Here is a 41312-nt window from a genome sequence, read left to right as displayed (position 1 = left end):
GGACCGGAAGAGGCCGAACCAGAAGGGGCCGGACCGGAAGAGGCCGGACCGGAACAGGCCGAACCAGAAGGGGCCGGACCGGAACAGGCCGAACCGGAAGGGGCCGGACCGGAAGGGGCCGGACCGGAAGGGGCCGAACCAGAAGGGGCCGGACCGGAAGAGGCCGAACCAGAAGGGGCCGGACCGGAAGAGGCCGGACCGGAACAGGCCGAACCAGAAGGGGCCGGACCGGAACAGGCCGAACCAGAAGGGGCCGGACCGGAAGAGGCCGAACCAGAAGGGGCCGGACCGGAAGAGGCCGGACCGGAAGGGGCCGAACCAGAAGAGGCCGGACCGGAACAGGCCGAACCGGAAGAGGCCCTCCCTGAACAGACCGGACCGGAACAGGCCCTCCCGGAACAGGCCCTCCCGGAGCCGCTCATGACCTCCGCCTCCGCCTCCGCCTCGGGCATCGACCTCCCCCACCGGGTCCTCAAGGCCCTCCTCGGCGCCTGGGCGCTGTCCGCCTGTTCGGCCGAGGAGACCGCCGCCGTGGAGGACCACCTCACCGCGTGCGCCCCGTGCGCGGACGAGGCGCTGCGGCTGCGGGACGCGGTGGGGCTGCTGCACACCGATGGCTCCCTGGATCTCGATCCGACGCTCCGGTCCCGGGTGATGGACGGCTGCCTGGGCCGCCGGCCGGCCCGGATCCCCGTGCCGGAGTACGCCGCCCCGTACGACGCCGAGACCGCCCGGCTCGACGCGCTGCTCCGCGACATCGGAGATTCGGAGTGGCACGCGCCGGTGCGCCTGCGGTGGTTCGAGGGGGAGCGCGAGGTCAGCCGCAGGACCACGGTCGCCGGGGTGATCGGCCACCTGATGGCGGTCGACGGGCTGCTGTCCGCCGCGCTCGGCCTCGACGACCCGCTCGGCGGCGGCGAGGCGCCGCTGGACCCCACCGAGCGCACCGAGAGGCACTGGTCGGCGGCGCACCGGCCGCCCACCCGGGCCGTCCGCGAACCCTGGCGGGCCCGGAGCCACGAGCTGATCCGCACGGCGTCCTTCGCCGGGCGGAACGTCGCCGAGACCTCCGTCTCCTACGGGGCCTTCGCCCTGCCGCTCCAGGACGCGCTGCTGGACCGCGCCTTCGAGTGCTGGGTGCACGGCGGGGACATCGCCGACGCCGTCGACTACCCGTACGAGGCCCCGTCGGCCGCCCATCTGCATCGGATGATCGACCTCGCGGCCCGGCTGCTTCCGGCCGCCATGGCGGGGCGCCGCCGCGCCGGGCTGGCAGGACCCGCGAAGGACCTCGTCGCGGCCGGTGCGCCGGGCCGCTCGGTCCATCTGGAGATCGAGGGCCACGGCGGGGGCGACTGGTACATCGCGCTGGACTCGCCGGCCGCCCTCGGCTCGCCCGAACGCACGGTGGCGCAGGTGGCCCTGGACGGGGTCGAGTTCTGCAAGCTCGCCGCGGGTCACATCTCGCCGGTGGAAGCGGCGGCGGGCCAGGAGGGCGACCGCGAGGCCATCCGCGACGTCCTGCTCGCGACGGCCTCGCTCAGCCGGCTGTAAGGTCCCGCCGAACGGCGCCGGGTCCTGCAAGGCCCCGCCGGACACGTCCTAGGCGAAGATCACCGTACGGCGGCCGTTGAGCAGGATGCGCCGCTCCGCGTGCCACTTCACCGCGCGCGCCAGCGCCTGGCACTCCACGTCCCGGCCGACGGCGACCAGCTGGTCCGGCGTCACGTCGTGACCGACGCGCTCGACCTCCTGCTCGATGATCGGACCCTCGTCGAGGTCGGCGGTGACGTAGTGCGCGGTCGCACCGATCAGCTTCACCCCGCGCGCGTGCGCCTGGTGGTAGGGCTTGGCGCCCTTGAAGCTCGGCAGGAACGAGTGGTGGATGTTGATGATCCGGCCGCTCAGCTGCTTGCACAGCTCGTCGGAGAGGACCTGCATGTAGCGGGCCAGGACGACCAGCTCGACGTCCTCCTCGCGGACCAGCTCCAGCAGTCGCGCCTCGGCCTCCGCCTTGTTGTCCTTCGTCACCGGGAGGTGCCGGAAGGGGATGCCGTACGAGGCGACGAGGTCGGCGAAGTCCGTGTGGTTGGAGACGACGGCCGCGATCTCCACCGGCAGCGCCCCGGTGCGGGAGCGGAACAGCAGGTCGTTGAGGCAGTGGCCGAACTTGCTGACCATCAGCACGATCCGCATGCGCTCGGCGGACCGGTGGATCTGCCACTCCATGCGGAAGGCCTCCCCGATCGCGGCGAAGCTGGCGCGGAGCTTGTCCACCGTCACGGTGGCGTCGGCCGAGAAGTGGACGCGCATGAAGAACAGACCCGTGTCGTGGTCCCCGAACTGCTGACTGTCCTCGATGTTGCAGCCGGTCATGAAGAGATAGCTCGACACGGCGTGCACGATGCCCTGTTTGTCGGGGCAGGAGAGCGTGAGGACGTACTGCTCGGTCGCGGCGGCGTCCGAGGCGGCGGAGGGGGCGGGCTGCGGCGCGGTCATCCTCGTAGGGTGCCACACCCGCCGTGTCTCAGGCGGTCCTGGTCATGATGCGGATGACGTCCAGCGAGCGGGGCGGTATGTCCGGATCCTCCGCGTCGTTGGTGGCGAGCATCACATGGGCCTCGCGGGCCGCGAGGACGGCCTCCGGCCAGCCGGAGTGCTCCAGATAGGCGGAGACGGGGGCGTCCGCCCCGACCTGGTGCATGATCCGCAGCACCCGCAGGGCGGCGGCGTCCACGGCGGCGGCCTCGGCGGAGTCCCTGAACATGGTGCCGACGTACTTCTCGGCGGACCAGTTGTCGAGCCAGGTGTCCTCGACCAGGCGGTACACGGCGTCGGTGACGTCCCCGTACCCTTCCTGGCCGGCGAGCCAGCACTCGTGGTGGAAGACGGGGTCGGAGAGCATGTGCAGCGCCGAGCGCACGTTGGTGCGCCAGCGCCACCACGGCATGTCAGTGAGCGGCATGTCGCCCATGGTGGAGGAGCGACGGCCGCGACGGGAAGAGTTCTCCGAACCTTGCTGCACGGTCATCGATCGTACGTTCCTTCACCGCGTCCCCGCACGGGCCCCCGTAATTCACCTGGGCGTCACCGTGCGTTGAGAACGGCACACCGCGCCGTTACCCGGGGCCCGGAAAGGTCCAGTCCCATGACCGGACGGCGACGCCTCACCTTTCCCCGCCCCTTCCCGGGCGTCATCAGCGCGGCGGCGGCGGGGGCGGTGCTGCTGTCCGGCTGCGGCGTGCTCCCTGGGGCCTCGGGGGGGTCCAGGGAGCCCGTCACCGTGATGACCTGGGCGCCCGACCGGTCGGAGGACATCAACGCGGTGAAGATGTCCGGGGTGCCCGCCATGGCGCAGACGTACGCGCGCTGGGTCAACGACACCGGCGGCATCGACGGGCGCGAGCTGAAGGTGGTCGTCTGCGACGAGGGCGACACCGCGCTCGGCGCGGAGCGGTGCGCGCGGGAGGCCGTCGAGAAGCAGGTGGCCGCCGTCGTCGGCTCGTACAGCCGCCACGGCCAGAGCTTCATGCCGGCGCTGGAGGCGGGCGGCGTCCCGTACCTCGGCGGCTACGGCGCCTCCACCGAGGAGTTCAGCAGCTACCTCTCGTACCCCGTCAACGGTGGCCAGCCGGCGCTGCTGGCCGGGCACGGACAGCAGTTGGGCCGCAGCTGCGAGCGGGTCTCGCTGGTGCGGCCCGACTCGATCGGCGGCGACGGCATGCCGCCGCTCCTGAACAACGGCCTGATGGCCGCCGACCGGCCCGCCTCCACCGACATCCTGGCCCCGCTGGACGCCACGTCCTACGACGAGCAGGCCGCGCAGGCGCTGGAACGGTCCGACGGCGGCTGTGTGACGGCGGTGCTCGGCGCCCGTACGGAGACGTTCTTCGACTCCTTCCGCCGCCTGGAGCCGGACGGCGAGCAGGTCAAAATCTCCTCCGTGCTGGGCAGCGTCAACCAGCCGCTCATCGACCGCACGGGCGGCCCGAACAGCCCCTTCGAGGGCGCCTACGTCACCGGCTGGTACCCGGACGCGAGGAACGCGCGCTGGAAGGAGATGCGCGAGGTGGTCGGCAAGTACGCCTTCGGGGACAACCGCATCGACCCGGACGACACCGCCGTGCAGACGACCTGGATCGCGTACACGGCGCTGCGGGCGGCCGTCCGGGCGATCGACGACGAGGAGGTCACTCCGGGCCGGGTCGTGGCCGCCCTCAACCGGGGCGTCGAGGTCGACACCGGCGGCCTGACCCCGACGCTCCGCTGGCGCTTCGAGGACCTGGTCGGCACATTGAGCTACCCGCGCATCGTCAACACGAAGGTGACGTTCCAAGTGGTCCGCGAGGGTCGGCTCACCGCCCAGAGGAAGGGCTTTGTCGACGTCTCGGACGCCCTGACGGACGCCCCGCGCAGCTGAGGGCTGCCCCGGGCTCAGAGCTCGGTGACCCCGTGCTTGGTCAGGCCGTACTTCGCCGCGATCGTGTTCCAGAGCTTGGACGCCTCGCGCTTGGCCTGGGTGGCCACCCCGCTCTGCTGGTTGGCCTTGGCCGTCTCGCTCGTCGACCGGGCCTGACCGCCCTTGCAGACGTGCTTCTGCTTCTTGGCCTGCCGCGCCCAGGTCGCGTAGTGCTCGTCGGCCGCCGCAGAGGCCTTCCACGCCCGGTTCAGCGATGCGGTCAGCTCCGCGTTCTGCGGGAGCTTGTCCACGGTCAGCCCTTCGAGCCGGGTCACCAGGTCGCGGCGCTGCTGGGCAGCGCCCTTGAGGTCGGCGTTGGCCCGGTCGAGGTCCTTGCAGGACTTGATCTTCTCGACCGCGCTGATCACCGCGGCCCGGCTGTTGTTGCTGTCGGCGAGCAGCTTGTCCAGCGCCTCGGCCTGCGGCTTCGCCGGGTCGGGGGCCGCCTCGGCCGTGGGCTCCGTGACCGCCGGTGAACTCTGCGCGGCGACCGGCTGTTTGTCGTCCTCGGCGGGATCGTCACCGCCGCTCAGCAGCGCGCCCGCGCCGAGTCCGATGACGGCGCAGCCCACGACGACCGCGGCGATCAGCGGAACATGCGCGGACCGCCGGCGCGGGGCGTCGCCGCTCGGCCGCGGAACCGGCCCGTCCTGCTCCGCACGGCCCTGGAAGCCCTGGAGGCCGGACTGGTAGCCCCCGGGCGCCTGCGGCGGCAACTGGCCGCCCTGGGGCTGCCCCTGAGGCTGCCCCAGGGGCTGCTGGGGCTGCTGGGGCTGCTGGGGCTGCTGGGGCTGATAGCCCTGCTGCTGGTACGAGGGCGGGGGCTGCTGCCCCGCGTCGTACTGCGGCATCTGCTGTGTGGCGCCCGCGGGTTCCTCGGAACGGAACAGGTTGTCGAACTCCGCGGGCGGCTGCCGGTCCCCCGGCGCGCCCGGCCTGACCCCGTACGGGGCTCCTCCGGGCACCGGGGGTATGTACTGGGTCGCGTCGGCGTCCCCGCCGCCCCCCGAGGGCGCCACGGGGCCGGGACCGCCCGGGACGGGCGCGATGTACTGCGTGGCGTCCGCGTCCCCGCCGCCCTGCGAGGGCCCCACAGGGCCGGGACCGCCCGGGACGGGCGCGATGTACTGCGTGGCGTCCGCGTCCCCGCCGGGAACACCCTGCCCGCCCTGGGCGCCCTGGGCGCCCGCCCCTGCCTCCGGCGGCAGCGGCTGCGCGTACGGCTGGGGCTGCTGGGGCTGCTGGGGCTGCTGGGGCTGCTGGTGGGGGTACTGCTGCGGGTACGCGCCGGGCTGCGGCGGCAGTTGCTGGGGCTGCTGGTAGGGGCCGGCCTGCTGAGGCTGCTGATACGCCCCGGGCTGCTGAGGCTGCTGATACGCCCCCGGCTGCTGATACGCCCCGGGCTGCTGGTACGCGTCCGGGCCCGGTGACTGCCGCACGGGCGGCAGGGGCTGCGCGGGCGGGTAGCCGTAGCCCGCTTCCGGCTGCTGCTGCTGCGGTCCGGGCGGCCCCCACTGCCCGTCCCACGGCTGACCGCCCGCCGGCGCCGCCTGCTCGCCCTGCTGCCCGCCCTGCCCGGCCCCGGGCGTCCCGGGGGTCCAGGGGGCTCCGCCGCCGGCAGGCAGCACGACACCCTCGTGCGCGGGTCGTGCGGCGGGGAGCTCGTGCTCGCCGCCCTGTCCGCTCTGCGTCACCAGGACTCCTACGTGTGAACCTACGGAACCGTCGGCTCACGCTATCGGGTGGTCACCCGCCTCCGCCAAGCGCGTGGTATCCCTCACGACGCCTTCACAGGGCCGGTAACACCGCGCCGCCCCGCGACGCTGTTAACGGCCGGACCGTCACGAACACGGCCCGGACCGCATCGGCGACCCCGTGCCCTCAGGCCGCCTGGAGCTCCAGCCGCTCGCCGAACTCCCGCACCGCGGGCTCCTCGCCGTAGGGCGCGAGCCGCTGCTGGAGGTCGTCGAGATATTCGGCGCCCCGGCTGGAGCGCACCGTCGACAGCAGCTCCATCGCCCGGGTGCCCGTGTGGCAGGCCCGCTCCACCTCCCGCTGCTGCACCTGCGCCGAGGCCAGCAGCACCAGCGCGATGCCCCGGCGCCTGGCCCGGGTCTCCGGCAGCGCGGCCAGCGCCTCCTTCGCCCGCCGGGCCGCCTGCTCCGGCTGCCCCAGGTCCCGGTGGCAGTGGGCCAGTTCGTCCGCGAGGTAGCCCGCGTCGAAGTGCGCGATCCAGACCGGGTCGTCGCCCGACTCCGGGCTCGCCTGTTCCAGCGCGGCGACCGCCCGCCCCGACACCGCGTGGCAGGTCCTGGCATCCCCGAGCAGCGCGTGCCCCCGGGCCTCCGCCGCGTAGAACATCGCCTGGGCGCGGGGCGTGACGTGTCCCCGGGCCCCTTCCTGCGCGGCGCGGGCCAGTTGGGCGATCTCGCGGGGGTTGCCGAGCTGGGCGGCGAGATGGCTCATCGACGCGGCGAGCACATAGCCGCCGTACGCCCGGTCGCCCGCCGCCTGCGCGAGCCGGAGCGCCTGGATGTAGTAGCGCTGGGCGAGGCCGGGCTGGCCGGTGTCGACCGCCATGTAGCCGCCGAGCTCGGCGAGCCGGGCCACCGCGCCGAACAGCTGCCGCCCCACCTGTTCGCGGTACGCCCCCGAAAGCAGGCCGGAGACCACGCTGTTGAGGTAGTGCACGAGCACCGGCCGCACATGGCCGCTGCCGAAGCGGTGGTCGAGGTCGGTCAGCGCGGTGGTCATCGCCCGCACCGCCTCGACGTCGGACATCCCGACCCGGGCCCCCGCCGTCCGCTCGACCTGTGCGTCCGGGCCCGAGATCAGCCAGTCCCGGCTGGGCTCGACCAGCGCGGACGCGGCGACCGCCGACCCCGCGAGGAGATCGCGGCGGCCCACGTCGCTGCGCCACAGCTCGCAGACCTGCTCGACGGCCCCGGCGACGGTCGGCGCGTACTGGAGGCCGACGCCGGAGGCCAGGTTCTTGCCGTTGGCCATGCCGATCTCGTCGATCGTGACCGTACGGCCGAGCTTGCGGCCGAGCGCCTCGGCGATGATCCCCGGGGCCCGGCCCCGGGGCTGCTGCCCCCGCAGCCAACGGGCCACGGAGGTCTTGTCGTAGCGCAGATCGAGACCCCGCTCGGCCCCGACCATGTTCACGCGGCGCGCGAGGCCCGCGTTGGAACAGGCGGCTTCCTGGATGAGCGTCTGGAGCCGTTCGTTGGGCTGGCGGGCTACGAGAGGCCTTGCTGCCATATGTCCCCCTGAAGCATCGGTTATGCGCAGTGATCGGTGGAAGGGATCACTGCCCGTCACATACTCAAGAAATGCGCATATTCCATCGGCATTCGGTACGGCCCTGGCGCGTTGCACCGTCGCGGAGGCCCGGAAGCGGCCCTGGCGGCGGTCCTGGAGGTGGTTACCCGCCCTTCGGTACGACGCCTCACGCGCGCCCCCGCTCGTGCACCGATGCGCCCCGCGTGCGGGCCCGATGCGCCGGGCCCCGGTTCAGGGGAGGCCGTAACCCCAGGTGACGGCGGGAGTTGTGCTGGGCGTGGAAGAGCCCATCGGAGTCATGGAAGCCGCACAGGTCCCTCAGCAGCGGGGCGAGCATCTGCTCGACGCCGCGGTGCGGTATGCGGAAGAGCGTCATTGGGACGTGTTCCCCGGCGTCTGGCTGGAGGCGGTGGGCGGCGGGGAGCGGTGTTCGTGCGGCGACGCCGGCTGCGCCCTGCCGGGGGCCCACGCGGGCCAGGCCGACTGGGCGGGCCGGGCGACCGGCAGCGGGGCCGCCGCCCGGCGCATGTGGAGCAGGCAGCCCCGCGCCTCGGTGCTGCTGCCGACCGGCCGGACCTTCGACGCGCTGGAGGTCCCGGAGTCCGCGGGGTTCCTGGCGCTGGCCCGGATGGAGCGGATGGACCTGACGCTCGGCCCGGTCACCCGCACGCCCGACCGCCGGATGCTGTTCTTCGTGCTGCCGGGCGCCGCCGCCAAGACCTCCGAGCTGGTGCGCGGGCTCGGCTGGAACGCCGAGGCGATCGACCTGACCGGCCGCGGCGAGGGTCACTACATCGCCGCCCCGCCCACCCGGGTCGGCGCCCGGGGGGCCGTGCAGTGGGCCCGGAAGCCCACCCATGCCAACCGCTGGCTGCCCGATGTGGACGAGCTGATCAGCCCGCTGGCGTACGCCTGCGCACGGGAGGCGGCCGACGCCCGTACGCGCGTTCCGTAGATCGCCCGGACGGCGTCTCCCGGGCTCCGGTCAGGCCTTTCGTAGGGTGGTCCCCATCTATGGGGATATCGAAAGGCTGTGCCATGCCGGACCGGGCAGATGCACGTACGAAGACAGGCGCGGAGACGGCCGCGGAGACAGCCACGACGGCGGGGGGCGCCCAGGAGGCCCGGCCCGCCGTCCGCGTACAGGGGCTGTGGAAGCGGTTCGGGGATCAGGTCGCCGTCGCGGGGATCGATCTGGAGCTTCCCGCGGGGAAGTTCGTCGGGCTGGTGGGGCCCAACGGGGCGGGCAAGACGACGACGCTCTCGATGGTCACCGGGCTGCTGCGGCCCGACCTGGGGAAGATCGAGGTCGCGGGCCACGACGTGTGGACGGACCCGGTCGAGGTGAAGTCCCGGATCGGGGTGCTGCCGGAGGGGCTGCGGCTGTTCGAGCGGCTCTCGGGACGTGAACTGCTTGCCTACAACGGGCGGTTGCGCGGCCTGCCGGGCGACGAGGTGGACAAGCGGGCCACCCAGCTGCTGGACGTGCTGGATCTCGCGGGCTCGCAGCACAAGCTGGTCGTGGACTACTCGACCGGCATGCGGAAGAAGATCGGGCTCGCGGCGGCGCTGCTCCACAACCCCGAAGTGCTCTTCCTGGACGAACCGTTCGAGGGCGTCGACCCGGTCTCGGCGCAGACCATCCGGGGCGTGCTGGAGCGCTACACCCGGTCCGGGGCGACCGTGGTCTTCTCCAGCCATGTGATGGAGCTGGTGGAGTCGCTGTGCGACTGGGTCGCCGTGATGGCGGCGGGCCGGATCAAGGCGCAGGGCACGCTGGCCGAGGTGCGCGGCGACGCCCCCTCGTTGCAGAACGCCTTCCTCGAACTGGTCGGCGCGGGCGGCCGGGACGCCGGCGACTCCCTCGACTGGCTGGGCGGCTCCCGATGAGCGTGCTGGACGCCCCGGTCACCTCGGCCGCCCCCGCGGCGCCGACGACGGGCCTCACCCCGGTCTTCGTCTCGCTGAAGCTGACGCTGCTGCGCAACGGGCTGCGGCAGTCCTCCGGGCGCAGGGCGGTGTTCATCACCTCCCTGGTCTTCACGTTGCTGCTCGCCGCGGGTCAGGTGCTCGGCCTGGTGCTGCTGCGCGGCAACGAGCACGCGGGCACCGTCGTGGTGCTGCTGACCGGGGTCGTGGCGCTCGGCTGGGCGGTGCTGCCGCTGTTCTTCCCGAGCGGTGACGACACCCTCGACCCGACCCGGCTGGTGATGCTGCCGCTGCAGCCGGAGCCGCTGATCCGAGCCCTGCTGGTGTCCTCGATGATCGGCATCGGGCCGCTGTTCACCCTGTGCCTGGTGGTCGGTTCGGCCATCGCGCTGGCGCACGGGGCGGCGGGCGTGGTGTTCGCGGTGCTCGCGGTCCCGCTGACGATGCTGCTCTGCGTGGCGCTGTCCCGGGCGGTGGCCACGGCCAACGTCCGGCTGCTGAACTCCCGCAAGGGCCGCGACCTCGCGGTGCTCAGCGGGCTGGTGATCGCGGTGGGCATCCAGTTCGTCAACTTCGGCGCGCAGCGGCTCGGTCAGGCCGGCGGGCTGTCCACGCTGGAACCGGCGGGCGACGTGGTCCGCTGGCTGCCCGGCGCCTCCGCCGTGGCGTCGGTGGACGCGGCCTCGGACGGCGCGTACGGGGTCGCGGTCGCCCAGCTCCTGATCACGGTGGTGGCCCTGGCGGCGCTGATGTGGATGTGGCGGCGGACCCTGGTGACGCTGATGACCTCGCCGGACGGTTCGACCCTGGCGGCGGCCGAGCCGGCCCGCAAGGAGTCCGGCCGGGGCGGGCTGTCCGCGCTGCTGCCGGAGGGCCGCACCGCGACGGTGATGCAGCGCAGCCTGCGGTACGTGGCCCGGGACCCGAAGACCAAGGCGGCCTGGGTGACGGCGCTGGCGGTCGGGGCGATCGTGCCGCTGCTCAACGCGGTCCAGGGCACCGGCTCGGTCTACTTCGCGTGCTTCGCGGCCGGGATGCTCGGCATGCAGATGTACAACCAGTTCGGCCAGGACACCTCGGCCTTCTGGATGGTGGCGCTGACGATCTCCTCGGCCCGGGACGCGTACGTCGAGCTGCGGGCGCGGGCGCTGGTCCTGCTGCTGCTCACCCTGCCGTTCACGCTGATCGTCTGCGCGGTGACGGCGGCGGTGATCGGTGACTGGCAGGCGCTGCCGGGGGCGCTCGGCCTGTCGTTCGCGCTGCTGGGCTCGATGCTGGCGACGGGCGCGGTGGCCTCGGCGCTGTTCCCGTACTCGATTCCGCAGGAGGGCGCGTTCAAGAACGTGGTGCCGGGGCAGGGCGGTCTGGCGTGGATCTCGATCCTCGGCGGCATGCTCGCCGCCGCGCTGCTGGCCGCGCCGGTGATCGTGCCGACCGTCTGGATGCACGTCACGGACCGCCACGACGCGCTGTGGCTCCTGGTGCCGGGCGGGCTCGTGTACGGGGCGCTCGTCGGGTGGGCGGGGCTGCGGATCGCCGCGCGGCGCACGGCGGCCCGGTTGCCGGAGATCCTGGCGGCGGTCAGCAAGGGCTGAAGCACCGCACGGCGGCCGGAGCACCGCCCGGCCGCCGTGCGGTGCCGCGTGCAACCGCGGGGTGCGTCGTGGTGTTGTTATGGGTGATGGATGAGATGCCTCTTCAGGTGCCCGAGTTGCTCGCGGTGGATCTCGACCGCGGCTTCGCCGAGCTGGTGCGGTCCCACGGTGGGGTCGTGTACTCGGTGCTGCTCCGCCTCTCCGGTGACTCGCGTGATGTGGAAGATCTCGTACAGGACACGTTCCTACGGGCGTACACGGCGTTGTCCGGATATCCGCCCGAGCGGCGCCGGGCCCTTCAGCCGAGAGCGTGGCTGCTGGCGATCGGTACGAATGTATGGCGCAACCATGTACGCACGCTGACGCGGCGGCCGGTCGCGGATGCGGGCGTGGATGTCGGGGAGCTGCCGCTCGCCGACGGAAGGCCGGGCCCCGAGCAACGGGCGGAGCACGTGGTGGAGCGGGAGAGGCTGGTGGCGGCGCTCACCGAGCTGCCCGAGCGCTACCGGGTTCCGGTGGTGCTCAGACATGTCGGCGAGCTGGGTTACGTGGAGATCGCGGGGCTGCTGGGGTGTCCGGTCGGCACGGTCAAGGCCCAGGTGTCACGAGGACTGGCGGCGCTGCGCGAGATGCCCCGGCTGACGCAGGAGGAGGTGATCCGATGAGTGGTCTGTACGAGGGGCCCGGTGGGCCGGCAGGTGTGGCGCGGGGCGGGATGAACGGTACCGCGTGCGCCGACGGCGCACCGCTCGGGTCCGACACCCTGCGGGTGCCCATGCCGGTGGATCTGGGGATCCGGATTCTGCGGCGGGCGGGCGTCGACGAGAACGCGTACGACCGCTACTCCGTGGTCGAGGGCCCGGTGGTCGCGCTGTTCGTCGCGCACCGCCGGGGAGCGGTGACCGGGGCCGGTCCGGTGGACCTGTATGCCGGGCCGGAGGATTTCGAGCGGCAGCACCTGCTCCGGGCCGGCCGGGCCGCGCTTCCCTCGGCCAGGCAGCTGCCGGGGGTCGTCGGGGCTCTGCGGACCGGCCGTGACCGGAACCTGCGCTACGACTACGGAACGTTGCCGGAGTTCCGGTCCCGGGTTCTGGAAGCGGTGCGGGGCATTCCGCGCGGCCAGCTGCGGCCTGTGGGCTGGCTGGGGGCCGAGGCGGGGATCCCGGAGGCCACGGCGGCGGAGCTGCTGGAGGCGGTGCGGTCCGGCCCCGCCCCGGTGCTGATCCCCGTCCACCGGCTCGGTGACGAGGACGGCCGGCCGGTCGACTGCGGTCTGCCGGCGGCGTTGGCGGAGCGGCTGCGGGCGTACGAAGGGATCGACGAGGAGCGACTGGGGCGGTTCGCCGCGGCCGGTACCCACTATCTGGGCAGCGGCACCACCCGGATCTTCTGCTACCCGACCTGTGCGCATGCCCGCCGGATCACCGACCGGCACCGGGTGCCGTTCGGGTCGGTGGCCGCGGCGCGGGGCGCCGGCTATCGCCCGTGTCTGAGCTGCCGCCCCGTGGCGGCCTGACCGGCCGCGCGCCGCCGTGCGGCCGGTGCGGCGGCGTCCGACCGCCCGCCGGACGGTCAGCGGACGAACAGGGTGAGGGCGAGGCCCAGGAGGACGAGGCCCGCGACGGCGTTGCCGATCCGGGCGGCGAGCGGGGGGAACGCGGCCTCGCCCGCCGTCCGCCTCGTCACCACTCGTACGCCCACTTCGGTGAGGATCAGCAGCCAGAGCGCGCCGATGGCCAGGTACACCAGGGCCAGCAGGGACAGTGCCGCGGCGGACGGGGCCTCCACGGGCAGGAACTGCGGGAGGAAGACGGTCAGGAAGAGGCCGACCTTCGGATTTCCGGCGGTACAGAGAAAGCCGAGCAGCAGGTGTCTCGGCAGCCGGCCGGCCGGCGGCTCTCCGGCCGCGGAGGGCTGCGGGCCGGCCTGCTCGGGCCGCAGTGCCTCCCACAGCGCCCGGGCGCCGGTCAGGGCCAGCACCGATGCGCCGGCGATCTGCCAGGCCAGGAACAGTTCGGGCCGGAGCATCACCACGGCCATGCTGCCGGTGATCGCCGCGACGGCGTATCCGGCACCGGCGATCAGCATGCCCGCCGCGGCGGCCAGCACCGGAGGACGGCGGCGGGCACGGCTGATCAGGCGCAGGACCAGCATGCTGTCCGGGCCGGGGCTGCAGATCACGGCCGTGCAGCTGGCGAGGAAGGCCGGGCTGGCCGCTACGGCGAGGGCCGTCGAGGTCACCGGGGGCCGCCCGACCCGGTGGCCACGGGCGCGGGGGTGATGAGCAGGGCGTCCTCCATGGCACGGACCGCCGCCGTGTCCTTCGCGACCTGCTCGGGGTCGGGGTGGGCCAGGACGACGAAGCCGAGGGTGAGGGTGGCCAGCAGGTCCCGGGTCACCTCGATCAGGTCGCCGTCCCGGAGCTTGACCGCCGAGTGGTGGTAGGAGGGCAGCTCCCCGATACCGCGCAGGGCGGCGGTGTTCGAGACGGTGCCGGGCCGGCGGGCCATCAGGAACAGCACGGTCATGTGCTTCAGCAGGCGGTACCCCTTCGGGGCGGCCTCCTCCCCGGCGAACCAGCGGACCGCACGGTGCACCTGGCTGTCCCCGGTCGCCGCGAGGTTGAACGCGGGGTGACCGCCCCCGTGCGGGCGGGAGTTGATCTCGATCAGCCGGGGGCCCGCGGCTGTCAGCATGATCTCGATGTGCGCGGCGCCGTGCCGCAGGCCCACCGCGTCGAGGACGGCCTCCGCGTAGCGGGTCAGCACCGGCACCTCCGGGGTCTCCGGCGCGACCCAGGTGAGGCTCTTGTAGACGGCCATCTGCCCGTCGTTGTCCGCCTTTTCGTAGCGGCAGATGTCGGCGACGGTGTGCCGGCCCCGGTGGCTGAAGGTGTCGACGACGAACTCGGAGCCGTGGGCGTACTCTTGGACCAGCATCCGGTCGTTGAGGTTGTGCCACTGGTTGATCCGGCCTAGCTGGGCGTCGAACGGGATCCGCCAGTCCGTGCCCGACGGGACGCGGGTGACCCCGTCGGTGCTGCCGCTCTTGGGCGGCTTGACGACCAGGTCCTTGCCGCGCAGTCCCTCGCGGTCGATCCAGGCCCGGACCGCCTCCGGATCGTCCGTGCAGATCTGGGCGATCGTGGGCACGCCGGCGGCGCGCAGGGCCTGGGCCATGGCGCCCTTGTCCCGGCGCGCGGCGGCGAGCGCCGGGACGTTGGCCTGTTCCGGGAGCAGGCGTTCGGTGAGTCGGTCGGCGAGTTCGACGCCGCTCTCGGCACCCGCCAGCACACAGCTCGGTGACAGCGGCCGCAGCGCCGCCACGAGGTGCTCCAGGTCCCCGTCGAAGGTGTGGATCCGGTGGTGGAGTGCGGGATCCCAGGAGTCGGCGTAGGCCGCGGGTACGGTCGGCAGCGAGCTGACCGCGACCGTGGCGATGCCATGGGAGGCGAACTCCGGTGCGTACTGCGCCCCGGAGGAGAACGGGTCGACGATGACGGCCGTCCGGGAGACGGGCAAGGGGTTCAACGGGGGATCCTGTCTGCCGGGGCGGCCCCACGCCGCTCCCGCGGCGGTTCAGACCCCGGCGGTGAGCGCCGGGGACAGCGGTAGATGGCAGCGTTCCACGGCGGCGTCCGCCCGGCCCGGCAGCACCGCGGTGACGGTGTCGCCGGACCGGACAGCGGGCACCTGGCGGCGCAGTCGGCTGAGCGAGGTGCCCCGCTCGTGCCAGGGGCAGACCAGCCGTCGGCCGTCCGCGTCCGGCACGGCCAGGTTCAGCGGTCCGCCCCGGTGCGGGCAGGACGCGGGGAGCACCGCGCCCCCGGCCTCGGTGCGGATGTACACGTACGGCAGGTCGGCGACCCGGACGCAGTTGCCCGCGCCGCTGGTCCGGAAGGTCACGAGAGGCATGTGCGGTGATCTCCGACCGAGTAGATCTGGTAGACGCACTCCTCGGATTCGATGATCGCGCCGTGCAGGCGGTTGCGCTGGATCACCGTTCCCTCTCCGGCCTCCAGGATGCGGTGGGAGTTGAAGCCGCTGACGAAGCGCATGGTGCCGCTGACGATGTGGCAGAGTTCGTCGCCCTCGTGGCTGTGGGTGTTGGACAGTTCGCCGTGGGGTTCCACGATGTCGGCCAGGGGAGGGGTGATCCGGCCTTCCTGGATCGCCGCGTACACGGGGGCGTGCAGGTCCTTGTACCGGTCGGCGTCGTCCATCCACGCGATCTGGGTGGCGAAGTCGTCGTCCGCGATGGTGCTCAGCAGTCGGAACTCCTCGATGCCGCGCACGATTTCCGGGATGATCTGCTCGCCATGACGCTCGATCAGCGGCTTGACCAGCTTGTCCAGCGCCATCCGCCCGTGGTGCTGATCGATGTGGACGTGCTCCGAGAAGTACCGGGCGTCCGCGGCACCGTCGAACACGTCCGCGAGAAGGCTCTCCGCGCGACGGCAGAAATCGACCAGCGTGCTTTCCGTGTAGTACAGCGCACCGACGTACCGGAAGAAGTTCTCGTGGTTCTTTCCCAGATAGTGGAAGTAGTTGTTCAGCGCCAGGCTGGACACCAGGTAGTACTGCCAGTACCGGTGGACGTCGGAACCCAGGCCGACGGATTCCAAGGTGGCTTCGAAAAGGGTGCTGTGTTTGGTGTCGTGGACGCCGTAACCGTATTCGTCGATCAGGATCTTGAACCATTCGGACTGCTCGGGGCCGTAATAGCCCAGCACGTTCCGGGCCATCGGTGAAGCCTCGGAGAGGAAATCGGGGGCGAACTGGATCAGCCACATCCGGGCCGCCCGCCGCGGGTCGGCGGAGTCGCGGATCGCCTTCTCCGCGGGGGATGCCTCGCCCTGGGCGTAGACGTCCAGGCCCTCCAGATAGGTGAGCAGGCCCTCGGTGGTCCAGTCACCGCTCACCTCGACCTCCTGGTCGAGGAAGCCGAAGGCGAAGCGTTCCAGCGCCGGCCTGATCATCTCGCCGCGGGCCCGGTTGCCCGGGCTGTAGTAGCGGCGGAAGTCCTCGGTCAGCTCGCCCAGCCCGGCCTTCGGGAAGAACACCAGGTCGGCCTCGTAGATGCTGGTGAGCAGACGCTGGGCGGCCAGGCTGCTGTACTCCAGGACCTGCTCCCGGCCCGGCACCCGGTCGAAGTCCAGGTACGGCAGCACCTGGGGGCGCAGTTGCCGGCGGTAGGGGTTGTCGGAGTTCTCCCACTCCTCGTTGTCCGTGTAGACCGGGTTGGCCGCGTAGGCGACAACGGCCTCGCGGAGCGCGTCACCGCGCAGTTCGAACGGCTGGTAGGGAACAGGCGCGTGGGACATGTTCGGGTCTGCCTTCCGCTGAGGGATGTACGGGGCCGCGGTCCGGGCGGTGTCGCGCGGAGCGGTCACGCGAGGGAGAGGCTGGTCTCGCTCCAGGAGAGGTCGAGCATCAGAGTGGAGCCGGCCTCCACGTCGACGGGCTCGGCCAGCGGGATCAGCGCCTGCATCCAGTGGGAGCCGATGTTCTCCGGCGAGTTGCGCAGGGTGACACCGCCTCCGAGGTCCAGTTCGAACCAGGCGGCCAGGCCGTGCACCGTTCCCGACTCGCTCACCGGCATCGTGAGTTTGCGCGCGCCGGGCTCCAGCGGGTCCGCGGCGAAGTCGAAGGAGACCAGTTCCACCGGTTCCGAGAGCGCCCGATGCGGCCAGGTGTGCAGGCGTATCGGGAAGTGGCCGGGCGTGGCGAAGGAGTTCAGGCGGGAGACGTCGAAGCCGCTGGCCGAGCCGACCCGGTTCAGGTTCAGCGCGTTCTCGCTCTGCAGCAGCGAGCCCAGCAGCCGGGCCCGCCGCGGGAGCATCACCCCGCCCGGGGCCAGGAGTTCCCGGCGCGCGTGCCGGATCGACGGCAGGATGCCCTCGCCGATCAGACCGCAGTCCACGATCTCGGAGACCATCGCGTCCACCCGCCGGGGCAGCTCCCGGCCGACCACCAGTTCGTCGGAGCGGCAGGCCATCACGGTCACCTGGTCGGCGAGGCCCTCGGCCGCCACCACCTGCCGGGCCACCTCCGCCATCAGCGGGTTCGCCTCGCAGCTGTACACATGGGCGGCCCCGGCGCGTACAGCCATCATCGCCAGCAGGCCGGTGCCCGCGCCGATGTCCAGCACGGTCCCGCCCTGCGGAACGACCCGCTCCAGGGCCGTGGCCAGGGCGTCGTTGCGCTCGTGGTCGTTGAGCATGGCGAAGTGCCAGCGCGGCACCGACTCGCGGGCGAACTCCCGGAACGCGGGGAGCGCCGTCGACAGTCCGTCCGGCGCGGCCAGCACCTGGGCCGTCGCCTCCGCGACCCGGCTGAGTTCCTGGGCCCTGGAGCGGAGTCCCGCCAGGGCCAGTCGTATGTCTCCCTCAGCCGTCAGATCGGTGATGCTCGTCAATTGAGGCATGTCGATTCGCAGACTCCTAAACGGAATGGCATTCGAGACACGCTGTACGAGAAACGGCGCCGAGCCATCCGAACAGGGGCTCCCGTTCGCCCCTTATCCCGTTCGGAAAAAGCACCGCAAGCGAGAAGAACATGAATCTACGGGCAGTGTCGAAAAGTCGAACAACTGGTAGCGACGGCGGGTCCGGATGCGAATTCCAGTGTTCCGTTTCCCGCTGCGCCAGGTCGATTAGAACATTGCCCCGGGTGAGGGGCAAGGACGCATACCGAGGAGCAGTACTTGTCCTCCTGGTGGGGCTCGGCGACCGCCGGTTCCGGCCCGGTTCGGCTTCACCGGATGCGGAGAACCGGGCTTCACCGGCCCCGGGGCGCCTCCAGTAGCAGCGCGGCGGCCGTCATCGCCAGGGTGGTGTGCCGGTACCAGGCCACCCAACTGCGCACTTGGTGGCTGCTGAGCCCGGCTCGGGTGTCGGCCTCGTGAACGGCTTTGACCGCGGCCGGGCCCGCCGCCGCCATCGTCCGGGCCACCGGGATGCCGGGGGCGGAGAGCGAGGCGTGCAGCAGAAAGCGGGAGATACCGCCCGAGGGCTGACGGCGGGCGAGGAGAGTGAGGCCGAAGCCGGGGGCCGGGTGCCCGAACGCCGCTCCGAGGCTCCGGCTGACCAGTTGCCAGGACTCCTTCTGCCGCAGTTCGGCGGGCGGCGGCGGGGGGCCGGGGATCTGCGGCAGTTCGACGCAGAACGGGAGGCGCCGGAGACACAGCCACTGGCGCAGTCCGGGGCCGGCGAATTCCGGTCCTCCGAACACCCAGCCGATGGGGACCGAGGCCGCGAGCGCGCGCTCCAGCATCTCCTGGCCGAGGTCGGCCATGCTCTGTGGCCGTATCCGCTCCGGCGGCACTCCGGCCCGGACGCAGCGTGCCGGGTCCGAGGTCCACTGCGGCGGCAGGTGCAGTTCCCGGTCGATCAGGCCGCCCACGCCCTCCGACACATAGCAGAGCAGGGCCGCGACCTGGGTGTTGCGCTCCCGCCCCCTCCCCGCCGGGGCGACCGCGACCGCGCCGGTGCCCGCCCGCACCGTCTCCTGGCGGCAGAGCACCACGCAGGGCTCGGAGGCCCCCAGCCGCGGCACGACGTAGGCGCGGATGCTGTCGCGCAGCAGGTCGGCGTCCCACACGGTGCGAGTGAGCAGCCGCTGTGTGCTCCACACGCTGCCGGAGCCCGCCCGGGCGGCGATCTCCGCGGCGCTGCCCCGGGCGGGGTCGGCCAGCAGCGCATGGACATAGGCGAGCGCCAGGTCCCGGGGCTCCGCACGGGCGAAGTGGCCGCTGAGAAGTCTCAGCATCTCCGAGGCAGCGGGACGGGCGGGCCGGGGTCGAGACGGACCGGGTAAGCCGAGCATGACCAGAACCTCCGATAGGTCTAGACCTGACTGCGCGCGGCGAGAATAGTGCGGTCCCCGGCACTCCGGTAGCCCCTCGGGAGCCCCGGCGACGGCGGTGCGGGTCCACGGCCCGCGCCCGATCCGCCGCCCCGTCGCGGCGCCACCGTGCAACCAGGGCGCCGCTTCCGGTGTTTCCTCCCACGTCGAACCGATCAGACACCCGACACACCAGGCGAGGCGTGAGATGAGCGAACCCACCGAGCTGAGCGCCATCCGGCTGGCCGAGGCGATCCGCAACCGCGAGATCTCCCCGGTCGAAGCGGTCCAGGCGGCGCTGGACCGGATCGAGAAGATGAACCCGGCCGTCAACGCCTTCGTCACCGTCTGCGGTGAGCGCGCTCTCGACCGGGCCGCAGCGGCCGAACGGGCCGTCGGCGACGGCACCGCGACCGGTCCGCTGCACGGTGTCCCCATCGGCGTGAAGGACCTCGATCCGGTGGCCGGGGTCCGGATGGCCCGGGGTTCCCTGGTCTTCGCCGAGGACATCCCGCAGGAGACCATCCTCTGCGTCGAGAAGCTCGAACAGGCCGGCGCGATCGTCGTGGGCAAGACCAACACCCCCGAGTTCGGCTTCAAGGCCACCACCGACAGCGCGCTGTTCGGCCCCGCCTCCACGCCCTTCAACCGCACCATGAACGCCGGCGGCTCCTCCGGCGGCAGCGCCGCCGCGGTCTCCTCCGGCATGGTGCCGCTCGCCCAGGGGTCCGACGCCGGCGGCTCACTGCGCGTGCCCGCCGCCTTCTGCGGGGTCTTCACCCTGATGCCGACCTTCGGCCGGGTCCCGGTGCCCGCCCGGCCCAACGCCTTCCGCCGGCTCAACCCGATGGTCTGCTACGCGCCTCTCGCCCGCACCGTCGCGGACGCCGCCCTCGGCGTCGACCTGATGTCCGGCGCCCACGCCTACGACCCCTACTCGTTTCCCGCCCCCGAGCGCCTCACCGACGCTCTCCACGGGGACCTCACCGGTCTCACCGTCGGCTACAGCCCCGACCTCGGCGGCTACCCGGTCGAGCCGGAGGTCGAGGCCATCGTCCGGGCCGCCCTGCCCGCGCTCCGCGACGCCGGCGCCACGGTCGAGGAGGTCGACTTCCGGCTGCCCCTGCCGCACGGGGACCTCACCGCCATGTGGCGCCGATACCTGTCGGTCGCGCACGCCGAGTCCGCCGCCATCTCCCGCGACAACGGGATCGATCTGCTCGGTGCGTACGCCGGCTCCATCGACCAGGGCTACCTCGACTCCGTCCGGGTCGGCGAGTCGTTCAGCGCCGTCGACTTCCGCCTGGAGGACCTCGACCGCACCCGGGTGCTCTACGCCTTCGAGGAGCTCTTCGACCGCTACGACCTCGTGATCAGCCCGGTGAACGCCGTCGCCGGCATCCCCAACTCCGCCGGACGCGACACGGTCGGCCCCGACACCGTCATGGGCCAGGCCGTCGACCCGTTCGTCGGCTGGTCCCTCACCAGCCCGTTCAACCTGATCGGCAGCCCCGCCGCGTCCGTCCCCGTCGGCCGGGCCCGCAACGGCGTCCCCGTCGGCCTCCAGCTCGCCGCCCGCCGCAGGAACGACGCCCTCGTCGTCCGCGCCGCGGCCGCCATCGAGAGCCGCCTCCCCTGGGCGGCCGCCTACGAGGACCTGGACCTGGACGCCACGACGGTCTGACCCCGGCCACCGGCCGGACAGACACCGCCGGGACGGCCACCGGCGGCCCATCGGGGCCGTCCGGGCGGACGGCCCCCCTCCCCGGCGGGGAGCGAAGATCGGAGAAACCCGTGCACACCACCACCGGCGGCCGCAGCGGACTCGGCGGCACCGCCGCCCTCCTCGTGCTGCTGGTCGGACAGGCGATGGCCAACATCGACCTGGCGATCGTCAACCTCGCCGTACCCGCGATCAGCGTCGACCTCGACGTCGGCAGCTCCGAACTGACGCTCATCGTCACCGCCTACGCGCTCTGCTCCGCGGTGCTCCTCGCCCCGGCCGCCCGGCTCGGCGAACGCCAGGGCGTCCGCCGGGTCTATCTGTGGGGCCTGGCGCTCTTCACCTTCGCCTCCGTCATATGCGGAGTGGCGACCAGCGCCGCCGTTCTCATCTTCGGACGGTGCCTGCAAGGGGCCGCCACCGCCCTGATGATCGCCCAGGTGCTGGTCGGCATCCACCGCTGGTTCTCCGGCCCGGCCCGCGCCCGCGCCCTGGGCTGGAACGTCCTCACCCTCTCCGGCGGTGCCGCGCTCGGCCAGGTCCTCGGCGGCACCATCGTCTCCGCCGACCTGCTGGGCACCGGCTGGCGGGCCGTCTTCCTGATCAACGTGCCCATCGGCGTACTGATCCTGGCGCTCGGCCTGTTCCTGCTCCCGCACGACCGGCCCGCCACCACGGTCGCACGCGGCGACAACGACATCCCCGGCACCGTGCTGCTCGCCGCCACCACGCTCGCCGTCCTCATCCCGCTCAGTCTGGAGCGGCCCGACTGGATCTGGGTGCTGTTGGCCGCGGCCGTACCGCTCGCCGTCCAGTTCGTCCGTACCGAACGGCGGGTCATCGCCCGCAACGGCACCCCCGCGCTCGACCTGCGCCCCCTGAGCGCCACCAGCGTCCGCTGGTCACTGGCCTCCTACGCCGGCACCACGCTGACCTACATCGCCATGCTCTACCTGCTCTCCCTCCACTTGCAGCAGCAGCTGGGCCTCCCGCCCTGGCAGGCGGGCCTCGTCCCGCTCGGCTGGGTCCTCGCCTTCGGCCTCGCCGGCCCCGCCTTCGCCCGCTCCCCGCAGGCCCTGACCCGCTTCCTCCCGTTCATCGGCTGCGCCATGCTCACGGTCTCGTACGCGCTCGCGTCCTTCGTACCCGCCGGTACGGGCACCGCCATCTGGCCGCTGACCGCCGTGCTCTGCATCGGGGGCTTCGGCCTCGGCATCAACCACACCTCCCTGCTCAACCTCCTCACGGCCACCGTCTCGCCGCGCCACGCGGGCACGCTCAGCGGCACCGTCAACACCCTCTCCACCGTCGTCGGGGTCACCGGCGTCGCTCTCTTCGGCGCCGCCTACTCCTGGCTCGGCCGCAGCGACTGGTCGGGGTCCGCGACCGCCTGGGTCCTCACCTGCGCCGGGCTCGCCCTCATCGCCGGGCTCTGCGGCTTCGCCGCGCTCCGTGCCATCAGCACCGCACCGGACGTGCCCCCGGACCCCGGCGGCAGGGCCGACGCAACCGTCGCGCCCACCACGGTGTTCTCCACCAAGGAGAACACCGGACACACGACGCCCACTGCCGACTGATCCGCACCCGCCACCGGCGAGAACCGGCCGAACGACGAAGGACGACCAGCGATGACAGCGCCCGAACCGCACCACATCCAGGCGAAGGCAGCCCTGTTCGACCTCGACGGCACCCTGGTGGCGACGGAGCACCGCAGCCGTGCCGCCTGGACCCGGCTCTTCACCAACCACGGCCTGCCCTGCGACGACGCGCTGCTGGCGACCTTCGTCGGGCGTCGCGGCCAGGAAGCGCTCGCCGACCACGTCCACCGTTTCGACGGGCCCACCGTCGACGAACTGTTCGAAGAGGCGTGCGGCTATCTGATGGGCCCGGACAGCCCGCCGCCGTACGCCGTCCCGGGGGCCGCCGACCTCCTAGCCGACCTGCACTCCCGCGGCGTGCCCCTCGCCGTGGTCACCTCGGGCCTGCGGGCCCACGCCACCGAGCTGCTCGCCCACGTCGGCGGTGCCGAACTGTTCCAGGTCATCATCACCGCCGAGGACGTCCAGGCCGGCAAGCCCGACCCCGAGGGGTACCTGGCCGCCTGCCGGGCTCTCGGGGTCCATCCCGCCGACGGGATCGCCTTCGAGGACGCCCCGGCCGGGCTCGGGGCCGCCACGGCCGCCGGGCTGCGCTGCGTCGCGCTCACCACCACCCACACCGAGGCCGACCTCGCCCAGGCCGACGTGATCGTGCCCGACCTCACCACCCTGCGCTGGGCCCAGGACCTCGACGGCCGCTGACCGCCGACCCCGTACGTCGGCCCGGCCGACGTCACCGAACTCACCCGATGCCCCTGGGGAGCCCCGAACATGTCCGCCGCCCGCCCGTCCGAGCCCGCCGCACTGGCCGCCTCGGCCACCAGCAGCCTGATCCTGGTCCACGACCTGGACTGCCGAGCAACCGCTCCCGACTACTGGGACTGGTCGGCCGACGCCCACCACACCGCCGTGAGGGCACTCACCGCGATCGACGACGACCGCGTCCGGACCGCTGCGGAACGCCTCACCGGCGACCCCGCCGACGGCACCGCCGCAGCGGCACTCACCATGGCGCTCACCTCGTTGCTGACCCGTCCCGGCGGGGAGAGCGACGCCGTCGACGCGCTGCGGGCCGCCGCCGCCCGCACCGAGACGCTCTCCCGGCTGCTCGTCCAGCCCGGCGCCCCCGGCCGGCCGGGGCCCGACGGGGAAGTACCCGGCGCCGAGGACCTGGTGGCCGCGGCAGCTCGCAAGCCGCACCGCGGCGATCACCCGGTGGACGCCGCCGTGGTCATCCCGTTCCGCGCCCCCGACGACGCCACCGGCCGGGTCCACAACCTGGCAGCCGTCCTCAACGCGCTCGCCGACCAGTCGCACCCCCGCGACCGCTACCGCGTCATCGTGGTGGAGAGCGACAGTCGGCCCCGCTGGCGCGATCTGTTCGCCGACGCCTGCGACGCCTACGTGTTCGCCCCCGATCATGGACGGTTCAACAAGTCCTGGACGGTGAACGTCGGCGTGGTGCACGGCGCCCGCCCCGCCGAACTGCTCTGCGTCCTGGACGGTGACATCCTCGTCGACCGCGATTTCGTCGGCCGCGCCGTCGAACGGTTCGCCCGCCCCGGGACCCAGGCCCACTGGCCGTTCGAGGACATGCTCTTCCTCGACCCCTCCGCCAGCTCCCGCGCCGTCCGTGCCCGCTGCCTCGACGGGGCCCCCGAGCCCGGCCAGGACCGGTTGCGCGGGGTCGTCCTGCGCCGGCCTCCAGGGGGCTGCGTATGGCTGCGCGAAGACCTGTTCACCCGGATCGGCGGCATGGACGAGCGGTTCTGCGGCTGGGGCGGCGAGGACCAGGACTTCGTCTGGCGCGCCGAACGGTACGGCCCGATGGACCGGCACGGCGACCCGCTCGTCCATCTGCACCACGACCGCGCCGCCCACCGCGGCGACGACGGCATCCCCTTCTACGAAGAGGTGGAGCGCGCCGGGTTCTGCAGCTGGCCCTGCGACTCCGACTTCGGCCGCCTGGACAGAAACACCCCGCCGGCCACCGGAGGATGAGCACCGCGTCCGCCCGGACCGCACCGCCGCCCGCCCAGACACGAGGACCGACCATGGACACCCGGCACACCGTCATCGACTCCGGCCTCGGCCCCCTCACCGTCGTCGCCCGGGGCCAGGCCCTGTGCGGCCTGTACTTCGCCGACCACGTCCGCCGCCCCGCCGAGGAGAGGCTCGGGCCCCGGGTCCCGGCCGAGGAGCACTCCCTCTTCGCCGAGGCCGCCGATCAGCTCCACGCCTACCTCGCCGGGCGGCGCCACGACTTCGATCTGCCTCTCGCGCCCGAGGGAGACGCCTTCCAGCACGCGGTCTGGGCCCTGGTCAAGGCCGTCCCCCGCGGTGGGACCACCACGTACGGGGCCATCGCCGAGCGCCTCGGTACCCCCAGGCTGGCCCAACGGGTCGGCCAGGCCGTGGGGGCCAATCCGCTCTGCATCCTCGTCCCGTGCCACCGGGTCGTCGGCGCCGACAACTCCCTCACCGGCTACGCGGGAGGCCTCGCCCGCAAACGCGCCCTGCTCACCTCCGAGGAGCCCCCCGAGGTGGCCGCCTCACGGCTGTTCTGACCCCGCCCGACCGCCGGACCCCGGCCCCGGTCCCGGCCCCGTCCCCGTAGCACGGCGAGGAAGGCGGGCCAGGGCGCCGGCCCGTGCCTCTCCCCCGTCCGCTCCCTCTCCCCCCTCTCCCCCCTACCCTCTCCTCCCCCTACCGACTGCGAAAGCACTGCCATGAACCACTCCGTCGGTCTGCCCACCCCCCTCTTCGACGATGCCTTCCAGGCCGGCGGGGCCCCGCGGACGGCGTTCAGCAGCGAGCTGCCCGCGCTCCGGGGCCTGGACTGGGACGCCCTGTACGCACAGCTGAACGAGAACGGCGTGGCGGTCACCGAGCCGCTGCTCTCACCCGAGCAGTGCGAGGAGGTCATCAGCACCTATGAGGACCCCGCGCTGTTCCGCTCCACCGTGGTGATGCAGCGACACGGGCTCGGCCGCGGCACCTACAAGTACTACGCCGACCCCGCCGCGATCCCCCTCGTCCGGGCGCTGCGCGAACAGCTGTATCCGCCCCTGGTGTGGATGGCCAACCAGTGGGCGCCGCTGCTGAACGAGCGCGTCTTCCCCGCCACCCTGGACCAGCTGCTCGCCGAGTGCGCGGCCGGCGGCCAGAGCCGGCCCACCCCGCTGATCCTGCGCTACGGTCCGGGCGACTACGCCTGCCTGCACCAGGACGTCTACGGCGACATCGTCTTCCCGTTGCAGATCACCATCATGCTCGCCCGCCCGGGGGAGGACTTCACCGGCGGGGAGAACGTCTTCGTCGAACAGCGCCCCCGGTCCCAGTCGCGGGCCCTCGTGGTCAAACCACAGCTCGGCCAGGCGATGATCTTCCCGGTCCGCCACCGCCCCGTGCGGGGCGAGCAAGGCTTCCGCCGCCATCCGATGCGGCACGGAACGAACGCCGTGGAGTCCGGCCGCCGCACCACCCTCGGCGTCATCTTCCACAACGCCCGCTGACCCGTCCGGGCCGTGAAGGGCCCGCAGCACGGTGTCCGTATTCCGCCGGACGGAGCGGCGCACAGGTCGCATCGTTGGCGGTGGAGCGTCCCCCGTACCGCCCGGAAGGAGAATCCGGCCGAAGCGACAAGCCGAGACCGGCACCCACCCGTGGCCCCCGCGGAAGCCGGGGCCGCCCACGTTCTTCGAAGGAGCCACCATGACCGACACCGCCCCATCGGCCGTCCCCGTGGGCGACCGGGTCGCAGCGGGCGACTGGAGCGCGCTGACCGACGATCTGGACACGCACGGCAGCGCACTGACCGGGCCCCTCCTCACCCCGGCCGAAGCAGCGGAGATCGCCGGACTGTACGACGAGGCCGACCGCTTCCGTACGACCGTCGACATGGCCCGCCACCGCTTCGGCTCCGGCCAGTACCGCTACTTCACGCACGATCTGCCGGACACCGTAAGGGAGTTGCGCGAGGCGTTCTATCCGCACCTGCTGCCCATCGCCCGCGACTGGGCCGGAAAGCTCGGCCGTCCCGCGCCCTGGCCCGACACCCTGCGGGAGTGGCTGACGATGTGCCACGACGCCGGGCAGGACCGCTCGGCCCAGATCCTGCTGCGCTACGGCCCCGGCGACTGGAACGCCCTCCACCGCGACGTGTTCGGCGACATGGTGTTCCCCCTCCAGGTCGTCATCGGCCTCGACGCACCCGGAACCGACTTCACCGGCGGTGAGTTCATCATGACCGAGCAGCGCCCCCGCGCCCAGACGCGAGGCTCGTCCACGACCCTGCCACAGGGTCACGGACTGGTCTTCACCACCCGCGACCGGCCGGTCCCGTCCAAGCGCGGCTGGTCCAACGGACCCATGCGGCACGGCGTGAGCACCGTCCGCTCCGGCCGCCGCCGCACCCTCGGCCTGGTTTTCCACGACGCCGCATGAGGCCCGCCGCACCCTGAGAACCCGCGAGGAGCGAGATGAACGTCCGCAAGGAGTGGCGGCAGCGCCGCTCCCCGCTGATCGGCGCCGTGGACCTGACCACGTTCGGCGATCCCCCCGTGCCCGCACCCCACACCGGCGCGGAACTCACCGCCCTGGTCCGCCTGCTGACGGAGCCGGCGGAACGGATCGGGACCATCACGGTCGGCCACAGCAGGGACGAGCCCTCCAGGGCCGCCGCCGACGCCTTCACCGCCGCGTGGGAGGCCCGCGGCGGGACCGTGCTCGCCGTGGTCGACTGGCCCGAGAGCGCCGCTTCGTGGCTGCGCCCGGCGACCCGGCTGACGGCGGCGCAACCGGACGCGTGGGTGATGGCCGCGGCCCCGCTCGGCTTCGCCCAGCTCGCCCGCCGGCTGCGCCACTCCACCGGCTGGGACCCGGCCCGCAGCTACGCCTTCGCCGCCTTGGGGGACCCTCGCCTCCCGGCCCTCGCCGGCGACCGGACCCTGCACGGTCTGCGCGGCGCCACGGCCGACGGCGGCACCTGGGAGGTACGCCACCAGTCGGTGACCGCTTTCCCACCCGCCGAGGGCACCCTTTAGGGCGTGTCCGGTCAGGGCGTGTCCGACGGATCTTGACCGGGGCTACGGGGCTACGGCTACGGGACTACGGCTACGGCGATACCGGTTCGCGGTCGTCCCGGTTGTCCTCGGCGACCTGCTCCAGGAAGGGTTCGACCGCGGCCCGCCAGCCCTCCGGCTGGTCGTAGTGGACGAGGTGGCCCGCGTCCGCCACTTCCGCGTACTGGCCGCGGGGCAGGACCCGGACCATCTCCTGGGCCTCGGCGCGGCCCAGCTCCCCGTCGAGGCCGCGCAGCACCAGCGCGGGGCACTGGACCTGGGCCAGCTCCTCCCAGTGGGCGTCGAAGACCCAGGTGGCGCGGGTCCGGAGCATCTGGTGGCGGGAGAAGACGGGGCGCCAGCCGTCTTCCCGCTCGGCCATCACCTCCGCGTAGAACTCGCCGCGGGAGGGGTTCGGCCGCTCCACCCAGGGGTCGTCCTCGCCGAACCACTTCCGTACGTCGGCGAGGGTGGCGAAGGGCAGCGGCCAGGAGTCGAACCAGTCGCTCCACTCGCGCTGGGAGGCCGCCCCGAGGGCGGAGGCCCGCATGTCGCAGACGACGAGGGCGCGGACGAGGTCGGGGCGCTTGGCCGCCAGCTGCCAGCCCGTGAGCGCTCCCATGGCGTGGCCGACGACGGTGACGGGGCCGAGCCCGAGCTGTTCGATCGCGGCCTCGGCGTCGGAGACGTACGCGTCGCGGGTGTACGGGCCGTCGGCGGGCTTGTCGCTGCGGCCGTGGCCCCGCTGGTCGAGGCCGACCGCGCGGTGCCGTTCGGCCAGCCAGCGGGCGGTCGGGGCCCAGTGCGAGGCCCGGCCCATCAGCCCGTGCAGCAGTAAGACCCCGGGCGCGGTATCCGCTTCCGCGCGCCCCTTGGGCGGATCGGCGAACTCCCATGCCGCGAGGCGTACGCCGTCGGTTCCGGTCACATCGATGCGCCGCACCATAATCCTGGCACCCCCTTCTGGTCCTCGATCACCGTGTGGTCGCACCCCGCCAGACTATCGAACACCTATACGAAAATGAGTTCCGCCACCGAAGACCCCACGTTCGAGTGACACCGGTCAAGGATTGATGCCGAGCGGCCTGGGGAGATCTTCAGCAGGAGGCGGGCCGCTCGGGGACAGGGGCCCGCGGGAACTGACCTTGAGAGCTCGGGGCTCCGGGTCAGCACAGGGGAGGAACGGCCCCGGCGCCTTCGGACGCCGGGGCCGCCCCCTGTCCGGGCACCGCGCCCGAGGCCCTCGACAACGATGGCAGGCCGCGGCGCGAGCCGCCCCGCACCTGCCGGAATCAGGGCGTTGAGCAGGGCGTTGATCAGGGCGTTCCTCGGGGCGTGGAGAAGCGCGCCGGGCACCGTGCGGTGCGCGCGTTGGTACGACGGGCGCATTCCCTGCTCCCTCCCCGACCGTGCCGACCGGAGCCGGCCGACACCCTCAGGTCCTCTGCCTGGCCTCAGCCTGGCATGTGACGCGTCCGGCCGCTGCCATTCCGGACGGAAATCGGCAAGCGCACATCACGGTTGTGTTGCCGTGGCCGACGCGCGGCCGGCCACCGGGCCGATACTGGGCGACGGACGCGTCAGCATCGGGCGGCAGCCAAGTCAGCGCTTGGCGACGAAGACGTGCGAGGCGACCTCGGAGTCGAGCTCGGCCGCCTCCCCGCTGGAGCCGACCAGCACCCCGCCGGGCGACTCCGTCACGCTGACGACGGACCCGGGCTGCACCCCGGCCCTGCGCAGCGTGTACATCAGCTGGGCGTCCGTCTGGATCGGCTCCCCGATGCGGCGCACGACCACGGTCTTGCCCTCCGTGCCCGGGTCGAGCTCGGCCAGGCTCACCATGGAGTCGTCCAGGAACGGGTCGGCCCCGGCCTTCTCGCCCAGCTCCTCCAGGCCCGGGATGGGATTCCCGTACGGCGACTCCGTCGGGTGGCGCAGCAGCTCCAGCACCCGCCGCTCCACCGCCTCGCTCATCACGTGCTCCCAGCGGCAGGCCTCGGCGTGGACCTGCTCCCACTCCAAACCGATGACGTCCACGAGCAGACACTCGGCGAGCCGGTGCTTGCGCATGACGCGGGTGGCGAGACGGCGGCCCTCCTCCGTCAGCTCCAGATGGCGGTCCCCGGCGACCTGGACCAGTCCGTCGCGCTCCATGCGGGCCACCGTCTGACTGACGGTCGGACCGCTCTGGTCCAGCCGTTCGGCGATACGGGCGCGCATGGGGACCACGCCTTCCTCTTCCAGTTCGAGGATGGTGCGGAGATACATCTCCGTGGTGTCGATCAGTCCGGACATTCGTGCCCCTCGATGCTGTGACTAGAAAACGTCGTGCGATGGCCCTGCACCAATTCTGACGCATAGCGCCGACAACCGTGCCGCCCCGGTGGAAGACGGGGGAAGTGCGTGCGACCGGGACCACAAGGCGGTATTGACAGCCCACTGGTCCAGACCGCAACGTGATCGGCGGCACCGGCATTCCCGCACCGCCCCATCCCCCGTCGAAAGGGCTCCCCCCGATGAGCGACAGCAAGCTGGCCGGTCAGTTCTTCGATGCGGCGATCGGCCTGCTGACGCGGGTGCGGGACGAGGAGGCGGACAGCATCGCCGCCGCCGGCGCGGCCGTCGCGGACACCGTCGAGTCCGGCGGCAGGCTCTTCGCCTTCGGCGCGGGCCACTCCTCACTGGCCGCCCAGGACGTCGTCTACCGCGCGGGCGGCCTGGCGCTGATGAACCTGCTCACCGTGCCCGGCGTGGTCGGCGTGGACGTCATGCCCGCCACGCTCGGCTCGGCGCTGGAACGGGTCGACGGGCTCGCCTCGGCGGTCCTGGACTCCAGCCCCGCCACCGCCGGGGACCTCCTGGTGATCGTCTCGCTGTCCGGGCGCAACGCCCTGCCGGTCGAGATGGCGCAGAACGCCCGCGCCCTCGGACTGAAGGTCATCGGTCTCACCTCGGTCGCGTACGCGGAGAGCACCCGCTCCCGGCACGCCTCGGGCGGCTTCCTGCGCGACCACTGCGACATCGTCCTGGACAGCAAGATCGCGATCGGCGACGCGGAGCTGACGGCTCCCGGCGTCGACGCCCCCTTCGCCCCCGCCTCGACCGTGGTGACCAGCGCGATCATGCAGGCGATGCTGGCCGCCGCCGTCGAGCAGCTGGTGGCCCGGGGCATCGAGCCGCCGATGCTGCGCTCGGGCAACGTCGACGGCGGCCACGAGTGGAACGGCCGGGTCATGACGGAGTACCGGGACCGCATCTTCTACCGCCACTGAGCGCCCGGCCCGCAACCGCCCGGCCCGCAACCACCCGGCCCGCGACCACGCGTCCCGGGGGCAGCCGCCGGTGCGGGTGGGACGCGGCGGGTCCGCCCGTGCCCTGCCTGGCCCGCCCCGCGCCCCTGCCGGGCTCGCCGGATGGTCGAGCGGGACCGGGCCGGCGGTGAAGCGCCCGCTGGATGCGCGCGGCGAGAGCCCGCCTACGTCCCCGCCGTCACCTGGGCCAGGTCGACGGCTCCCGCGACCCGGGCCGCCACCGTCTCCGCGTACGCCGCGTCCGGCCGCTCGAAGGCGGCCCGGTTCGCCGCGCGCAGGAACGTCAGCGCGCCCAGCGTCCGCCCCCGGCTCCGGAGCACGGTGCACAGGGCGTGGGCCGCGTCCCCGGGCCAGCGGCGCTCGGTAGCCCAGGCCGGCCCTTCGGAGGCCCCGGCGCCCGCGCTCGTACGGACCGAGCCGGTGCGCTCGACGGCCTGGAGGGCCGGGTGCCCGGGGCCGTAGCGGACGGGGATCGAGCCGCCCGCGACCGGCAGACACGGTCCGGGCCCGTCCGTAGGGGTCCCCGCCGTACGCACCAGGCCTCCGCCCGCCGTCGGATCGCCTGCCACCAGGTCGACCAGAACGTGGTCGGCGAAGCCGGCGAGCGCGAAGTCCAGCAGGGTGGTCGCCGCCTCCATCGGGTCCTCGCACTCGGAGGCCGTACGGGCGGCCCGGTGCAGCTGGCTCGTCCGGAACCGCAGCCGGTCGGCCTCCTGCTCCGCGAACTTCGCGGCGGTGACGTCCCGGAACAGCCACCCCATACCGAGCGGAACCGGTTCCTCCGTCAGCGGCGAGGCCAGCCGCAGGAACCCGCTGCGCCAGCACCGGCGCCGTTCGCCCTCCGCCGTCCGCAGGGTCACCCACAGCTCGGCCGGGGCGGTCGGGGCGCCTTCGGCGAGCACATGGTGCAGGGCCGCCTCCAGCTCCTCGACGCCCTGGACCACCAGTTCGCCGAGCGGACGGCCGAGGAGAGCGGTGCGGCCGCCGCCGAGCGCACGGGACGCGTACGCGTTGACGACCGTCGGGCGCAGGTCGACGTCGACGAGGACCACACCCCAGGACACGTCCTCCAGCAGTGCCTCGCTCAGCGCGATGGCCCGCTCCAGGTCGATCTGGGCGTGCACCTCGCTGAACGCGCAGTAGACCCCGGCCGGTTTCCCGTCCGCGCCGCGCACCCCGGCGGACTGGGTCCGCACCAGCACCCGACCGCCGTCCTTGCGCAGCAGCGCGAACTCGTGCACCTGCCGCCCCGGCGCGTCCATGGCCGACATCAGCCGCGCCCGCACCTCGTCCGCGTCGGCCCTGCGCACCGCCCAGCCCGCGAAGCCGGCCCGACCCACGGCCTCGTGCGCCGTCCAGCCCAGGACGCGTTCGGCCTCGCGGTTCCAGTGGGTGACCGTGCCGGCCGCGTCGAACGCGCAGAGCGCGGCGTCCATGCCGTCGAGCAACGCCGCCAGCAGTTCGGACCCGGGAGGCTCACCGGGGGCCTCGCCCTCGCCGGCCGGGGGCCCGGGGTCCGGGGAGCACCCGGGGGGCCCTCCGCCGGGATCCTCGTCCGGCCCGAGCTCGTCGGTGGTCCCGCTGCTCCTGGAAGCACCCACTCCGCACCCCCCGCAGAACGTGTCCGCCGTTTCCCCACGCGTCGCCGCGAGTATTTCCGCACGTCAGACCATTCAACTCGAACGTGACCCAGCACACATCAATTTCGCCGAAATCATTTCTCCCACCGGCGGGCTCCCGATCGCTTCCCATCGCTTTCGCGCCACACCGCGAACGCGGCCGGGCCCCGTCGAGCCCTCCGGGGCGGGAGTTCACCGGCGGCACGGCGGTGCGTGGTGACGACGTCACACGGAGTCCACCGGCCCCGCCCATCCTTGGGTCGCCCTCGCACCCGCTCTCGCCCCCGCCCCCGGCCTCGCACCCGCGCTCCCGCGCCTCGGGTCGTCCTCGCACGCCTCGGGTCGCCCCGGCGCACCGCGGCGCCGGTCCGCACAGCTCCGCCCGCCCGGACAGCCCCCGCCCGCCCGCACAACTCCGCCCGCCCGCACAGCCTCGCCCGCTCGCTCGGCCGCTCCCAGCCCCTCCCGGCCCCGCTCCTCCGACCCTCGACCGCAAGGAGCTCCTCCGTGACGCCCTTCCGCACCGCACGCCCGACGGTGACGGCGACGACGGCCCTCGCCGTCTGCGCCGCGCTCGCGACACTCGTCGCCGCCGCGCCCGCACCCGCCGCACCCCTGGTGCCCCCCACGCCCCCGGTGCCCGCGGCGCCCTTGGTTCCGGCCGCCCGGCAGGGCGGCCCCGGGCCGTTGCCCGCCGTCACCCCGCACGCCGAGACCGCCACGCTGTACGACGACGAGCAGGGCGGCAACGCCAACGCGGACGACCCCGCGATCTGGCGCAATCCCGCCTCTCCGGACGACAGCCTGGTGATCGCCACCGCCAAGGAGGGCGGGCTGCGGGTCTACGGTCTGGACGCCCGCCCGGTGCAGTCGCTCCCCGCGCCGCCCGCGCCCGGCCCCGACGACGCCCCGGGCCGCTTCAACAACGTCGACCTGGTCCACGGACTGCGGCTGTCCCGGGGCGGGACGGCGGACCTGGCCGTCACCTCCGACCGCGGCCACGACAGGCTGCGTATCCACCGCATCGATCCGTCCCGGCCGGGCGGCCCGCTGACCGACGTCACCGACCCGGCCGCGCCCCGGGTGTTCTCCGCCGATCAGGACGAGGTCAACGAGCAGGCGACGGCGTACGGCCTGGCCACCTGGACGGACCGCCGCAGCGGCCGTTCGTACGCCCTGGCCAGTCGGCGCAACCGGACCTCGGTCGCACTGCTGGAACTGTTCCCGACCCGGTCCGGCACCGTGACGTACCGCAAGGTCCGGAGCCTCGACCTGCCCTCCGCCTTCCGGCTGCCCGACGGCACGTCCTGGACGCCGTGCGGCGAACCGGGCGAACTGCCCCAGGTCGAGGGGATGGTGGTCGACCCGGCCGACGGCACGCTCTACGCGGGCCAGGAGGACGTGGGTATCTGGCGGATGCCCGCCGACCTGCGGGGGAAGCCGGTGCTGGTCGACAAGGTCCGCGAGTACGGCGTGCCGGGGACGTACGACGAGGAGAGCGAGGAGTGCGCCCCCGGTGAGGACCCGGGCTTCGGCGGCACGCGTATCTCGGCCGACGTGGAGGGGCTGACCCTGCTCCCCGAGCGGAACGGTGACCGGTATCTGCTGGCCTCCAGCCAGGGCGACGACACCTTCGCCGTGTACGCCCGCCCGGCCGGCCGCGAGAACAGGGCCGGCCGCGAGAACGGACCCGGCCGCGAGGACCGGGTCCTCCCCGGGTACGCGGGCGGCTTCCGCGTGACGGCGGCCTCGGCGACGCTGGACGGGTCCGAGGTGTGCGACGGCGCGGCGGTGATGCACGAACCGCTCGGCAGCCGGTATCCGGGCGGCCTGCTCGTCGTCCAGGACGGCAGCGCCACCCCGGCGCAGGACGGGCGGGAGGCCACCGGCTTCAAGTTCGTGGATCTGCGGAAGGTCCGGGGCGCGCTGGGCCTCCCGGGCGCCGGTGGACAGACCGGCGCGGAAAAGGTCACCGAATAAATCGGTTGAACCGCGATCCGGGGCGCTCCTAGGCTGTGGGCACACAGGAAAGGAGGTGTTCAGGAAGTGATTTCTTCTCGGACTCGTGAGGTGACTGCGGGCTGACGCCCGTCGTCGCACTCTTTTGCAGTGCATGGCCGGACGCCGGCCAATCCCCAGCAGTCACCGACCCGCAGGCTCGCCGGTAAGTCCGGCCGGCTCCTCTGTGCACGGAGGACCCAGAGCCTGCGGGTTTCTGCGTTGTCCGGGTGCTGGGCCACCGCTTTACGGGCAGAGCCGTTCCACGCGCCACTTTCCGGCGCCCGGCTCGTCGCCCTCCCTCACGTACCGCAGCCGGTCGTGCAGCCGGTTCTCGTGCCCCTGCCAGAACTCGATCGTCCCGGGCACCACCCGAAAGCCGCCCCAGTGCGGCGGGACCGGGACCTTCTCGCCCTCGGGGTAGCGGGCGGCCAGCTCCTCGTACCGGCGGATCAGCTCCTCGCGGGAGCCGACGACGGTGGACTGGGCGCTGGCCCACGCGCCGAGCTGGGAGCCGTGCGGGCGGGTGCGGAAGTAGCCCACGGTCTCCTCGCGGGAGGTGCGCAGGACGGTGCCGGTGACGATGACCTGGCGGGCCATCGGGTGCCAGGGGAACAGCAGCGAGACATACGGGTTGACGGCCAGCTCGCGGCCCTTGCGGGAGTCGTAGTTCGTGAAGAAGACGAAGCCCCGCTCGTCGTACTGCTTGAGGAGCACGGTGCGCGAGGACGGGCGGCCGTCCGGAGCGGCGGTGGAGACGATCATCGCGTTGGGCTCGTGCAGCACCCCGCCGACGGCGACCTGACGGAACCAGCGGGCGAACTGGTCCATCGGATCGGGGCTGAGGTCGTGCTCGGTGAAGTCCTGCGAGCGGTACTGCTCGCGCATCTCCGCCGGATCGGTGGTGCAATCGTCGGGGAGGGATCCCGAAGAATCTTCTGGTGTGGGCACAGGCCCATCCTGCCGCAGCCGCCCAGTGTGCCCGTCGGGGAGGGCCCGTAACCACGCACCGCCGAAATGGAGCCCTGTGCCGGATGTCACGCTTCCCCGCTCCGTGGGAACCCGCCAATATCTTGGGGCAGGCCCCTGTGGTCTTCGCACAGCGGCGGCCTCCCGGGTACACGCACGCACCTTCGGGTACATGCGCACTCCGTACGCCACGGCCGCCGAACCGGGTCTGCCGCCCGCCCGCCGCCCGCCGAACTGAGGGAGCCGCCTGATGTCCGACTTCGTACCCGGCCTTGAGGGAGTCGTCGCATTCGAAACGGAGATCGCCGAACCGGACAAGGAAGGCGGTTCGCTCCGTTACCGCGGGGTCGACATCGAGGATCTCGTCGGCCATGTCTCGTTCGGAAACGTGTGGGGCCTGCTGGTGGACGGGGCGTTCAACCCCGGGCTGCCGCCCGCCGAGCCGTTCCCGCTCCCCGTGCACTCCGGTGACATCCGGGTCGACGTGCAGTCGGCGCTGGCGATGCTGGCCCCCGTCTGGGGGCTGAAGCCGCTGCTGGACATCGACGAGGCGACCGCCCGCGACGACCTGGCGCGGGCGGCCGTGATGGCGCTGTCCTACGTCGCCCAGTCGGCACGCGGCCAGGGGCGGCCGATGGTGCCGCAGAGCGAGATCGACAAGGCGCGGTCGGTGGTGGAGCGGTTCATGATCCGCTGGCGCGGTGAGCCGGATCCGAAGCATGTGAAGGCGGTCGACGCGTACTGGACGTCGGCGGCCGAGCACGGCATGAACGCCTCGACGTTCACGGCCCGGGTCATCGCCTCGACGGGCGCGGACGTCGCGGCCGCCCTGTCCGGCGCGGTGGGCGCGATGTCGGGCCCGCTGCACGGCGGCGCCCCGTCCCGGGTCCTCGGCATGATCGAGGAGATCGAGCGTACGGGCGACGCGAGCGCGTACGTGAAGCAGGCCCTGGACCGGGGCGAACGCCTGATGGGCTTCGGCCACCGCGTCTACCGCGCCGAGGACCCCCGCGCCCGCGTCCTGCGCCGCACGGCCCGCGAGCTGGCCGCCCCGCGCTTCGAGGTGGCGGAGGCGCTGGAGAAGGCGGCGCTGGAGGAGCTGCACGCACGGCGTCCGGACCGCGTCCTGGCGACGAACGTGGAGTTCTGGGCGGCGATCGTGCTGGACTTCGCGGAGGTCCCGGCGCACATGTTCACGTCGATGTTCACCTGTGCCCGTACGGCGGGCTGGTCGGCGCACATCCTGGAGCAGAAACGCACGGGCCGCCTGGTGCGCCCGTCGGCGACGTACATCGGCCCGGGGACGCGGGACCCGCGCGAGATCGAGGGGTACGACGACATCACGGGGTGAGGTGGGCGGATGTGGGGGCCGGCGGCTGGTGAACGCGCGGGTACGGGGTACGCGTACCGGCACATCCGGCTCGTCCCCGGCTCGCCCCGGGCTCATCTCCGGCTCATCTCCGGAGCGAGGAGGCTCACCGTGACCACCCCCCGACCGTCCCTGACCCTCTCCAGCACGGTGCTCGACGCCCCGGACGCGGCGGAACTGGCGGACTTCTACCGCCGCCTCCTGGGGTGGGAGCCGGTGCAGGAGGAGCCGGGCTGGGTGAAGCTCCTCCCGCCCGGCGGCGGCTCCGGCCTGGGCTTCCAGACGGAGAAGGCGTACGTGTCTCCGGTCTGGCCCGCATCCCCCGGCGACCAGCTGATGATGCTGCACCTGGACTTCGAGGTGACGGACCTGGAGGCGGGCGTGGCCCACGCGGTGGCGGAGGGCGCGACACCCGCGGAGTTCCAGCCGCAGCCCGACGTACGGGTCCTCTTCGACCCGGTGGGCCACCCGTTCTGCCTGTTCGTCAACGACCCGGCCCCGGGCCGGACTCCGGCGATCAGCCCCGAGTGGGTGGCGGAACAGACCCGGAACATCGGGGCGGAGGACCGGGTGGCGGAGCTTCCGGCGGCCACCCCTAGGCAGGTGCCGGAGGCAGGGTGACCTCGAAGCGGCAGCCGCCCGTCACGTTGCTGACGGCGGCCCGCCCCTGGTGGGCCTTGACGATGCCCGCCACGATGGCCAGGCCGAGCCCCGCTCCCGCCGGCGGCGTACGGGCGTGGCTACCGCGCCAGCCGGTGTCGAAGACGCGTGGCAGGTCCTCATCGGGGATACCGCCGCAGCTGTCGGTGACGGACAGGACGACACCGCCGTCCGTGCGCTGCGCGGCCACCGCGACCGTGCCGTCGGAGGGAGTGCGATGGATCGCGTTCACCAGGAGGTTGCCCAGAACGCGGCTCATCTCCTTGCTGTCGACCTCCACCGGCACGGGGTCGACCGTCTCGCCGACCAGGCGCACCCCGTGCTCCCGGGCGAGCGGGTCGGCCCCGGCCATGGCGTCGGCGACCAGGTCGTAGACGGAGATCCGGGCGCGGGTCAGAGCGAGGGCGCCCGCCTGGATGCGGGAGAGCTCGAAAAGGTCGCCGACCAGGGTGTCGAGGCGTTCGACCTCGGAGCGGATCTGGCGCAGATAGCGGTCGGGATCGGCGGCCACACCGTCCTCAAGGGCCTCGGACATGGCGCGCAGACCGGCGAGCGGGGTACGCAGGTCGTGCGAGATCCAGGCCACCAGCTCGCGCCGTGACGCCTCCAGGGCGCGTTCACGGTCCCGTGACAACGCCAGCTTGGCGCTGCTGGACTCCAACTCCGCGCTGAGCGCCATCAGTTCCGCGGTCGCCGCCTGCGCGGGCGCGGCGAAGCTGCCACCGTCACCGAACGAGCGGGCCGCCTCGGTCAGCGCCAGGCTGCGGGCGACCACCCAGCGACCGAGCAGCAGCGCGGTGGCCAGGGAGACCACGGCGGCCATCGCCACGACGATCACCATCACGTTCAGGTCGTGCGGCGACAGGAACATCTCCCAGGCCACGGCCAGGGTTCCGAGCAGCATCGCGAGGACCGCGACGGCCGCGACGACCGTGAGTGTGACCACGAGGGAACGGTGTCGCAGGAGCCGCAGCGCCAGGGCGCCGAGCAGACCAGCGACGGCGGCGCCCAGGAAGGCCAGCAGGGCGATGACGAGGATGTCCAGCACGGTTCCGTCAGCCTTCGGTCGTCGTCGTGGGGCGGCCCGGCCGGCCGGACCTGTGCCGTGCGGCGCACGGCGGGGCCGCCGGTCCGTCGTCGGCGCGGGTGACCTCGTACACGGCGCGGCCCAGGTGCCCCGCGAGGGCCTCGGCCACGGTCGGGCCGTCGGCCACGACGAGCACGCGGAGCCCGGCGTCCGGCGGTGGTGTCTGCATGGCCCCAGCCTCGCACCGGTCGGCGGCGACCGGAGCGTCCGGCCCCGGTCCAGCCGTCGACGTCCCGCTTTCGTAAGAACTCGAAGTCCTCTCTGCCCGCTTCGCGTTCATAGAGTGATGGCCATGCCCTTCACCGTGTCCGGCGCCGCCGGCGTACGAAGACCGTGTCCAGCGACACCGGCGTACGAGGACCCTGGTGGGCCGTTCGGGCGCGTCCACTGGGTCCAGTGGCGCGCGGGCGTCCTTCCCGTCCCGATGCACACCGGGTCACGGCTCGCACCCGACACCCGGCAGGCCAGAAGAGAGGCAGGACCATGACGACGCACGATCCGCAGCACGCGGACGCCCCGAAGCGACGGCGAGCGCGCGGGCCGGTGCTCGCCGCCGCGCTGGTCGCCGCCACGCTGGCCGTGAGCGTGGGGCTGTACTGGTTCCAGCCGTGGAAGCTGTGGCAGGACGAGACCGTACGCGAGGAACTGGCCGTCCCCACCGCCCCGCCGGAGACCGCGCCACCCTCCCCCGGCGCCTCCCGGCCCACGGTGCCGCCGGGACCGGTGACCCTGGCAACCGGTGAGCTGATCAGCCACGAGCACCGCACGACCGGCACGGTCAAGGTGGTCCGCCTGCCCGACGGCTCGCGCACGCTGCGCCTGGAGGGCCTGGACACCAGCAACGGCCCCGATCTGCACGTCTGGATCACCGACGCTCCGGTCAAGAAGGGCAGGGCGGGCTGGAGTGTGTTCGACGACGGCGCGTACGAGAGCCTCGGCAAGCTCAAGGGCAACAAGGGCGACCAGAACTACGCCCTGCCGGCCGGCATCGACCTCGACGAGTTCACCGGCGTGAGCATCTGGTGCGCCCGGTTCAGCGTCTCCTTCGGGGCAGCCGAACTCGCTCCTGCCTGACCCGGGCCTGCGGACGTCCGGGCTCGGCGGGAGCCTCAGTCCGGGGTCCCGCCCCGGCGGACGGCAATGACGTTGTCGGTCACGGTCGCGGTCTCACCGCCGGGCCCGGTGGCGGTCCGCCGGGGCGCGTGGCACAGCTCGGTCCGCCACCCGTCGCCGAGCCGCAGGGACGCGAGTACGTCGTCGGGGGCGGGGAAGCGTACGTCCTCGTGGCCGTCCCGCCAGGACCAGGGGGCGAGCGAGGCGTGCTCGACCAGGACGAGCAGGCCGCCGGGGGCGACCGCCCCGGCGGCCCGCCGGAGTACGAGCTCGCGGGGGATCTCCACAGGGGTGTGGAAATAGCTGGCGGTCACCAGGCCGAAGGCCCCGTCGGGGAAGGTCCGGGCCAGGTCGTGCCGGCTCGGGTGGACGCGGTCGGTCAGCCCGGCCGCGGCGGCTCCCGCGGCGACCCGGCCCAGGGCGGTGGACGAGACGTCGACGGCGGTGACGTCCCAGCCGAGCGAGGCGAGCCAGAGCGCGTCGCCGCCGTGCCCGCACCCCAGGTCCAGGGCCCGTCCGCCGCCGCCCGGCGCGGGTGCCAGGGCGGTGACGACCTCGGCGAGTACGGCGTTGGGGCGGGTGCCCCACTGTGCGTCGACGCCGGCGTAATGGTTCTCCCAGAAGGCGGCGGAGTCGGTGACGCCGGTGGTGTCGCTGCCCATGGCTGTTCCCTTCGAGCCCGAGGAGGCCGCTCCGGACGAGCCGCCCCGCTGGACAGAAAGGTGCGCCGCGAGCTGCCACGCTTGCAAGCTCCCATGCCGTTTCGGCAACCTGGCAGGCATGGCAGCCGAAGAAGACGCGGTACAGCAGACGCCCAGGGACACCGGCAACGCCAAGGACGGCGTCCTGGCGGCGGTGGGCCCCCGCCTCCGCGACCTGCGGCGCAGGCACGGGATGACCCTCGCCGAGCTGGCCGGGCGGACCGGGATCAACGAGAGCACCCTGTCCCGCCTGGAGGGCGGCACGCGCAAGCCGACGCTGGAGTTGCTGCTGCCGCTGGCGGAGGTCCACGCGGTGCCGCTGGACGAACTGGTGGGCGCACCCCGCACGGGCGACCCGCGCATCCACCTCCGCCCGGTCACCCGCGACGGCCTCACCTACGTACCGCTCAGCCGCCCCGGCGGCGTCCAGGCCCACAAGCTGCTGATCCCGCCGGGCCCGGACACCGAGCCGACCCTGCGGACCCACGAGGGCTTCGAGTGGCTGTACGTGCTGGCCGGGCGGCTGCGGCTGATCCTGGGCGAACGGACGCTGGTCCTGAAGCCGGGCGAGGCGGCCGAGTTCGACACCCACGTGCCGCACTGGCTCGGCCCCGACGACGACCGGACGGTGGAACTCCTGGTCCTCTTCGGCCACCAGGGCGAGCGGGCCCATCTGAGGGCCCGCCAGGGGCCTTTGGGAGGATCAGCCGATGCGACCCACTGACGCGGCATCCGTTCACTACTCCCCCTCGTCTTGGCAACAGCCGTGCCCGGCACCGGCGTCGGCCGACCGCAGCACCCTGACGGAAGCACTCGCGGAACGCATTCTGACCGTCGGTCCGGGCCGCCTGCTCGTGGGCATCGACGGCTTCACCGCAGCAGGGAAGACGAGCTTCGGCCACGAACTGGCCGCGCACATAGCGGAGTCGGGCCGCCCGGTGCTCCGGGCCACACTGGACGACTACAAGAACCCGTGGAAGGACCGCCAC

The 41312-nt window shown here is 73.0% G+C and carries 39 protein-coding genes (1 of these 39 cut by a window edge); 22 read left to right on the top strand and 17 right to left on the bottom strand.

Features of this window, described 5'->3' with window-relative positions; all coding sequences use genetic code 11:
* The coding region (locus ACH4KB_RS09810; protein ID WP_398065352.1) for a zf-HC2 domain-containing protein at positions 1–1554 on the top strand (1554 nt) is incomplete at its 5' end.
* Between the two features lie 48 nt (positions 1555–1602).
* Here ACH4KB_RS09810 and purU read toward each other — a convergent pair.
* Complete coding sequence (purU, locus tag ACH4KB_RS09805; protein ID WP_398065350.1) at positions 1603–2499, bottom strand: formyltetrahydrofolate deformylase; 897 nt, start codon at positions 2497–2499, stop codon at positions 1603–1605.
* Between the two features lie 28 nt (positions 2500–2527).
* The gene (locus ACH4KB_RS09800; RefSeq protein ID WP_398065626.1) at positions 2528–2974 is read right to left on the bottom strand and encodes a hypothetical protein; all 447 of its coding nucleotides are present in this window, start codon (positions 2972–2974) and stop codon (positions 2528–2530) included.
* Between the two features lie 174 nt (positions 2975–3148).
* Between ACH4KB_RS09800 and ACH4KB_RS09795 the strand changes: the two genes are divergently transcribed.
* A complete protein-coding gene (locus ACH4KB_RS09795) occupies positions 3149–4420 on the top strand; it encodes an ABC transporter substrate-binding protein (RefSeq protein WP_398065348.1) in 1272 nt (423 codons plus the stop codon).
* A gap of 14 nt (positions 4421–4434) precedes the next feature.
* Here ACH4KB_RS09795 and ACH4KB_RS09790 read toward each other — a convergent pair whose 3' ends face one another.
* Both ACH4KB_RS09790 and ACH4KB_RS09785 read right to left on the bottom strand, forming a co-directional pair.
* Positions 4435–6153 carry a hypothetical protein gene (locus ACH4KB_RS09790; RefSeq protein WP_398065347.1) on the bottom strand — a complete coding sequence of 573 codons (1719 nt, stop codon included), beginning with the start codon at positions 6151–6153 and terminating at the stop codon, positions 4435–4437.
* Between the two features lie 187 nt (positions 6154–6340).
* Positions 6341–7723 (bottom strand): transcriptional regulator, encoded by a 1383-nt coding sequence (locus tag ACH4KB_RS09785; protein WP_398065346.1) that lies wholly within the window; start codon positions 7721–7723, stop codon positions 6341–6343.
* Positions 7724–8012: 289 nt separating this feature from the next.
* On the opposite strand from ACH4KB_RS09785, the gene ACH4KB_RS09780 reads away from it, so the two are divergent.
* The 5 genes from ACH4KB_RS09780 (at position 8013) to ACH4KB_RS09760 (ending at position 12784) form a co-directional block, all read left to right on the top strand.
* Positions 8013–8699: a bifunctional DNA primase/polymerase gene (locus ACH4KB_RS09780; RefSeq protein WP_398065625.1), complete on the top strand. Its 687-nt coding sequence runs from the start codon at positions 8013–8015 to the stop codon at positions 8697–8699.
* Between the two features lie 83 nt (positions 8700–8782).
* The gene (locus ACH4KB_RS09775) at positions 8783–9634 is read left to right on the top strand and encodes an ABC transporter ATP-binding protein (RefSeq protein WP_398065344.1); all 852 of its coding nucleotides are present in this window, start codon (positions 8783–8785) and stop codon (positions 9632–9634) included.
* Positions 9631–11268 (top strand): transporter, encoded by a 1638-nt coding sequence (locus tag ACH4KB_RS09770; RefSeq protein ID WP_398065342.1) that lies wholly within the window; start codon positions 9631–9633, stop codon positions 11266–11268. The genes ACH4KB_RS09775 and ACH4KB_RS09770 overlap by 4 nt, the downstream gene beginning before the upstream one ends.
* A 95-nt stretch (positions 11269–11363) precedes the next feature.
* Complete coding sequence (locus tag ACH4KB_RS09765; protein WP_398065340.1) at positions 11364–11933, top strand: RNA polymerase sigma factor; 570 nt, start codon at positions 11364–11366, stop codon at positions 11931–11933.
* Positions 11930–12784 (top strand): Ada metal-binding domain-containing protein, encoded by an 855-nt coding sequence (locus tag ACH4KB_RS09760; RefSeq protein ID WP_398065338.1) that lies wholly within the window; start codon positions 11930–11932, stop codon positions 12782–12784. Before ACH4KB_RS09765 ends, ACH4KB_RS09760 begins: the two co-directional genes overlap by 4 nt.
* A 56-nt stretch (positions 12785–12840) precedes the next feature.
* Here ACH4KB_RS09760 and ACH4KB_RS09755 read toward each other — a convergent pair whose 3' ends face one another.
* The 6 genes from ACH4KB_RS09755 to ACH4KB_RS09730 all read right to left on the bottom strand — a co-directional run bounded on the left by ACH4KB_RS09755 (position 12841) and on the right by ACH4KB_RS09730 (position 19037).
* Entirely contained in the window at positions 12841–13509 is a 669-nt protein-coding gene (locus ACH4KB_RS09755) for a LysE family translocator (RefSeq protein ID WP_398065336.1), read from the bottom strand.
* Positions 13506–14798, bottom strand: a complete 1293-nt coding sequence (locus ACH4KB_RS09750; RefSeq protein ID WP_398065335.1) for an ATP-grasp domain-containing protein — start codon at positions 14796–14798, stop codon at positions 13506–13508. Before ACH4KB_RS09750 ends, ACH4KB_RS09755 begins: the two co-directional genes overlap by 4 nt.
* Before the next feature lie 48 nt (positions 14799–14846).
* A complete protein-coding gene (locus ACH4KB_RS09745) occupies positions 14847–15182 on the bottom strand; it encodes a Rieske 2Fe-2S domain-containing protein (protein ID WP_398065334.1) in 336 nt (111 codons plus the stop codon).
* Complete coding sequence (locus ACH4KB_RS09740) at positions 15170–16591, bottom strand: iron-containing redox enzyme family protein (RefSeq protein ID WP_398065333.1); 1422 nt, start codon at positions 16589–16591, stop codon at positions 15170–15172. The genes ACH4KB_RS09745 and ACH4KB_RS09740 overlap by 13 nt, the downstream gene beginning before the upstream one ends.
* A gap of 65 nt (positions 16592–16656) precedes the next feature.
* Positions 16657–17694 carry a 50S ribosomal protein L11 methyltransferase gene (locus ACH4KB_RS09735; RefSeq protein ID WP_398065331.1) on the bottom strand — a complete coding sequence of 346 codons (1038 nt, stop codon included), beginning with the start codon at positions 17692–17694 and terminating at the stop codon, positions 16657–16659.
* A 353-nt stretch (positions 17695–18047) separates the two neighbouring features.
* Positions 18048–19037: a transposase gene (locus ACH4KB_RS09730; RefSeq protein ID WP_398065329.1), complete on the bottom strand. Its 990-nt coding sequence runs from the start codon at positions 19035–19037 to the stop codon at positions 18048–18050.
* A gap of 283 nt (positions 19038–19320) precedes the next feature.
* Between ACH4KB_RS09730 and ACH4KB_RS09725 the strand changes: the two genes are divergently transcribed.
* From ACH4KB_RS09725 to ACH4KB_RS09690, 8 genes are all read left to right on the top strand, one after another.
* Positions 19321–20796 (top strand): amidase, encoded by a 1476-nt coding sequence (locus ACH4KB_RS09725; RefSeq protein ID WP_398065327.1) that lies wholly within the window; start codon positions 19321–19323, stop codon positions 20794–20796.
* Positions 20797–20906: 110 nt separating this feature from the next.
* A complete protein-coding gene (locus ACH4KB_RS09720; RefSeq protein WP_398065325.1) occupies positions 20907–22412 on the top strand; it encodes an MFS transporter in 1506 nt (501 codons plus the stop codon).
* Between the two features lie 51 nt (positions 22413–22463).
* Positions 22464–23135 (top strand): HAD family hydrolase, encoded by a 672-nt coding sequence (locus tag ACH4KB_RS09715; RefSeq protein WP_398065323.1) that lies wholly within the window; start codon positions 22464–22466, stop codon positions 23133–23135.
* 69 nt (positions 23136–23204) lie between these two features.
* Positions 23205–24434: a glycosyltransferase gene (locus ACH4KB_RS09710; RefSeq protein WP_398065321.1), complete on the top strand. Its 1230-nt coding sequence runs from the start codon at positions 23205–23207 to the stop codon at positions 24432–24434.
* 53 nt (positions 24435–24487) lie between these two features.
* Entirely contained in the window at positions 24488–25000 is a 513-nt protein-coding gene (locus ACH4KB_RS09705) for a methylated-DNA--[protein]-cysteine S-methyltransferase (protein ID WP_398065319.1), read from the top strand.
* A 162-nt stretch (positions 25001–25162) separates the two neighbouring features.
* Entirely contained in the window at positions 25163–25948 is a 786-nt protein-coding gene (locus tag ACH4KB_RS09700) for a 2OG-Fe(II) oxygenase (protein ID WP_398065317.1), read from the top strand.
* A 199-nt stretch (positions 25949–26147) separates the two neighbouring features.
* Positions 26148–26879, top strand: coding sequence for a 2OG-Fe(II) oxygenase (locus tag ACH4KB_RS09695; RefSeq protein WP_398065315.1), 732 nt, complete (start codon positions 26148–26150; stop codon positions 26877–26879).
* 35 nt (positions 26880–26914) lie between these two features.
* Positions 26915–27478, top strand: coding sequence for an ABC transporter substrate-binding protein (locus ACH4KB_RS09690; RefSeq protein WP_398065313.1), 564 nt, complete (start codon positions 26915–26917; stop codon positions 27476–27478).
* Between the two features lie 70 nt (positions 27479–27548).
* Here ACH4KB_RS09690 and ACH4KB_RS09685 read toward each other — a convergent pair whose 3' ends face one another.
* Both ACH4KB_RS09685 and ACH4KB_RS09680 read right to left on the bottom strand, forming a co-directional pair.
* A complete protein-coding gene (locus tag ACH4KB_RS09685) occupies positions 27549–28442 on the bottom strand; it encodes an alpha/beta fold hydrolase (protein WP_398065311.1) in 894 nt (297 codons plus the stop codon).
* A 656-nt stretch (positions 28443–29098) separates the two neighbouring features.
* Positions 29099–29791 carry a metal-dependent transcriptional regulator gene (locus tag ACH4KB_RS09680; protein ID WP_361875138.1) on the bottom strand — a complete coding sequence of 231 codons (693 nt, stop codon included), beginning with the start codon at positions 29789–29791 and terminating at the stop codon, positions 29099–29101.
* A gap of 221 nt (positions 29792–30012) precedes the next feature.
* Here ACH4KB_RS09680 and ACH4KB_RS09675 point away from each other — a divergent pair, with 221 nt between their 5' ends.
* Entirely contained in the window at positions 30013–30768 is a 756-nt protein-coding gene (locus ACH4KB_RS09675; RefSeq protein ID WP_265600043.1) for an SIS domain-containing protein, read from the top strand.
* Positions 30769–30971: 203 nt separating this feature from the next.
* On the opposite strand, the gene ACH4KB_RS09670 is transcribed toward ACH4KB_RS09675, so the two are convergent.
* Positions 30972–32408, bottom strand: coding sequence for a PAS domain-containing protein (locus tag ACH4KB_RS09670; protein ID WP_398065308.1), 1437 nt, complete (start codon positions 32406–32408; stop codon positions 30972–30974).
* Positions 32409–32933: 525 nt separating this feature from the next.
* On the opposite strand from ACH4KB_RS09670, the gene ACH4KB_RS09665 reads away from it, so the two are divergent.
* Positions 32934–34406 (top strand): phytase, encoded by a 1473-nt coding sequence (locus ACH4KB_RS09665; protein WP_398065306.1) that lies wholly within the window; start codon positions 32934–32936, stop codon positions 34404–34406.
* Between the two features lie 264 nt (positions 34407–34670).
* Here ACH4KB_RS09665 and pdxH read toward each other — a convergent pair whose 3' ends face one another.
* Positions 34671–35312 (bottom strand): pyridoxamine 5'-phosphate oxidase, encoded by a 642-nt coding sequence (pdxH, locus tag ACH4KB_RS09660; protein ID WP_398065624.1) that lies wholly within the window; start codon positions 35310–35312, stop codon positions 34671–34673.
* Positions 35313–35643: 331 nt separating this feature from the next.
* Between pdxH and ACH4KB_RS09655 the strand changes: the two genes are divergently transcribed.
* Together ACH4KB_RS09655 and ACH4KB_RS09650 are read left to right on the top strand one after the other, a co-directional pair.
* Positions 35644–36744 carry a citrate synthase 2 gene (locus ACH4KB_RS09655; RefSeq protein ID WP_398065304.1) on the top strand — a complete coding sequence of 367 codons (1101 nt, stop codon included), beginning with the start codon at positions 35644–35646 and terminating at the stop codon, positions 36742–36744.
* 129 nt (positions 36745–36873) lie between these two features.
* Positions 36874–37383: a VOC family protein gene (locus tag ACH4KB_RS09650; protein ID WP_398065303.1), complete on the top strand. Its 510-nt coding sequence runs from the start codon at positions 36874–36876 to the stop codon at positions 37381–37383.
* Here the strand turns inward: ACH4KB_RS09650 and ACH4KB_RS09645 are convergent.
* Both ACH4KB_RS09645 and ACH4KB_RS09640 read right to left on the bottom strand, forming a co-directional pair.
* The gene (locus ACH4KB_RS09645) at positions 37358–38470 is read right to left on the bottom strand and encodes a sensor histidine kinase (protein WP_398065301.1); all 1113 of its coding nucleotides are present in this window, start codon (positions 38468–38470) and stop codon (positions 37358–37360) included. The genes ACH4KB_RS09650 and ACH4KB_RS09645 overlap by 26 nt on opposite strands.
* Positions 38471–38477: 7 nt before the next feature.
* A complete protein-coding gene (locus ACH4KB_RS09640; protein ID WP_398065299.1) occupies positions 38478–38678 on the bottom strand; it encodes a hypothetical protein in 201 nt (66 codons plus the stop codon).
* A 314-nt stretch (positions 38679–38992) separates the two neighbouring features.
* Between ACH4KB_RS09640 and ACH4KB_RS09635 the strand changes: the two genes are divergently transcribed.
* On the top strand, positions 38993–39583 hold the full coding sequence (locus tag ACH4KB_RS09635; RefSeq protein ID WP_398065297.1) for a DM13 domain-containing protein: 591 nt from the start codon (positions 38993–38995) through the stop codon (positions 39581–39583).
* Positions 39584–39618: 35 nt separating this feature from the next.
* On the opposite strand, the gene ACH4KB_RS09630 is transcribed toward ACH4KB_RS09635, so the two are convergent.
* The gene (locus ACH4KB_RS09630) at positions 39619–40284 is read right to left on the bottom strand and encodes an SAM-dependent methyltransferase (RefSeq protein WP_398065295.1); all 666 of its coding nucleotides are present in this window, start codon (positions 40282–40284) and stop codon (positions 39619–39621) included.
* 118 nt (positions 40285–40402) lie between these two features.
* On the opposite strand from ACH4KB_RS09630, the gene ACH4KB_RS09625 reads away from it, so the two are divergent.
* Complete coding sequence (locus tag ACH4KB_RS09625) at positions 40403–41047, top strand: helix-turn-helix domain-containing protein (RefSeq protein WP_398065293.1); 645 nt, start codon at positions 40403–40405, stop codon at positions 41045–41047.
* On the top strand, positions 41034–41312 hold the 5' portion of the coding sequence (locus ACH4KB_RS09620) for a uridine kinase (RefSeq protein ID WP_398065291.1). The gene runs 450 nt beyond the window's last position; only the first 279 of its 729 coding nucleotides appear in the window; it begins with the start codon at positions 41034–41036; the stop codon falls past the right edge of the window. The genes ACH4KB_RS09625 and ACH4KB_RS09620 overlap by 14 nt, the downstream gene beginning before the upstream one ends.

The sequence above is a fragment of the Streptomyces sp. NPDC017520 genome (assembly GCF_044329855.1).
Taxonomy (GTDB): domain Bacteria; phylum Actinomycetota; class Actinomycetes; order Streptomycetales; family Streptomycetaceae; genus Streptomyces.
The sequence above is the reverse complement of the archived record's forward strand: the minus strand, read 5'-3'. Positions and strand labels throughout refer to the sequence as shown.

Bases quoted from the DNA above. Each gene is read 5' to 3' on its own strand.
- purU (WP_398065350.1), bottom strand. From the start codon at position 2,499: ATGACCGCGCCGCAGCCCGCCCCCTCCGCCGCCTCGGACGCCGCCGCG.
- ACH4KB_RS09800 (WP_398065626.1), bottom strand. From the start codon at position 2,974: ATGGGCGACATGCCGCTCACTGACATGCCGTGGTGGCGCTGGCGCACC.
- ACH4KB_RS09795 (WP_398065348.1), top strand. From the start codon at position 3,149: ATGACCGGACGGCGACGCCTCACCTTTCCCCGCCCCTTCCCGGGCGTC.
- ACH4KB_RS09785 (WP_398065346.1), bottom strand. From the start codon at position 7,723: ATGGCAGCAAGGCCTCTCGTAGCCCGCCAGCCCAACGAACGGCTCCAG.
- ACH4KB_RS09775 (WP_398065344.1), top strand. From the start codon at position 8,783: ATGCCGGACCGGGCAGATGCACGTACGAAGACAGGCGCGGAGACGGCC.
- ACH4KB_RS09770 (WP_398065342.1), top strand. From the start codon at position 9,631: ATGAGCGTGCTGGACGCCCCGGTCACCTCGGCCGCCCCCGCGGCGCCG.
- ACH4KB_RS09765 (WP_398065340.1), top strand. From the start codon at position 11,364: ATGCCTCTTCAGGTGCCCGAGTTGCTCGCGGTGGATCTCGACCGCGGC.
- ACH4KB_RS09760 (WP_398065338.1), top strand. From the start codon at position 11,930: ATGAGTGGTCTGTACGAGGGGCCCGGTGGGCCGGCAGGTGTGGCGCGG.
- ACH4KB_RS09745 (WP_398065334.1), bottom strand. From the start codon at position 15,182: ATGCCTCTCGTGACCTTCCGGACCAGCGGCGCGGGCAACTGCGTCCGG.
- ACH4KB_RS09740 (WP_398065333.1), bottom strand. From the start codon at position 16,591: ATGTCCCACGCGCCTGTTCCCTACCAGCCGTTCGAACTGCGCGGTGAC.
- ACH4KB_RS09735 (WP_398065331.1), bottom strand. From the start codon at position 17,694: ATGCCTCAATTGACGAGCATCACCGATCTGACGGCTGAGGGAGACATA.
- ACH4KB_RS09730 (WP_398065329.1), bottom strand. From the start codon at position 19,037: ATGCTGAGACTTCTCAGCGGCCACTTCGCCCGTGCGGAGCCCCGGGAC.
- ACH4KB_RS09725 (WP_398065327.1), top strand. From the start codon at position 19,321: ATGAGCGAACCCACCGAGCTGAGCGCCATCCGGCTGGCCGAGGCGATC.
- ACH4KB_RS09715 (WP_398065323.1), top strand. From the start codon at position 22,464: ATGACAGCGCCCGAACCGCACCACATCCAGGCGAAGGCAGCCCTGTTC.
- ACH4KB_RS09710 (WP_398065321.1), top strand. From the start codon at position 23,205: ATGTCCGCCGCCCGCCCGTCCGAGCCCGCCGCACTGGCCGCCTCGGCC.
- ACH4KB_RS09705 (WP_398065319.1), top strand. From the start codon at position 24,488: ATGGACACCCGGCACACCGTCATCGACTCCGGCCTCGGCCCCCTCACC.
- ACH4KB_RS09700 (WP_398065317.1), top strand. From the start codon at position 25,163: ATGAACCACTCCGTCGGTCTGCCCACCCCCCTCTTCGACGATGCCTTC.
- ACH4KB_RS09695 (WP_398065315.1), top strand. From the start codon at position 26,148: ATGACCGACACCGCCCCATCGGCCGTCCCCGTGGGCGACCGGGTCGCA.
- ACH4KB_RS09690 (WP_398065313.1), top strand. From the start codon at position 26,915: ATGAACGTCCGCAAGGAGTGGCGGCAGCGCCGCTCCCCGCTGATCGGC.
- ACH4KB_RS09685 (WP_398065311.1), bottom strand. From the start codon at position 28,442: ATGGTGCGGCGCATCGATGTGACCGGAACCGACGGCGTACGCCTCGCG.
- ACH4KB_RS09680 (WP_361875138.1), bottom strand. From the start codon at position 29,791: ATGTCCGGACTGATCGACACCACGGAGATGTATCTCCGCACCATCCTC.
- ACH4KB_RS09675 (WP_265600043.1), top strand. From the start codon at position 30,013: ATGAGCGACAGCAAGCTGGCCGGTCAGTTCTTCGATGCGGCGATCGGC.
- pdxH (WP_398065624.1), bottom strand. From the start codon at position 35,312: ATGCGCGAGCAGTACCGCTCGCAGGACTTCACCGAGCACGACCTCAGC.
- ACH4KB_RS09655 (WP_398065304.1), top strand. From the start codon at position 35,644: ATGTCCGACTTCGTACCCGGCCTTGAGGGAGTCGTCGCATTCGAAACG.
- ACH4KB_RS09640 (WP_398065299.1), bottom strand. From the start codon at position 38,678: ATGCAGACACCACCGCCGGACGCCGGGCTCCGCGTGCTCGTCGTGGCC.
- ACH4KB_RS09635 (WP_398065297.1), top strand. From the start codon at position 38,993: ATGACGACGCACGATCCGCAGCACGCGGACGCCCCGAAGCGACGGCGA.
- ACH4KB_RS09630 (WP_398065295.1), bottom strand. From the start codon at position 40,284: ATGGGCAGCGACACCACCGGCGTCACCGACTCCGCCGCCTTCTGGGAG.
- ACH4KB_RS09625 (WP_398065293.1), top strand. From the start codon at position 40,403: ATGGCAGCCGAAGAAGACGCGGTACAGCAGACGCCCAGGGACACCGGC.